31 protein-coding genes and 2 tRNA genes are annotated in these 45,240 nt (G+C 51.1%); 20 read left to right on the plus strand and 13 right to left on the minus strand.

Translation table 11 applies throughout. The features are described from left to right. Positions 1-589: 589 nt before the first annotated feature. The 7 genes from FW767_RS06380 to FW767_RS06410 form a co-directional block, all read right to left on the minus strand. Entirely contained in the window at positions 590-958 is a 369-nt protein-coding gene (locus FW767_RS06380; protein WP_148464331.1) for a hypothetical protein, read from the minus strand. Continuing rightward, positions 955-2,334 carry a portal protein gene (locus tag FW767_RS06385; RefSeq protein ID WP_121698466.1) on the minus strand — a complete coding sequence of 460 codons (1,380 nt, stop codon included), beginning with the start codon at positions 2,332-2,334 and terminating at the stop codon, positions 955-957. The genes FW767_RS06380 and FW767_RS06385 overlap by 4 nt, the downstream gene beginning before the upstream one ends. Positions 2,335-2,382: 48 nt before the next feature. Beyond that, on the minus strand, positions 2,383-2,907 hold the full coding sequence (locus tag FW767_RS06390) for a hypothetical protein (RefSeq protein WP_121698465.1): 525 nt from the start codon (positions 2,905-2,907) through the stop codon (positions 2,383-2,385). 2 nt (positions 2,908-2,909) lie between these two features. Further along, on the minus strand, positions 2,910-4,208 hold the full coding sequence (locus tag FW767_RS06395; RefSeq protein WP_121698464.1) for an SU10 major capsid protein: 1,299 nt from the start codon (positions 4,206-4,208) through the stop codon (positions 2,910-2,912). A 34-nt stretch (positions 4,209-4,242) separates the two neighbouring features. Beyond that, positions 4,243-4,590, minus strand: a complete 348-nt coding sequence (locus FW767_RS06400; RefSeq protein WP_121698463.1) for a hypothetical protein — start codon at positions 4,588-4,590, stop codon at positions 4,243-4,245. A 241-nt stretch (positions 4,591-4,831) separates the two neighbouring features. After that, entirely contained in the window at positions 4,832-6,385 is a 1,554-nt protein-coding gene (locus FW767_RS06405; RefSeq protein ID WP_121698462.1) for a RagB/SusD family nutrient uptake outer membrane protein, read from the minus strand. Between the two features lie 15 nt (positions 6,386-6,400). After that, positions 6,401-9,532 carry a SusC/RagA family TonB-linked outer membrane protein gene (locus FW767_RS06410; protein ID WP_121698461.1) on the minus strand — a complete coding sequence of 1,044 codons (3,132 nt, stop codon included), beginning with the start codon at positions 9,530-9,532 and terminating at the stop codon, positions 6,401-6,403. A gap of 276 nt (positions 9,533-9,808) precedes the next feature. Between FW767_RS06410 and FW767_RS06415 the strand changes: the two genes are divergently transcribed. The 3 genes from FW767_RS06415 (at position 9,809) to FW767_RS06425 (ending at position 12,831) form a co-directional block, all read left to right on the plus strand. Further along, positions 9,809-10,759: a DUF5119 domain-containing protein gene (locus FW767_RS06415; protein WP_121698460.1), complete on the plus strand. Its 951-nt coding sequence runs from the start codon at positions 9,809-9,811 to the stop codon at positions 10,757-10,759. 63 nt (positions 10,760-10,822) lie between these two features. After that, on the plus strand, positions 10,823-11,881 hold the full coding sequence (locus tag FW767_RS06420) for a fimbrillin family protein (RefSeq protein ID WP_121698459.1): 1,059 nt from the start codon (positions 10,823-10,825) through the stop codon (positions 11,879-11,881). Positions 11,882-11,886: 5 nt separating this feature from the next. Then, positions 11,887-12,831 carry a fimbrillin family protein gene (locus FW767_RS06425; RefSeq protein WP_121698458.1) on the plus strand — a complete coding sequence of 315 codons (945 nt, stop codon included), beginning with the start codon at positions 11,887-11,889 and terminating at the stop codon, positions 12,829-12,831. 74 nt (positions 12,832-12,905) lie between these two features. Here FW767_RS06425 and FW767_RS06430 read toward each other — a convergent pair whose 3' ends face one another. From FW767_RS06430 to FW767_RS06455, 6 genes are all read right to left on the minus strand, one after another. Then, positions 12,906-14,399, minus strand: coding sequence for a SusF/SusE family outer membrane protein (locus FW767_RS06430; RefSeq protein WP_121698457.1), 1,494 nt, complete (start codon positions 14,397-14,399; stop codon positions 12,906-12,908). Positions 14,400-14,429: 30 nt separating this feature from the next. Continuing rightward, positions 14,430-15,725 (minus strand): hypothetical protein, encoded by a 1,296-nt coding sequence (locus FW767_RS06435; protein ID WP_121698456.1) that lies wholly within the window; start codon positions 15,723-15,725, stop codon positions 14,430-14,432. Between the two features lie 32 nt (positions 15,726-15,757). Then, the gene (locus tag FW767_RS06440) at positions 15,758-17,308 is read right to left on the minus strand and encodes a RagB/SusD family nutrient uptake outer membrane protein (protein WP_121698455.1); all 1,551 of its coding nucleotides are present in this window, start codon (positions 17,306-17,308) and stop codon (positions 15,758-15,760) included. 45 nt (positions 17,309-17,353) lie between these two features. Further along, positions 17,354-20,374, minus strand: coding sequence for a SusC/RagA family TonB-linked outer membrane protein (locus tag FW767_RS06445; RefSeq protein ID WP_150980414.1), 3,021 nt, complete (start codon positions 20,372-20,374; stop codon positions 17,354-17,356). Positions 20,375-20,767: 393 nt separating this feature from the next. Then, positions 20,768-23,077 carry a translocation and assembly module lipoprotein TamL gene (gene tamL / locus FW767_RS06450; protein WP_235898074.1) on the minus strand — a complete coding sequence of 770 codons (2,310 nt, stop codon included), beginning with the start codon at positions 23,075-23,077 and terminating at the stop codon, positions 20,768-20,770. Further along, positions 23,061-27,884, minus strand: a complete 4,824-nt coding sequence (locus FW767_RS06455) for a translocation/assembly module TamB domain-containing protein (protein ID WP_205523841.1) — start codon at positions 27,882-27,884, stop codon at positions 23,061-23,063. Before FW767_RS06455 ends, tamL begins: the two co-directional genes overlap by 17 nt. Positions 27,885-28,031: 147 nt before the next feature. Between FW767_RS06455 and FW767_RS06460 the strand changes: the two genes are divergently transcribed. From FW767_RS06460 to FW767_RS06540, 17 genes are all read left to right on the plus strand, one after another. Further along, entirely contained in the window at positions 28,032-30,854 is a 2,823-nt protein-coding gene (locus FW767_RS06460; protein ID WP_121698451.1) for a putative LPS assembly protein LptD, read from the plus strand. A 12-nt stretch (positions 30,855-30,866) separates the two neighbouring features. Continuing rightward, positions 30,867-31,850, plus strand: a complete 984-nt coding sequence (locus tag FW767_RS06465) for a PhoH family protein (RefSeq protein ID WP_121698450.1) — start codon at positions 30,867-30,869, stop codon at positions 31,848-31,850. Positions 31,851-31,872: 22 nt separating this feature from the next. Then, a complete protein-coding gene (locus tag FW767_RS06470; protein ID WP_121698449.1) occupies positions 31,873-32,823 on the plus strand; it encodes a phosphoribosylaminoimidazolesuccinocarboxamide synthase in 951 nt (316 codons plus the stop codon). A 14-nt stretch (positions 32,824-32,837) separates the two neighbouring features. Continuing rightward, positions 32,838-33,575 (plus strand): bifunctional demethylmenaquinone methyltransferase/2-methoxy-6-polyprenyl-1,4-benzoquinol methylase UbiE, encoded by a 738-nt coding sequence (gene ubiE, locus FW767_RS06475; protein ID WP_121698448.1) that lies wholly within the window; start codon positions 32,838-32,840, stop codon positions 33,573-33,575. Positions 33,576-33,808: 233 nt separating this feature from the next. Continuing rightward, positions 33,809-35,209: a DUF3078 domain-containing protein gene (locus FW767_RS06480; RefSeq protein ID WP_121698447.1), complete on the plus strand. Its 1,401-nt coding sequence runs from the start codon at positions 33,809-33,811 to the stop codon at positions 35,207-35,209. Further along, a complete protein-coding gene (locus tag FW767_RS06485; RefSeq protein ID WP_147438710.1) occupies positions 35,152-35,808 on the plus strand; it encodes a hypothetical protein in 657 nt (218 codons plus the stop codon). Before FW767_RS06480 ends, FW767_RS06485 begins: the two co-directional genes overlap by 58 nt. An 18-nt stretch (positions 35,809-35,826) precedes the next feature. Further along, a complete protein-coding gene (locus FW767_RS06490) occupies positions 35,827-36,309 on the plus strand; it encodes a hypothetical protein (RefSeq protein ID WP_121698445.1) in 483 nt (160 codons plus the stop codon). A gap of 182 nt (positions 36,310-36,491) precedes the next feature. Beyond that, positions 36,492-37,223 carry an NUDIX hydrolase gene (locus tag FW767_RS06495; protein ID WP_121698444.1) on the plus strand — a complete coding sequence of 244 codons (732 nt, stop codon included), beginning with the start codon at positions 36,492-36,494 and terminating at the stop codon, positions 37,221-37,223. 27 nt (positions 37,224-37,250) lie between these two features. Beyond that, positions 37,251-38,738 (plus strand): xylulokinase, encoded by a 1,488-nt coding sequence (locus tag FW767_RS06500; RefSeq protein WP_121698443.1) that lies wholly within the window; start codon positions 37,251-37,253, stop codon positions 38,736-38,738. Positions 38,739-38,783: 45 nt separating this feature from the next. Next, the gene (gene xylA, locus FW767_RS06505; protein WP_121698442.1) at positions 38,784-40,100 is read left to right on the plus strand and encodes a xylose isomerase; all 1,317 of its coding nucleotides are present in this window, start codon (positions 38,784-38,786) and stop codon (positions 40,098-40,100) included. Positions 40,101-40,194: 94 nt separating this feature from the next. Beyond that, positions 40,195-41,676: a D-xylose transporter XylE gene (gene xylE / locus FW767_RS06510; RefSeq protein ID WP_121698441.1), complete on the plus strand. Its 1,482-nt coding sequence runs from the start codon at positions 40,195-40,197 to the stop codon at positions 41,674-41,676. 160 nt (positions 41,677-41,836) lie between these two features. Further along, positions 41,837-42,436, plus strand: a complete 600-nt coding sequence (locus FW767_RS06515; RefSeq protein ID WP_121698513.1) for an SIS domain-containing protein — start codon at positions 41,837-41,839, stop codon at positions 42,434-42,436. Between the two features lie 18 nt (positions 42,437-42,454). Continuing rightward, positions 42,455-43,360 carry a carbohydrate kinase family protein gene (locus tag FW767_RS06520; protein ID WP_121698440.1) on the plus strand — a complete coding sequence of 302 codons (906 nt, stop codon included), beginning with the start codon at positions 42,455-42,457 and terminating at the stop codon, positions 43,358-43,360. 17 nt (positions 43,361-43,377) lie between these two features. Further along, positions 43,378-44,331, plus strand: coding sequence for a hypothetical protein (locus tag FW767_RS06525; protein ID WP_121698439.1), 954 nt, complete (start codon positions 43,378-43,380; stop codon positions 44,329-44,331). Between the two features lie 19 nt (positions 44,332-44,350). Then, positions 44,351-44,830, plus strand: coding sequence for a 6,7-dimethyl-8-ribityllumazine synthase (ribH, locus tag FW767_RS06530; RefSeq protein ID WP_121698438.1), 480 nt, complete (start codon positions 44,351-44,353; stop codon positions 44,828-44,830). Positions 44,831-44,860: 30 nt separating this feature from the next. Next, a tRNA-Tyr gene (locus FW767_RS06535) sits at positions 44,861-44,943 on the plus strand. Positions 44,944-44,962: 19 nt separating this feature from the next. Continuing rightward, positions 44,963-45,035 (plus strand) — tRNA-Gly (locus FW767_RS06540). Positions 45,036-45,240: the final 205 nt, after the last annotated feature.

Consider the following 45,240-nt stretch of genomic DNA (forward strand, 5'->3'; position numbering starts at 1 on the left):
TTTAAGACCGTACGGGTCGTAGCCGGACGCCGTACTACTGGTGTCCCTACCACCGTCATAGTCGTTAACCACCGCGTTTTGCGTTGCCCCCACCATCGCATCCGTTTGCCACCGCGTTTTTACAATGGCCCGCGAAATCCGGCTGAAGAGCTGAATGGTAGGGGCGCCAGTAGTACGGCGCCCGAGCATCCGGATGGCCTGCGGCAGAGCAATTGCAGATGACCGTACGGGTCGTAGCCGGACGCCGTGGTACCGGCGTCCCTACCACCGTCATAGTCGTTAACCACCGCGTTTTGCGTTGTCACACCGTCGCATCCGTTTGCCACCGCGTTTTTACAATGGCCCGCGAAATCCGGCTGAAGAGCTGAATGGTAGGGGCGCCAGTAGTACGGCGCCCGAGTATCCGGATGGCCTGCGGCCGAGCAATTGCAGATGACCTTGCGGGTCGAAGCCGGACGCCGTGGTACTGGCGTCCCTACCAACATTGGATGTTTAACAACCGGGGGTTAAATTGATTCTGCTTTACCGATTAAAGCTGATGCACAGACGGGTAGAGGCGCCGGCTAACATTTGGGTGCATTAATCCGAGTCAGGCGCAGGGGCCTCGGCGCTTGCGCCACAGAATGACAATGAGGGGCAACAGCAACAGACCGGCCAAAGGAAAGAGATAACGCGATATGCGCCGGGCAATACCCTCCTTGCGCTCACGGACCATGACTATTGTGTCGCCACGCTCCATATAAAGAGTATCGCGCGACACAATATCACGAAGTATGACACGTGTACGTTTTTCGCGTACCGTATCGCCCGTAAAATCCACACTTACACTGTCAAGCACATAAAAGAGAAGTTCCCGGTCACTCGCACGGTATACGGAGTCGCGGCTTGCAGAGCTGACAGGCCTATATACGGTACGGGCACATGACAGTGCGAATACCGTCACAATCAATATCATCACACGCTGCATAACAATCGGTCGCGCCGGGCTATAAACGAGTCAAACGTATCAAATATGTCGCTCATGACGGCTCTGGCACTTTCGCGGCGACTCTCGTAAAGCGATGCCGAAGCCATGCCTCCCGGAGCGTCACCACGCAGTGCATCGTTCACACCGCTTGCCCGCTCCATCATGAGCATGACACGGTCGACTATACGGTCTATGCCGAGATCGCCGCAGTTGCTCATAACCTGCCGTGGACCCGGCAGCCCGGCGATGGCCTCATAAAGTATCACCCCGTCGGGCGAAGCCCACTGGTCGGCCGCCTCCTTTGCCGACATGCCCTTGGCAAGCTGGTTTTCAGGAAACAGCAGAGCACCCTTAGCCGCAGTCGACAGCACACGGTCATTAAGCGACAGAAGACGGTTCACCATGCGCTGGCGCTCGATAAGTTCCTCGACAAATGAGTGTATCTCTCCGTCGATAAACGGATAAAAGCAGAATACAAACGGATGTCGCGATGCCTTGCGGCTACCGAGCAGATGGCCGTCGGGAGAAAAAAAGCGGCATACCCACTCACCCGTCATCTCCCACTTCGACTTCACGAGCAGACGCTTCATTTTCTTCCGTGCGATATTACCGCGATCTATACGTGACTTGGCTCCGGAGGGCATGTAATAGAAGCGGCCCATATCAGGATCATGGCAGCGCATGCGGTCTTTCAACTCGAAAGTCCACACTTCGATAACCCGACACAACCCCATATCGGCACGCCCAAACTCAAGATTGTCATTGCATGAGGCGCCAAGCAATCCCGACGGGCGCGAAAACGCATTCATGGCGGGATTCTCATATATGTCACGGAGCCTTGACGCCCTTGCACGATCGCCTTGGGCAAATCGCATCAGCAGCCGCTGAAGCGACATGTCATGCAGATATCCGACCAACTCTATATCCTCTCCATGAGGGTCGCTGAAAGGACCTGCGAAAAACCGCGCCGGATTGAGCATATCGGCCCACGGCCCCATGTCGCCGCCTCGATTTTCACGTTTTACATAATGGACGGCACAACCCGACACAAGAAACTCCTCAAACGTACGCGCATCGGCAGCTATATACGGCGCCATGCTGTCATATCTGTCGGCCGCCGCCGACTTACGTCCAGTACGATAATAACCTACGGCCATTTTAACAAGCTGACGTATGACATTATCGGTCACAGGCACATAATTACTGTCTTCCATACACTTACGCTCTGACAGCCACGCGCCGTCACAATCCTTGACCATGTCGCTCCACTGGTCGCCAAAAGTATAGCGTTTGCATCGCAGACGCCGCAACCTGAAAGCAGAAGCATTGTTCCATGCCTGCAAAGCCGCTTCGATATAGTTATTCATCTTCGTTTAATTATATATAATTGACAATACATGATATACAGCGCGCGATCATGCGCTGATGAAACCCGGTATGGTGCTTAATGCCGCAGCGTCAAGGCTGAATGTCACGCCGTCATCGACCACCGCCTGCAGCAGGACCCGACGACAATCGGGCCTGACAACAAAAATGTCGATGCATCTCCCCTTCAGCACCGCCACAGGCTTAGACGCCGCAGCCCGGGTATAAGGCGACCGCTGAAGCAGGGCCTTACGCGAATGACAATCAGTGACAAGCTCCGCACAACAACCGCCTGCGGAGACAGCCGCCACCCTTACCAAATTGTCGGGCAATGCCACGTGCCCCACTCCGTCGCCATCGACCTCTACAGGCAGTTCAATAGCCACAGGCGCCAGCATGTCAAAGGGAGCCTCGTGAATCAGGCCGCGATACCAGTCAAGCATGCGCGCCCTAAGCAGAGCCTCGAGGTCCACGCCGTCGTCGCGGGTTATGTCACAACCGGAATTGACCGGTTCGGGAAAAGCGCGCAATTGCCACTCGTGCAGCAATTGCGCTTCCGTAAGATGCAACTTCATCGTCACTCACCGAATGGATTGTCATCACCGCTGTCACCGGGGCCTTCGGGCACAACTTCACCACCGTTGTCGCCGTCAGGCACGGCCATGATGCGCATATGGGCATTAGGATAGCGCAGCACCAAACACGAGGCCTCGGTAAGCACCACTGCCTCCGTATTGCGCTGACCGCTCCTGCACAGGTCGATAGGCATGGCTTTGAACGGTATATGCACATACTTCTGCAGATACTCCGGGTCTATGACCATGCCGTCGTCGGCATGTCCGCACATGTCGAACACCTCGCTCAGCACGACATACAGGCGTCCGAAGTTGGTATGCATCTCCTTAAAGTCGATACCCCAACGGGTCACCGTCTCCACGGCACCCAGACTCTTTACGGTATTGAGCCGGCTAAGTTCCTCGATAAATCCGGAACCGGCCACGAGTATCTTGCGGGCAGAGCCTGCGTTACCGGTAAATGCCTTGCGGGTGAGAGCCACAAGTTTCAGCGCATCGAGTTTGCCCTTGGTATAAGTAAAGTCGTTGGAGGTCTGATTCCAGATGCCTGCTGTCATGAACACCTCGCCATAATCGAGGCCCTTGTCAAAACGATGTCTGACTCCGAACAGGAAATTCTTCTCCATGCCCATGCGCATGTCCATCAGCGCCACCTCCTCCTGATCGGAAAGAGTCCAGCCGACCTCCTTGGCCGACATACGCTGCATCATCGACTGCTCGACCTGCGCCTTGAAAATCTGGCAATAATTGGTCAGCTTCACCGGAATAGCCTGAGCATTGGCAGTCTGCACGTCGAGTTCAGCGGCCGCACGACCCATTCTCACAAGTCTGGAGACGAGAACAAGCTGCGGGAAAAGAATGCCCGAAGGCACACCTATGGCACGTACTTTCATGGCGTTATCCTTGCTTTCCAGCACATACATCATAACACTCACCTTGTGTCCGTTGACCATCGCATCAGGAGCGAGTACAGTGTCGGACACACAGAATACATTGCTCTCGTTAAGCATCAGAAGGGCCGTGTCGGTCGACGCACTCTGCTCCACCGCGGCGGCAAGCGTGTTGACTTCAGGAGGAGTGTCGACGGAGTAATACTCGAGTTTCATGCTTTTGCACTTGCGGGCCGGGGCAAGGCGCGATATCTGGTCGACGGGAGTGGCCATAGGCCTTATCTTGACAATGCGGCTGTCAATGTCGCCAATCAACAGGTCGGGCGACACTTCTTCGGTGACAGGAGTTGTCAACGGGGTTTCGAGTACATGGGGTGAGCCTGCGGCTCCGGTTACGATTCTTGCTTCCATAGCTAAAAAGATATTGATTGATTAAAAAAAACGGTTAGTCCCACACGCTTTTGCGTGACCGGGAAAGAAATGCAGACTGAGGCTGAGGTGCGGCGTCAAGAAGAGCGTCGGGCGACTCATACATAGCCGGCTCCTCCATTCTGGCATTGGCCGCTTCGTTTAGACCGCGCATATAACCGCGCCGCTCGGCCTCGCCGATAGCGGAGTCAGCATCGTCAGACCGCGGAAAATGACGGCCGACGGCTTCATCGGCGGATACACCGGAAAGTATGTCCACGACAAAATGGGCGGCTCTCGGGTCCTTACCGATAAGACGCCGGAGTTCAACAGGCATGCTGACATCGGGCGCATCGCCTACAGGAGTTGGTTGTGTGTTGTCCATAATAACTGTTGTTTTAACTGGTGATGACGCAAAGTTACAACCGCAGAACGCATGATTTATGCACAATCGGGCATTAACATATTCTTAAGGCCACAACAGACGGGGCATAAGCATATTAGGCCGCGTTTTAGTGTATGTTAAAGAAAAAAACAAGAGGCGCCTGATTCACATCAGGCGCCTCCTTAGGTCAATTTTTGTAGTATGAATTTATGTTGTTACTTGAGAGTAACCTAAGTAGTGCTTACTTATTATTATCGCCCGCGGGTATGTCGGGATTATTTTCCATCTCCACATTAGGAATCTGGTAAATCATGCGATAATCACGTGCCGAGTAAGTAACGGCATCCATAGAGGCCAGAGTGGGATCATAGTTCACACTCTTGGCGCGGTCAATGGTCTCGTTGCGGCGTTTGGCATCGAAGTAACGGCAGCCCTCGCCCCATGTGTCGATACGCTTCTGCCAGCATATCTCCTCATACAGAGCATCGCCTGTAAGAGAGCAGGTATAACCGGGTTGACGGGTCGACATAATCTCCTCGAGTTTATCCTTGGCCTTGTCGGGCTGATTGTCAAGATAATAAGCCTCGGCTGCCACATAGTACATCTCGGCTGCGGTAAGATAGATCACGTCAGAGGTGAAAGGCTCAGCCGTGCCACCCGAGGTGACATACACGTCGCGGTACTTGTCGGGCAGATATACCGTAAAGTCGCGGCCGCCTACATTCTGGAGCAGAGAGAAGTCAATGCCGCTGACTTCGTTATAGTCGGCCACATAACCGAACCAGCCCTTGCGCACATCGCCGTCGGCTATACGGTCGACAAGCTCCGATGCACCGAGTACGGTGAATCCTCCTCCCGAATATCCGTCGCTGTAGCAGTCGATAACCGACATCCAAGAGCCGTAGAAGCAGGTCGTCTCGACGTTCACGCGATAGCCCCAGAGAGCTTCGGGCATGTCAAGGGAGTTATATCCGCCAAGCATATCGGCGGCAGTATTGAACGAGCATCCGGCAGTGGCTTTTTCGGCATAGGCGGCAGCGTCACCGTAATTGCCGGTAAACATGAGTATGTTGGCATAGATGGCCGCGGCCGAATACTCCGACAAGCTGCCCTTGCCCGAATGGAAGCCCTTACCTTCAAGGAGCTTGTAGCCGTTGTCGATATCGGATAGAATCTGAGTATAGACCTCACCGACCGGCACACGCTCGGGACGATACTCGCTGTCGGTCTTCAACGGTATGCCCGGCTGGTCGGCACCCACGCTGAGAGGCTGCTGATATATGTTGATAAGCCAATAGTAGCAGAATGCACGCAGAGCGTAAGCTTCACCGAGCATGGCTTCGGACTTGGCCGAGGAGAGCGACTCGCCCTCGGCGGGCTTGAGCATGGTTATGATGGTGTTGGCGTTGTCGATGACGTTATAAAGCTGACGCCAAGTAGCCACGGTACGACGGTAATTGCTCTGACGGAAGTCGAGCTGATAGTCGAAGTAACCTATGTTAAGGCCGTAATAATTGGCGAGGTCCTCACACATAAGTTCGGTGGCGAAGCGCAGACTCGCATAGCCCATATTGTCCTGCGAAGTGGCATAGTCGCCGCCGCAATACAGATTGAAGTATGCGCCCGTGACATAAGCCTGTACCTTCGAAGGGTCCTTCTGCATGGCTCCCGACACGGCATCCTCGTCAAGATACTCGGTGGGCGATGTATTCAGATAACTGTCGGAACAGGAAGCTGTCAGGAGCACCGCACCGGCAGCAAGTCCTTTTAACAGTATGTTATTGTATAGTTTCATATCGGTTATGATGAATTAGAATGTTAACGAAAGTCCGAAAGACACGGTACGTATAGCCGAATAGTTGGCCTGTGACTGACCGTATACATACTGACGCGGGTCAAGACCCTTACGGCGCGAGAAGAGAGCTACGTTATCGGCTGCCACATACACACGCGCTTTCTCAAGATAGGCCTTGCGCAGCCAAGCTGAAGGCAGCGAATAGCCGAGCGTTATGTTGCGCAGGTTGAAGTAGTCGGCGCCTATAAGATACTTGTCTGAGAATGTGTTGGCATTCTGTGAACCGTCAAGTACAGGCACGTCGGTGTCGGTATTCTGCGGAGTCCATGCGTTGAGTATGTCTTTGTGCCAGTTGTAGCCCTGCATACTGCCGGCATGCATCATTCCGGCATACATGGCGTCATATATGTCGCCTCCTATCTGGTAGTTGGTGGCGATCGAGAAGTCTATGCCTTTCCACGCGAAGTTGGTGGTTATACCTCCTTGGAAGTCGGGTATGGCGGTACCGATATAGTACTTGGTGGCCTGAGTGTAGTCGGTCACGGGCACCATCTCCACATTGCCGTCGGCGTCGGTCTGGTCGCGGTACCATGTGGCGTGACCGCTATCGTCAAGACCTGCAAAACGGTAGTAATAGAAGTCCCATACGCTGCGACCCTCGCGAATATTGTAGTAAGCGTCGTGCGTTATGCCCTCGACCTGCTTGTCGACGGGTATGTCGGTGACTTTGTTTTTATAGTGGGTGCCGGTGAATGTCCAGCTCCACATGAAGTCCGTGGGAAGGGGCACATTGACCGTAAGCGTAAACTCGATACCGCGGTTGACCATGGTAAGGGCGTTGCGCGAGATGTAGCTGACACCCGACGACGGCGGCTGAGGCACGTTGTAGAGCATGTCTTTGGTGCGCTTGTTGAAGTACTCGATGTCGATATTGAGCAGGTTGTCGAGCAACAGGGCGCTCACACCGGCATTGAAGTTGTAGGATGTCTCCCAAGTGATGTCGGGATTGCCCTCATAGTACTTTGACACCGCAAACTGACCGTCGGAGTTGGATACGCCGTACTGTGTCTTGGAGGGATAGTAGTTGCTTGTTGTTGTCATCGGATAGTAGATGTCATCGTTGCCGACACTACCGTAGCTTGCGCGTATAGACATATTGTCGACCCAAGTCACACCCTTGAAGAACTCCTCCTGTGACAGACGCCAAGAACCGCCTACCGACCAGAAAGTACCCCACTTGTTGCCCTTCGCGAAGCGTGACGAGCCGTCACCGCGAACCGAGGCCGAGAGATAGTAACGGTTGTCATAGTCATAATTCAGTCGTCCCAGCCACGATTCAACGGTATATGTATCGGTGTACGACGATATGTTGTCCATGTTTATGGCATTGTCGAACTCGGGGATGGCCGGATCGAAGAAGTTGGTCTTTGAGGCGTTAAGATAGTTGTACTTCATCTTATAGTTCTCGTGACCGGCGAGTACATCGATATTATGCTTGTCGGCAAAAGTATTGGTGTAGGTAAGCAACTCGTTGACGGTATAGGTCTCGAGACGGGTGCGATACTTGTAGCCGCGGCCGTTGACATTCTGGGCGTCGCCGAATGTCGGGGTCATGAAGCGGTCCTGCTGGGTGTTGGTCACGTCGTAACCGCCGTTGGCTTGAAATTTAAGTCCGTTCCATATGTCGAGAGTGACACCGAAGCGGCTTGCGAAGTTGTCGGTGAGGACTTTGTTCTGATTGGCCTTGTCGCTGGCTACGACATTGGAGTTGGGAGCATACTTGCGGGTACCGTACTGTCCGCTTCCAAAGTCGAACACGGGCGAGCCGTCCTCGGCATAGATACGCTTGCCGTCGGCGTCATATGCATATACGGGATATACCGGCGCTACCTGCTGGATGAAAGCGAATGTATTGGAATAGTTGCTGAGTGACGATATGTTGAGGCTGTTCTGCACTCCGCGGGAGTAAGATACATTACCGTTGATCTTTAAGAACTTGGTCACAAGATAATCGCCGCTGGCACGCATGGACAGACGCGAAAAGTCGGAGTTCTTGATGATACCCTCGTCTTCGAGCCAGCCGAGCGACAGGAAGTGAGTGCCACGCTCGTTGCCGCCCTGAACGGCTACGTTGTACTCCTGACGGAGGCCATTGCTGATAGCTTCGTCGCTCCAGTTGTCATACCAGAGCAGAGGAGCGCTGGTGAGGTTGCCGTTGGCATCCACGATAGCGTTGTTGTCGCATCGGAAGGGGTTGTAGCCCACGTTGCCGTACAGACTGGCCGATGCTTGGGCTCCGGCCTCGGCTTCAGTGGCACCGCCGGCTATGGCACGGTTGCGAAGCACAGTCCACTGCGTCGTCATCCACATACCGGGATCGGTTATTATGTCGTAGTTGGGTATACCGCGCGAGTTGCTACCTATACGGGCCTCGAAAGTCACCTTGTTTTTCTGGTCACGGCCCTTCTTGGTCGAGATCATGATTACACCGTTGGCAGCGCGGCTACCGTAAAGTGCGGTTGAAGCGGCGTCTTTAAGTACGTTGATCTGCTCGATGTCGTTGGGGTTGATGGCAGCGATGTTTCCCTCGTAAGGCATACCGTCGACTACATAAAGAGGATTGGAGCTCGAGTTGATGGAGCCGATACCGCGTATGCGGACGGTGGCGCTCGTACCGGGCTGACCCGACTGCATGGCTACCTGAACACCCGGAGCGGCACCCTCGAGAGCCTTGCTGACATTGGACACCTGAAGTTTCTCGATCGCAGATGACGAGATTGTTGATGCAGCACCGGTAAACGATGACTTCTTGGCTGTACCGTAGGCCACGACCATAACCTCGTCGAGGCTGTTGTCAGTGCTGCGGAGCGCGATGGTCATATGACCGGCCTTGATTTCGGCCTTAACGGTCTCCATGCCCACATAAGATACCTGCAGGATTTTTACATTATCGGGAACAGATAGACGGAACTCGCCCGACATATCGGTCGATGTACCCTGTCCACCCCCTATCGGCATTACTGTGGCGCCTACAAGCGCCTCGCCGTCGGCGGCACTGACCACCTGTCCGGTCACGGTACGCATCGTCTGCGCCGAGACCATCAGGGCAGCCATAACTGCCACAAAGAATAAAAACAGCTTTTTCATACTTTGAAAATGTGAATAATTAAGTTATTTAATTGACAAATTGCCATGATTAGCATTCAATCGATTGCATAAATCCAATTTCCTCTGACAAAGATAGCTCTATTTCTTTTAAATATCATTAACATACCCCCCCCATTTAAACATTATTAACTATATTAACATTTAACACTTAATAATTATGCTGTTTTTGCATTTTGGGAATCGCCCGCAGGCGCTTACGCGTTTTTTGACAATATCACCACAAACCTATATATTCATGTATATGTTATATAACCGATGAGAGGGATCGGTTACATATTGGCGTTACTCGTCGTCTCTGCTGCGACATCATGCGGGCCGTGTGACAAGCACTGCCTGTGTACTCCCGATGTACCCCTGCGCGACATAGAAGTGCTTTATGACTGGAGCCAAGCTCCCGGTGCCAGCCCTGAAGGCATGGCCGTGCTTATTTATGATGTCGGGACAGAAGGCATGCCGTGGCGATATGACCTACACCCCGCAGGCGGATATATTGGCGTTCCGCAAGACTCGGCACGGGCCATAACCTACAACAACGACACCGAAAACCTTAGCTTCGGCAATACCGGCAACTACTTCACCGGCAAAGCATATACACACGAGGGCAATCTCTTCGACGGACTGTCAGAGACGTGGTACGGACCCGGGCCGGAATCGCGTGCCGATACGGACCAGCGCGTGCTTGTGCAGCCCGACCCGTTGTGGCTCTACTCAACAGACGGCCTTGTCGTTAATGACTCCACTGCTCTGTTCAGGCCGGTAGCGGTAGTGGCACGCTACAACTACCTGATAACCGGCATAAAAGGGCTTGAGGGCATGGCACGCATGTGCGCCGCCGTTACCGGACTGGCCGGCGAGATATATCTTGCCGGAGCCATAAAGGGCAACGAGGCGGTGACCGTGCCGGGAGCTTTGCAACAGACATCAGCCGACTCCGCCTCAGGTGCGCTCTATACGTGGGGGTGCGTCGACAACCAGCAGTCGCGATGCCGGCTGCAACTATTTTTCTGGCTTACCGACGGAAAGAAGTACTGCTATGACTTCGACGTGACCCGGCAGGTGCGTGAAGCTGACGACCCGCTCGATGTGAAAATAACAGTCAACGGCATAACCTTGCCCGAGCCCGATAACTCCGGTCCCGGAGGCGAAGGCGGCATAGGTGTGGATGTCGATAACTGGGAGACCGTCGAAATCGAACTTAGCAACTGACTCGGATGTTATAATCCTAACTATATACTGTCAAATCCAAATCTTACATAAAGCTTCATAATTATGAAATGGGAAGTAACAATACTTATGGCCGTAGCTGCATCGGTCATATCATGTTCCAACAATCATGACGAGATCAACGTACCTGTCACCGATCAAGCCATAGCATTTACCGCCACCGTACCCAAGGCACGGAGCGAAGTCACCACCACCGCAACGATCAACAACTTCAAGGTGTGGGCGTTTGCCAACGGCGAACACTACATGGGCGAAAACGGCGTCGATGTCGAGAAGATAGGTGACAAGTGGTCGTCCGATCCCGTCATATACTGGCCGGTAGACGATTCTCTCAACTTCTTCTCTATAAGCCCGACTATCAAGACAGCCACACAGAACAACCCCGAGAACCCCAACATACCCGACTTCATAAACACCGGCAAGACCGACCTGCTATACGCCGTAAACATGAATGAGAGCCGAACAAGCACCAATGTACGCAACAATCAGCTTGTCGTAAACTTCCGCCACGCACTATCGCAGGTCAATCTGAAGTGCGCCCGCAAGCGCGATGACATAAAAGTCGTGATACACGGACTGTCGCTTGACGGCATAAAATCGATCGGGTCGTTCAACTACCCGAAAGAAACAACCGAAGCCAACATATCATCCGACGAGACCCGAGGCACGTGGAGCGACCTGAAGTACACCGAAAGCATACCGGTCTATAATGACAATGCGCCTGTAACACTAAACAGTGCCCAGCCCGAAGCGGTCCCGAACAACACAGGCTATATATTTGCCCTGCCGCAACCTCTTGAAGAGGCAGTAAAGACGGCCGACGGCTACACAGGCAGCTGCGTGAAACTGCTTTGCGAGATATATGACGAAAGTTCAAGCTCAAAGATATGGCCAGCCAAGAGCGACACCAACTACGACGAGTCTACCGGCGCCGGCTACATCGTATTCCCGCTAAGAACAGCAGTCACCTCGTCGTGGGATACCGGCCGACGCTACATCTACACGCTTAAGATAGATGTACCCGAGGACGGCTCCGGCAAAATCGACTTCGACATCACTGTCGACGACTACCAGAACTACGATGACGCGCCCGACATACTGTAACCTCCATGACTGCTCACTTCACGGCATCGGCTGCTGCGGTCCTCGCTATATTATTGGCGGCTACCGCGTGTAAGAGCGACCCGGCCGATGAGCCGTCGCCCTACATAACTTTCGATGCCGAAAGCGAACGCGACATCGTAACAACAGAAAACATACGCGAATTTTCAGTTTCGGCCTACACAGGAGGCATACCCATAATGGAGCACGTGACTGTCGTAAGAACAGGCAGCAACAGCTGGCACTATTCTCCGGCAGTCATGTGGCCTGAAACTCCCGTGGACTTCTATGCCGTAAGTCCGGCCGACACACCACTGGAGATAAATCTCAGCTGGGAAAACGTTATCAGAATAGAGCGGCTCAACGGCAAGAACGACATACTCGTATCGACCTGCCTTGACGCCATACAGACCTCGGCGCGCCTGCGTCTCAATTTCATACACATACTCAGTTGCGTGGCAGTCAGGATACGCTCCGGCAACCCCGACAGCCGCATAATAGTGAAAAAAATATCAATCAAAGGCTTTCCGACAAGCGGATATTATTATCTGCCCAAAATCACTACCCGACCCGGCAACAACGCGGAAGGCATATGGTCGGCGTGGGGTGCCGACGCCAATTATACACTTTTTGAAGCATCGCCCGACCATCTTGTACTTACCGACAGCTACACCGACATTGACGGGGGCTGCACAAACTTCTATATACCGTCGGAACTGGGTCCTATCGAGGGCAACTGGGGCGGAGCGAGAATAGAAGTGGCATACCGCGTCATAGACCCGGCTACGGGAACTGTCATATGGCCCGATGCAACCACCCCCTATGACCAACTCTTTACTGAAGACCGCTCGTATGCCGCAGCACTATACTGGCTCGGCGAGGGCGTAGCCGACCACCGCTGGCTTCCGGGCCGCAAATACATCTACAGCCTCACTGTAAGACATCACAGATAAGACCAATCGGTCTTATAACAGCAAAGGCCGTAAACCATCGTGGTTTACGGCCTTTGTCATATGGGTCAGCTAATTTACTTAGGCTGTACGGTACAGCTGTAAGGGAACTGTGCGAGCGACAGAGTGATTACATATTCACCCTCGGCTCCGGTAAACGAGCAGTTGCCTGCGCCGAAGCGGAGGTCATCCAGACTGCCTCCCAAGTTGGGTTTGCCCCAGTCATGTTCCGTCATGAACTTGAACTCGCCCGCTTTGAGATGTGTTGTCACCGTCCAAGTCTCAAAGTCGTCACTCGGAGTAAGTTCTACGGCAGCTGCAGGATCCCATTCGGCGTCAGTGGCATTACCAATCAGAGCCACACTGCTTATGGCCTCGTAAGTGTAGGTCATATCCTCGGTATTAGCTGTGAGATAATACAGACCTGTCGGGCCCATGTCGGCGCTACCGAGGTTACCGGCGCTACCGTCGGTAGTCAGAGTACCGGCTTCTTCGCCTGCTCCGTACCATACACCGGCCTCGGTCTTGAACTTGAAGCCGCCGTCACCGGGATTGATACCGGCAAGACCCTGATAGCTGGTATAGTCGCCGCTGAACACGATACCTGCATCGGTCCAGCCGTTGATCTTGTTGGGCACATAGAGCACAGCGGGCACCTTCTCGAAGCGGTAGGTCATCTCCTCCATATTGATATAGAAGTTCCAGCGACCGGCCTCCTTCAGAGCGCCAGCCTGAGGAGCCTTGTCATCGAGAGTACCCTCAAGGGCGTCATCGCCGTTTACGGAAACTCCGACAACATTTTCCTCCTTGCCGTTCACAGGAATTATCTTCCACCACCATCCGGCTTCAGCCGTGGCTTCGTCGACATCGATGTTCTTGATGACAAACACAGGATCGTCATATACATCTGCATCGGAGTGTTCAAACTGAATACCTGCGTTCCAGTCCCAGCCGTTGGCAGTACCTACGAGGTAATATGTAGGACTAATAGTAAGCCTGTCAAGCGGAAGAATCTTAACCGACAGCGGACCATAGAAGAAGTCCGGGCCACCGATGCGCACCCTGTTTATGTTAGGGTTCTCCTCATTTACAATATAAGCGGCATAGCGGACTGCCACAGCACGTTCTTTAGGGCTGTGTGTGATCTTAGCCCAATAACCGTTCTCAACATCTTCAGGCATAACAAACACCTTACCGTCGGCATATACAGCCGGTATCTCGGCGGGATCGGCAAAAGTCTCGTCCTTAGCCATCTGCATGGCAAATGCCAGAGTGTAGCCCTCGGGGAGGTCTTTAACCTCAACTGCGGCAATCTCGATAGGAGTCTGGTCGACAGCCGCAGGATCAGCGTCAGGGGTGTCGGGAGTATCGGGATCGGGTATTTCAGTCATGTATTCCGACAAGTCAATGACGGCATCGGCAACAGCAGAATTGGTCACCGTGACATTGGAAGCCTCAAAAACCGGTTCTTGGGGATTCACCACGGGGGTACCCGTAGCGTCTTCCACTTCGTCACATGCGGCGAAAGCCAACCCGAACGCCACCAATGAATATAATGCTAATTTCTTCATATCGATTTAAAGCAATTTTTGTATTAATATTTACTCGGTAACTTCGGCAAAATCCACACTCATGGCGCCAAGATCGACAGTCACGGTAAATTTACCGCCGTCGGATAGATTCATGACCTTCCAGTTATTTTGACCGGCATCGCATTGACCGGTATAAGGCAGATCGATTTCGAAATCGTTGCCCTCGGGACATCCTATCCATTCCGCAGCGCCCCAAGCGTCATTATCAGGCATGTCGACCAAATCTTTAGCGAAACGGAAGTTGAACGCACCGGTTCCGGCAGGCACATCAATCGTAGCAGTATAAATATCACTTTCGGTCTTATCAACAAGCTCAATCAATTTGTCTTTGTTTGCAACCGTAGGTGGACACCAACCGCCTGCTATCTGACCTACCATGTAAATATAGCGGGGAGTGTATATCTGCTGGGCACCTTTGGTAAACTGAACGGTCTTGTTGTTTGTATCAACGACAATGGTCAGTTCGCCATCCTCGGTCCATTCGGGTATCTGCCAGTTGCCTTTACCTATCACATAGCTTCCCTGATATGTGCCGTCGATGAGTGTGATGTCTTCGTTGTCATCATTCTCCTCGCGGGCACCAAGTGTACCTGTCGGGTTATCCCAACCTGCAGCAGTAAGCTCGGTATAGAATCTGAACTGGGCCTGTCCGGCAGGAATAGTGAATACGGCAGAATAGATGCCTGACCCGATAGCTGTCTCGCTTTCCCAGAGTCGCCAGTCAGCGAGAGCTTCGGCATTATCGGGCGAAGGAGCCTTCCATCCGCTGGCCGCACCAATAAAGTAGATGAAGCCGGGCGAAGGTATGGCAAAGAAGCCCTGCACCTGCGGAAGTTCCACCCAGTTCGATACAACACGGCTCGACTCCACGCCGGAAAGTTGGGCCACAGCACGCACATAGAGCTTCTGCACTCCCTGCGCCACCGGATTGGCATCCCAGCCGTCACGGTCAGTGATACCTGCAAGGTTACACATACCTACGGCTATATCGTTCTCCTTAAGCTGCATGACAGTATTGGTACGCTGGTCGGGAGTAACCGGATACACACTTGTTTTGTCAAGGGATATTTCAGCACTATAAAGCACCGATGACACGAAGCCGTAGTCAGGCTGGGTCTCGACGGTAAGCGTCATCAATCCGTCGGGTGAGAGCTGATAGAACTGGCTGGCAAAAGCCGGAGTATTCAATTTAAATTCCGTAGCATCGGTCGGTTCCTGATATACAGGATCGTTATCGTCCTTACAGCCCGTAAAGCCGAGAGCTACCGCTGCGACAGCGAAAAATATCGATAGTTTTTTAATCATTTCTCGTAAATTTTAGACTTTAACAATCCTAATTAATAATTGGGGTTCTGACCCACTGTTGCCACATACTGATAAGGTATGGCAAATACCGAACGGTAAGAGTCGATAGCGGCACCTTCATAAACGCCACCCTTCCATGACCAGTTGTAAACCGATCCTGTATATTTTCCGAAGCGGATGAGGTCGCTGCGGCGGTGTCCTTCCCAGTAAAGCTCGCACTGACGCTCTTTAAGAAGATTGTCGGCAGTAAGAGCCACAGGGTCAAGACCTGCGCGTTCGCGCACTTTGTCAAAATACAGCTTGCCATTGCACTCTACACCGTTGAGCTGACACTCCGCCAGCATAAGGTATGTATCGGCAAGACGGAACACAGGATAATCGGCATTGCACACCTGTGTACCCTGCTTCACACCGGCAGTGTTGAGATAGTCTTCCTCAGTGGTGTAAGTATACTTGATACACATATAGCCGTCGGAATCCACATCATAGCTGTCAAGATTCTCAACTCCGACCTTAAAATCGCCTTCATAGATAAGACGACGCTTGTCTACCATGTCAAACGCCAATGAAAGTTCAGGGCGCATACGATAACCTGACCACACTGACTGCCCGTCAACAATAGCACCGAGACTCATAAGTACCTCCTGAGGTATAGTCTCTATATAAGCTCCAGCGGTAAGACCGGTAGTACCACCCCATGTTTCCATAGAGCCTACCTGCTGCGGTACAGCCCACAGGATTTCGCCATTGCCTACGTAACGGTCATTAGTAGCGCAGAAAAGATATTTGTAAGTAGGTGCGAGAGTGTTTATAGTCTCAAGAACTTTCTGGCATGCCGCCGCACACTCGCTCCACATGGGAGTACCGGTATAAACACCTGCATTAAGATACAGCTTGGCAAGAAGCATGTAGGCGGCTTCACGCGATACACGGCCGTAAGCCTGTGTAGCCGCAGGGCGCACATGGCCTTCGTTTATGACATTGACAAGGTCCTCCACAGTAGCGTCAAATAACTGCTTGCGGTCATATGTAGGAGGAGTGGCTCCAGTAGGTGTGCCGGGCACCCAAGGACCGCGTCCGAAAAGGTCGATCATGCAATAGTAAGCATAAGCGCGGAGCACACGTGCCTCGGCCTTCATAGCCTCCACCTCTTCTTCTGAAAGGACACTTTTGGCACCGTCGGCCTTGTCGATAAATTCGGTACACTGGCGCGCGGTGTAAAACTCACGCGAGAAAGCTGCATATACCCATTCGTTGTCATTAAGCCATGTATTGAAGTTGAGAGCTACATAGCCGGGGTCATTCCACTTGTTTGACACAATGGCTTCATCAGCGGTTATCTCCTGAAGATTCCAATGACAGCGTATGAAAGTACCGGCGCCACCGTCGGAGGTCGACAAATTACCGACATACAAAAAGCCTCCATACAGACTGCCGAAATAGCCGTTCCACTCCTCGGCAGTGGTAAGTTCAGTCTTTATGTTCGGGTCGGTGGGTGTAAGATCAAGGTCATTGACACAAGAAGCAAGTCCTGACATAGACAATGCCACCGCACCAATAGTCATATATTTTAATAATTTCATAAATGATAATACTTAACTGTTAGTAACTTATTGCTAATCCATTACTCAGAACGATGCCACAACACCAACCGAGAATGTCACGGGACGCGGATATATATTATTGTCTATACCGTTGAATACTTCAGGATCAAGACCTTTGTACTTGGTGATCACGAAAGGATTCTGTACGGCACCGTAAAGACGCAGACGCATCTGATTGTTGAGCAATTCAGGCCAAGTGTAGCCAAGAGTGATGTTGTCGCATCGGAGGAAGCTGGCGTTACGTACAAAGTAATCGCTTGTGATAAGTTCCGTAGTACGCGTGCTCTTCCAGAGATATACATTGTTAAGCAAGTTGCTAAGAGGAGCGGTAGAAGTAGCTGAAATAAACGCATTGTTTGACTCGTTGCGGTTATAAACCCAGTTGCCAATGCTTGCACGAAGCGAGAACCCGAGGTCCCAGTTCTTGTAATTGAATGTATTCTGCCAGTTAAGAGTCACCGCGGGGTCCTTGCTGTGATACAGATACTTGTCGTCGGGGGTGATTGTGCCGTCACCGTTACGGTCAACAAAGACACCTTCGAGCGGAGTGCCGTCAGGATTATAAACCTGCTCATATACCCAGAAACTGTAAGCCGGGAAGCCCTCCTGATGTTTCTGTACGTTTACACCGTTGCCGATACCGCCGGTAGTCGAGTCGGCTCCGTCAGCAAGACGTGTGATCTTGTTTTTGTTCCATGCCACGTTGATATTGCTTGACCAAGTGAAGTCACGCGTAACGACCGGACGAGTCAGCAAGTTGAATTCAAGACCGGTATTCTGGAGGTCGCCGAGGTTTAGGTCACCGGCGTTGGACAGGTTGGAGCCGGCAGGATAATTGGCATAAGTCAGAAGGTCCTTTGTCTTGCGCTGATACCAGTCTACGCTACCGCTGATGCGGTTGTTCAGGAATGCGAAGTCAAGACCGATATTCCAAGTTGTTGTCTCCTCCCACTTCAAATCGGCGTTGAATGCTGCGGGAGTCACAAGGAACTGGTTATTGCCATCTATCGGATAACGCTCATTAAGATTGTCGCTCACTCCATATATAGGCATATATGGGAAGTAGATGTCGGGGAGATCCTGCTGACCGGTGACACCATAGCCAAGGCGCAGCTTAAGGTCATTCATTGTATTACGCACACCCGACATGAAGTCTTCATCGATAATACGCCAACCGAGAGCCACAGAGGGGAAAGTACCCCAGCGGTTATCCTTTGAGAATCGGGAAGTACCATCGGCACGTACGGTGACTGTGAGCAGATAACGTTCCATAAAACTGTAGTTCACACGTCCGAAGAACGATACAAGCTGATAGGGAGTGCTGAAATACTTGACAGGACTACGCATGTAGCCGGCATCGTCAGCACCATCCTGCACACGTGAGAAGTTATGGCCGCTTTTGCGGAATTTCTGCCAAGAATAGCCTGCGGTAACATCAAGATTGGACTTGATGGCATCAAACTCCTTATTATAATTAAGGTAGAAGTCCAATAGAAGATTATAACGTTCCTCATTGCGCTTGTTCCATGTGCCATAACCGTCTTTCACGGGATCATCAGACCCCGGCACATAATGACCTGCACGGTAAGCAGCGGGTGAGAAAGGAGTATTATAGTCTATCTCCTCACCGTGGCTGTAGTCATAACCGAGATTGAGGTTGGCACGAAGTTCGGGAAGGAAAGGCATCTTAAGGTCAAACTGAAGATTTCCTACCGACTGATATACTTTGGCGCTCTTGTGATATTCATTTATCAACGAAGCCGGGTTAAGTGAGGCAAGACCATTAAGCGAAAGCCCTGTATCGGGACCTGCAAGACCACCCGCATTGGTATAAGACGTATAATTCAGGAACGCGTTGCCGTCAGGATTATATACGGGCAGAGTAGGATTAAAGCTGACCGCGCTACCCAACGCTCCACCTTCGTTATATCCGTTGTTGATGTAAGCACCCTTAACATTGGCACTTACCTGAAGCAGACCGTCAAAGAACTTGGGAGTAAGATTGATACCCATTGTAGCACGGTCCATTCGTGAGGTCTTGATTATACCGTTATTGTTGGTATAGCTGACAGCCACGCGATAAGGCAGGAAACCTACGGTTCCGCCCACACTCAGGTTATAATCGCTCGACACTGTAGTACGCAATATTTCTTTCTGCCAGTCTGTATTATAGATGACACCATTCTGACCGAGAGCTGCTGCCTGATCGGAGTCTGCGCCGTAATAAGAGGTGATGAAGTCAGCATACTCATTGCCGCTCATCATACTCATGGTCTTGCGGGGAGTGTTGATATACATATTGGCCGAGAAGTTTACCTGCGGTTTGCCGCTCTTACCCTTCTTGGTAGTGATGATGATGACACCGTTTGACGCACGGCTACCGTAAATAGCCGTAGCTGAAGCATCTTTCAGGATTGTCATTGACTCCACATTCTCAGGAGCAACGAGTCCGATAGGATTGGAGCCTCCGGCCACATTGCCGCGCTCCATAGGCACACCGTCGATCACGATAAGAGGTTCATTGGACGCTTTCAGTGAAGCGCCACCACGTATCATGATATTGGCGCTACCTTGGGGGCTGCCGCCATCGGTAGTGACAACGACACCCGGCGATGCACCCACGAGCATATCCTGCGCCGAGGTAGCAAGACCGGCCTCGATTTCATCGGGCTTGATGACTGCGACCGAACCGGTAGCATCGCTCTTCTTAACGACACCGTAGCCGATAGTCACGACTTCGTTAAGCACCACTGTGTTCTCACTAAGCACCACATCAACGGTAGAGCGTCCGTCGACCGGTACTTCCTGTGTGTTATAGCCTACATAGGAAAAGACAAGGACGGCATCAGGCGCCACAGATAAAGTGTAATTACCGTCAATGTCAGTGGCGGTACCTACGGTAGTGCTTTTAGCCATTACACTCGCTCCGATAAGGGGTTCTCCCGTATTATCGGACACAGTACCCGTTACGGTAATATTCTGCGCGAGTGCCGGGAAGGAAAAACACAGCAGCATCGCTGCAACGAGCCATGTCTTCCTGGTCATTTGAAAACAAATGTTCTTCATGCAAGAGTAGTTTAGTTTTACATTAATTATTTATCACTATTTCTATCTTAAACCACAGTAGATAAAGAGAGCAGATACGAAGAGGACGCATAGACCGGAATCAGTTGCCACGTGTGCGTGGTAACTGAAAGTGCCGTCCGGCACTTTTTTCTTCACAATCCTAATTCTTAATGTCTTATCTAACTATCTTTATCAATCACACCTTCATATCATGATTAAAGCCATACATCATATGAAGTAAGTAATTGCAAATATAAGTCTTTTTAACTTCCAAAACCATATATCGAGTAAAAATATAAACACCGTAAGCAAATTTTAACAAATTTAACTTACGGCGTTAACTATAGTTACAGCCAATCGTGTCTATTGCTGTCAGAAAGGATAACCGATAGCGAGGTGAAAAGCGAGCGAGTCCTTGAATGAGCGCATGTTGTAATAACCGCTCTTGCCGGTGTCATACGGAGCATGAATACCTATGCCGAGATCGGCGCGCAGCACGAGCATGCTTATGTCGAAGCGCAGACCCACTCCGGTACCCACGGCCAAATCCTTGAAAAATGTGCTTCCCTCAAGTTTCGAACCGGGACGCTCGGGATCATCCTTCAATAGCCATACGTTGCCCGAGTCAAGGAACAAGGCTCCATGAAGCGGCCCTACAATAGGAAACCTGTACTCGACGTTGAACTCAAACTTAAATGTACCGGTCTCGTCAAAGTTGTTGTCGCGGTCACCGGCGGGGTGATAGCTGCCCGGACCGATACTGCGCACGGCAAAGGCCCTGACGGAGTTGGCGCCACCTACATAGAACTGCTCGCTATAAGGCACTTCGGCAGAGTTGCCGTAAGCGTGGGCTATACCGCCGAAGACTCGTGTGACCAACCAGTTTTCGCCGCTCAGACGCCTTGAATAAACCACCTGCGCCGTGCCCTTGACAAACTGCGAGAACGGCATGCCAAACAAACGTTTCTCGCCGCGCACACCACATGCACGCCACAACGTCCACATAAGATTGCCGGCCTCGGCCACAGAAGCCTGCACATTTATAAGATTGTCGCGATTCATGGCCCGGTCATAGATCATGGACCACCCTATCTGCGGTATGAACTGATTGCGGAAACTCAGTCCCACAGCCGGATTGGCCCCGATTATGGAGTCAAACAGTTCGGTGGTGCGTATCATCTTTATAAATGTCAGCTTCAAAGGAGTGAACGTATAGGTAAAGTAGCGGCGCATCTGCCAGTCGTAATTCATCGAGGCACTGAACTGGGCCATGTTGAAATAATGAGGCCGGTTGAGCAGGTCGGCATTGAGTGTGAAACGCGTCCAGTTGAGATTGCGGCGCGACAGACCTATGAACCGCGGCAGCAACAGTCGCGGAAACGCAAGCGAACTGTTAATACCTATCTCATAACTGTTGAACATCGAACCGCCACTGCCGTGACCGGTCTGCCACTCGTATGCGCCTGTAAGACCTACCCTGAGCTGCTCGCCGCCTCCAAAGAGGTTGCGGTTGGTGACCGACACTGTGACACCGGGGCCTATGTAGCTGTTGGACTTGGACGCCACATTAGCCTCGATGCTCGCCTCATAAGGAGCGTCGAATGTACACTCTATGGCCACATCAAGCGTAGGTGTGGCCGAGGTCGTATCGGGTATGGCCTCTATATTGATGTAGTTGAATATGCCGAGGCGCGACAGATAAGTCTGTGTACGGTTCATATCACTCACGGAGAAAGTCTTGCCCTCGCGGAAAGTGACGCATCCGGGTATAAGTCCGGTGCGCAGTTTGGACGGCATCATCCTGATTATAGTGCCGCGACGCGTCACTGTGGTATCGGGAGTGCCTCCGCCCTGATTGCGGTTTACATACACGGTTATGTCGCCGGTGCGAAAACGGCTCTTCGCGAATTTCGGAGTATTGCGCGCTATGGTCATGCGCAACGCTATGCGCTCGGGCGTTATCGTACTATCGGCAAGATACTCGATGTACTCCGGACGGAAAAAATAATAGCCGAGATTGCGCAGGGAATTGGTGATTTTTGTACGAGCCACGCTCAACGAGTCGGTGGAGTAACGGTTGCCCGGCTTAAGATATGTCGACACACGCGCCAAAGAGTCAATCTTATGATACAGATGACATGTATCGGGGAGCAACTCGATGGAGTCGAGCAGATAGCCCGGACCGGTCTCAATGCGGTAGAATATCTTCGCTTTCTTGGGATTCTTTTTATTATATATGAGTTCGTAAGAAGCGGTGTTACGGAAATAGCCGGAGTTGTCAAGCTCGGTCTCGATCATTTTGGTACGCAACTGTGGACGCACATCGCCCACCAGCACCGGCTCCTCGGCCAACTTCTCGTAAATCCAGTGTTTAAACCCCTTCTCGGGATTGGGCCAGTTGTTGTAGACCCACAATCCGAGCGGAAACGGATAGCGCCATTTCAAAGCCTTTATATAGTTGTTGGGCGCCACATCGACAGCCGTCTCGACCTTTGCCTTGACACTGCCCGGCACTTTCTGGTTATCGGCGCCTACAATCTCGATTTTTTTCACTCCGGTATAGAGCACATCATCGGGTCCGAGGCGCTTTGTCGTCGAGCATGACGACACAAGCGACACGACCATGGCTGAAGCAAACAGTCTGAAAAAACAACGGAGGGTCATATTACTTATTCGTGTCATCTTTTTTATGGTTTACGTTTAGCGTGCCGTCTTCCACAGGGAGAGCCACTGCCGGCTCCTCGGGACGGCGTCCGAAACGGAACAGGTCACGGAGCGAAGCGAGCTTACGCTTGTATACAAAGCCGACACCGGTCTGTATGACCTCGCCCTCGAGTATGCTTTCATAACCGACATGACGGAATAGCTTTACATACATCGAGCCGCTTCGATTAAGCATGTATTCAAACGATATGTCGTTTATGAGATTCTGCGAGAAGTTCTCGTCCATATTGGAGTCGGTCGAGTAATTGCCGCCCACCACAATCTTGAAGCGGTCGTTGAACAGCGACTTGCTCACCCTGTAACTGTAGCTTGTAGTGGTCGAGGTGGCTCCGTCGTAAGTGCGGTCATACTGGTCAATACCGAACGATATGTCGACACCTTTTATCGTGTTGGCCGCCCAAGAATTAAGACGTGCAGTCAAGAACGAGAACAGAGGATTGCCGCTCAGATTGGCCGACGCCTTAGTGCCGGGACCCGTATATACGTTGTACAGCAACAGGTTCATGGCCTGATTGGCTCTCTGCTCCGGGCTCATGGTCTCAAGCTCGTTCTGTATGGTGATGTCGTCGTTGGTCGACAAGTCAAAGGCCACATCCATATTGCTCAAGGTATTGGTCACGTTGAGCGACACAATAAAGTTGATGAGCCTTGAGTTCTGTCCGCTTTCGGTGACATTGGCCTTCATCGTGTCATGGGCATGCAGATTGAGAATCGGGTTCAGCATGTCGCCGTTAAAGGCTATGTAACTGCCGCTCTCGAAGTCGAAGTTTTTCTGCGACATGAGAGGCGGGGTGTAGCGCACGAAGCCCTTGTCAATGTTATAGCGGCCGGTCAGACTCATGTCGCTGAAAGGCGACATGTGGAAGGTAAGATTGCCCGATCCCTGTATCGACGCTTTGTCCTGTCCGTTGGCACTTAGGTCGACATTTATCGTAGTACCCTGCGACACGATAAGACGCGCATCGAGCATAAGAGCGAGCTCGCCGGCAGGCACTGTGTCGGCATCGAGCACGGCGGCAGTGTCGGAGAACTGCACGAAGTGAACCATATCGTCGTCGGTGACACCGGCCGACAACGTGTTGGACACTGTATTGACCACATAGGTCACGTTGCTGCCCTCAAGCAGGTTGAGCGAGGCGTCGACACGCATGAAGCTCATGTTGCCTTTCACGTCGGCGTCAAGATCGATATATCCGCGGCCATAAATGTCATTGCCCTTGCCTCGCTTCGACCCTATGACCTGCATATTGCGCGCTTTCATGTCGAGCTCTATTTTAGGCGATGTCAGGTTATTTATGTCCACCGTACCGTCGATGTACAACGGGTTCTCGTTAAGACCCGATATAGTGTAACGGTCAAACTTCACGATATTGCTGTCAACCGGAATTTTATCCTCCGAAAAACGGAATGCCGATCCTATCATGTCAACCGACACGGCTGTAGAATCAAAATCAAGATAGCCGTTGAACACCGGCGAAGTCATAGTACCGGTTATGTCCATACGTCCGTTGAGCATACCGGATAGCTTGGCCATGCCCGGCGGAAGGAACGGGTTCACGATACGCAACGGGAAGTGTATCATCGAGAAGTCAAGCATAAACGGATTGCTTGCCGTACTGTCGTTGAGAGCGCCGACGGCTGTAATGACTTTCATGCTGTCGACCATCAGCGACGTCGAGGCCTTGACCACACCGGAAGTATTGGTTGTAAGACCGACATCGAGCAGGAATGAGCCGACTCTGTCGCGACCGTATGTGAGGTCGTCGAGCGACACGGCACCGTTACCCTCTATCGACTTGGTCTCGGCATCCCATCCAAGACGTATGTCAGCTCCGGCTATACCCTTGACCGGAGGTGCGAAAGGCGACAGAGCGAGCCAGTCGGCAAGCTGAATTCCCGAGGCGTTGACAATAACGTCTTCCTGCGAAGCCGAACCGAGCGCATCATGTTCGGTATAGATTTTTAAATGGCTGTCGCCGTTGGTCAAAGCGAGATTGGCGTCTATATGACGGGTAAGTAAATTATATGATATGAAATTATCTTTGTTAAGCGACCAGTTTTTATAGCCGATGACCGGGTCAAGCGGAGTCATGCGCAGAGTGAGCAGCGAATCGATAGCCGTAACATTGAAGCCCAACTTGAAACCGGTATCACCCTTGATGTTTGACTGATTAAGAAACAAAGCAAGGTTCTGGTCGGCAAGAAAGCCGGTGACATCAACATGAGCAAAGCTGTCAAATGTGCCCGGACGATTGTTCATCTTGGCACGGTAAAGGAGGAATTTACCATGTTGCATGGCACTTATGCCCACGGAGTCTATGCGCGTGTCACCGGTTTTTATACCAGTCGCGGCACCGTTAAGATGAAATAGCGAATCATTGTCTATGTTAAGCGACAATTGCCGGAACGAAGTCTTGGAAGGAGCGAGGAAGTCGCTTATTATACTGTTGGCACCAGAGTTGACCGACAGGACAAAGCGAGGCAACTCACGCTGTATCGAATCGACAAATATACGCCGACCCGCAATCTCACGGTCAATAACCTCCATGCCGGAAGCGAAACGCGCAGCCAATGTGTCGATCGAACAGCCGGCAATAAACCGGGCATGAAGCGACTCGTTGTCAACCGACACTACTGTCGACGAGTCGGTAGCGTAGACCGACGCCTTTATAGACGGAGTAGCGACCGGCAGGTCAGGCATCAGCCACTCGAAATTGTCTATTGTCATGTCGGCATCGTAGAATCCGTCACCGGGACGTATATGCCCCCGGCCCTCCAGCGAAAAAGAGCCGCGCGACTCCGTAGGTGACAGATTGAGAGCCTTCAAGTCAAGATTGCGCACATCGCCTTCAAAATCCATTATATAATCGTCGTCAGCGATATTGCCCGAAATCGACAAGTCAAAATTGGCATCATGATTCATCGACAGAAGTCCCGCGTCGACATAACCGGTGTCGAGACTTGCCCAAAGCCTTATGGCTGAATACGTAACTTTCTGATACTCGGCCGAAGTGATGTCGACAACAGCATCGACTGAAGTCTTGGGTGAAAACGGCGAGTAACCGCGTCCGGTGACCTTGGCATCGGCCGTTATATTACCTATACCCATTTCCGGCAGGAAGGCACTTACAGGAAACTCGCGCATGGCCATGTCCAAATCATAACTCTCCACACGTCCGTTCCAATCGGCATTGAGCAGCACACTTCCCTCTCCGGTAACAGCTTTCATATTGCCTTTAACAGCACCTCGGTTCATATCCACATACCCGTCAAGTCTTACGGGCGGCAGATTGACCTGCTTGGCCAGCTTCGCTTCAAGAAGTGTGGGCTTGATAAAATTCACATTTTTAAGATTGCCGTCAATATTCACATGTCCGCCGAGATTGTCGGGCGACATCATGTTGCGCACGACACCGTTGACCGACACATTCATGTAACCGGGCAAAGCCGCATCCAGCCGTTTTATGGAAAGGCTGCCGGCAGTACCGTCAATGTCGGCGTCAACAGTCATGTCGTTATATCGGGGTACGCTCTTAAGCATAGGCTTCATCGAAGGCATCAACAGCTCGAGGTCGGGAATGCCTATGCGGGCCAGCGCACGCAACTGCAACGGCATCTCGGGGTCTGACATAATGTCGCCCATACCCATAAGCGCATTGAATTTTATCGAAGAAAACAATGTAGATATATCGAAGCGCTCAGCCCGCATAGATGTAGTATCCATCGAGAAACGTCCCGAAGCCTCCAATTTGACTCCACAACGTTCTACCGCCGCAAGACGACGTATGGGCACCTCGATATTCACACCTTTATTATAAAAGGAGTCAACCTGTATGTTTATGTCATTGGCCTGCAGATAATTCAAGTCGAGTCCCGGCTGAGGTTCCGCTCCGCGCACGGCATAAACGGCACGCCGACCCGTAAGACTGACCGTATCGCCGGTTATGGTCCACATAAGACTGTCGGGAGAGGAAGCAGCATCAGCTACCGGAGCCAACGAATCGACTGGATGAGCGGCAATGTACTCCGGCGACGGAGTAAAATATACGGCTGTCACACTGTCAACTCTCAAAGCACCGGCATGGATGCGGCGTGATGCCATATCCACGAGTCCGTCGCGAAGCACCGCCAAAGGCACATTTGCACCGAGTGAATCAATTGTCGGCAACATCGTCATGCGATAATTGATGTCACGCAACTCTATGTATGCCGCCTTTATTGTCAGCGGAGCCGATGCGGCCGAGTCTGATGGCGTGGCGGTAGTGTCATTGCCGTTAAAAATCAGCGTCACATCGCCACCGTCAAGCACGGCACGGCTCACATCGATCTTGGCGTTCTTAAGGTCATATGACGAAGGACTGAGGTCAAAGCGCTTCACGGCAGCAGTAAGATACATGACCGAGTCAGGAGTTCCGAGTCTATAATCCACATCCTCCAAGTGTCCGTCCACTCTTATGTCAAGCGACAACAGCGGCAACATCTCTACATTAAGCGATGCACTCCGGGCATTGACCATCGTATCGCCGGGAGCGGGTATGACACGTACTCCGTCAAGCTCCACACGCAATGGCCATTTCAATCTGAAACGGTCAACATCAATCACCATGCCCGATGATTTGGCTACTTCTTTCAGAGCCACATCCTTGACAAAATCCTGAACAAAAGGAACATATAGCAAAACGGGCACCGACAGCAGCACTATCAGCGTCCACATCAGTACTTTCAGCACTCGTCTTACAGCAGTATTTTTTATCAGATGTCCCACAAGAAATAAATAGTCGTTTAGAAAAATATAACATAAAGTTACGTATTTTGGTTTTAACATTTGCTAAACTTGGACATATAATTTTTTTAATCTCATGTCATGTAGTATCTTTGTGCAAAATTTTTATCAGAAAAAGGCCAATCCAAGTTGAGACACTCTCATCTATATATTGTAACCATCGTACTGCTATGCGCCATATCAGCCTTAGCATCGGGGTCGCCCAACCGTCAGCACGCCGATAACGTGCCGGACATAAGCGACCGTATACTCGGAGGCATCGACAGCAGTAAGGTCGACTCGACCGTTGCTCTCGAACCGGCCGACCTTCATCGGCGCACTCTTGTGAGCGATATGGACTCAGACTCAGTCGCCGAAGTTTTTAATCCTGACGAAGTGCCGCAAAGTACGCGGAAATCGCGCATAGTACGGCAGAAAGTAGACCTTGACAACGTCGTCAACTTTGCATCCAAGGACTCCATGATACTTATAGGCCGCAACAGCGCCTACATGTACGGCGACGCCGAGCTCACATACGGTGACATGAAGCTTACAGCAGCCGAAGTGTCAATGGACATGGCTACCAATAACGTACATGCCGTAGGACGTCCCGACTCATTAGGAGAACTGACCGGGACACCGATATTTACCGACAAAAGCGGCGAGTACGAGTCGCAGACCATGAACTATAACTTCAAGTCGCAACGCGGTTTTATAACCGACGTTATCACCGAGCAGGGCGAAGGTTATCTGACCGGCGGACAGACAAAGAAGATGGAAAGCGGCGAGTACTATCTGCGCAACGGACGCTACTCCACATGCTCCGACCATGAGCATCCTCACTTCTACTTCCAGCTTACGAAAGCAAAGGTAACCCCCAAAAGCAACATAGTCACAGGACCGGCCTACATGGTGCTTGCCGGACTACCGCTTCCGCTTGCCGTGCCATTCGGCTACTTCCCGTTCTCCGAAAAATACTCTTCGGGTATAATATTTCCGACATTCGGCGACGATTACAACCGCGGTTTTTATCTGAGCAACGGCGGCTACTACTTCGCAATAAATGACAACATAGACCTTGCGCTTACCGGTGAGCTTTACACCAAAGGTTCGTGGGGACTATCGGCCCAGTCAAGCTATGTGAAACGCTACAAATACTCGGGCAGTTTCAACATAAGCTATCTTAACACGATATATGGTGAAAAAGGGAGTCCCGACTACTCGAAACAGACCAACTTCCAGATACTTTGGAATCACTCGCAGGACACAAAAGCCAACCCCAACATGAACCTATCGGCAAGTGTCAACTTCACCACGAGCGGTTATACCCGCAACGACCTCAACAGCTACTACAGCAACTCGTTTACAGAAAACACCAAAAGTTCTACCGTCAATATGACCTATCGAATCCCCAACTCCAAATGGTCATTCTCGACGACAGCCAACATAGCCCAGCGTACGCAGGACTCCACCTTGGCAGTATCGTTTCCCAACCTTACGGTGACAATGTCGCAGGTTTATCCGTTCAAGCGCAAACGCGCTGTGGGCAAAGAGCGCTGGTATGAAAAGATAAAGCTCTCCTACTCGGGACTTTTCCAGAATTCGCTCACAGCCAATCAAGATGAATTTTTCCAGAAGAGCCTGATAAAGGACTGGCGCAACGGCATGAAGCACTCAATACCCATCTCTGCCACGTTCAACATGTTCAAATACATCAACGTCACGCCTTCGCTTCGTATTGATGACCGCATGTATACGTCCAAAGTAAAACGTCAGTGGGACCCCAATGCTTCAGCCGAAGTCATGGACACTACCTACGGCTTCTACAACGTCTGGGATTTTCAGGCATCTGTATCGCTCGACACCAAGCTGTACGGATTTTATCAGCCGATGAAATTTCTGGGCGATAAAGTTAAGATGATACGTCACGTGCTCACTCCGTCCATATCACTCTCAGGCGCTCCCGACTTCGCGTCGCCATTCTTCGGCTACTATGACCAGTACCAGTATCAGAACAGCGCGGGAGAGACCGTGACCAAGAAGTACTCCATGTTTCCCAACGCGCTTTTCGGTGTACCCGGACAAGGTCGGTCAGGCATATTGAGTGTGTCACTTGCCAACAACCTTGAGATGAAAGTCAAGTCCAACGACAGTATCGGAGAAAAGAAGATATCGCTTATAGAGAACCTCTCGATTTCTCAAAGCTATAACTTCGCCGCCGACTCAATGAACTGGAGCAACATAAACACCTCATTGCTGCTGCGCCTCGTCAAGAACTTCAACCTCAACCTGTCGGCGACATGGGACGTCTATACATACCAGCTTAATTCAGCAGGCAATCCTGTACGCGTCAACATACCACGATGGAAAGCAGGTAAAGGCATAGGACGACTGTCAAGCACGGGCACCTCGTTCTCCTACACGTTCAACAACAACACGTTTAAGAAAAAAGACAAAAAAGACCGTAACAAGAACTCCGGCGACAGCGACAACGAAAGAGACGAAAACGACTACGATGACGAGGGCGACAACTTTTCTGGACGCAACACGGCTCGCCGTCGCGACGAAGAGGACCGGCAGATGGAAGTAGGCGATGGCGGATACATGAAATGGGAAGTACCATGGAGTCTCACATTTAACTATTCGATCAACTACGGTTACGGCGAATTCAACAAAAAGAAGATGGAGTATGACCCGCGCATAACACAGAACCTGAGTTTGTCGGGCAACATACAGCCAACCAAAAACTGGAACTTAGGCTTCAGCGCCAGTTACAACTTCGACACCCACAAGTTGGCATACATGAACTGTAACATATCGCGCGACCTGCACTGCTTCACCATGACGGCGAGCTTCGTACCCGTAGGTCCTTACAAGAGCTACAACTTCCATATATCGGTCAAGTCATCGCTGCTTCAGGACTTGAAGTACGACAAGCGGTCATCACAGTCCAACGGTGTCGACTGGTATTAATCAACACGCAACATGATAGAACGCATCATAATAATAGACAACGTCGATCCGGTCAGCTTCTACGGCATAAACAACTGCAACATGCAGCTGATAAGGAATCTGTTTCCCAAGTTGCGTATGGCCGCACGAGGTCAGATAATAAAAGTCATAGGCGACCCGGAAGAGACAGCAAACTTCGAGAAAAAGATAAAAGAGCTTGAAGCATACTGTGCTCAATACAACAAACTTACCGAGGACGTAATACTTGACATAGTAAAAGGCACCGGCGCAAAAGAGGTAAAAACAGACAACGTCATAATATTCGGCATCAACGGCAAGCCCATATCGGCACGCTCGGACAACCAGCAACTGCTCGTAAACTCCGTAACCGACAACGACCTCACCTTTGCACTCGGTCCGGCAGGTACAGGCAAAACATATGTTGCCATCGCTCTTGCAGTGCGTGCGCTTAAAAATCGCGAGGTACGCAAGATCATTCTATCACGGCCCGCCGTAGAGGCCGGCGAGAAACTCGGATTTCTGCCCGGCGACATGAAGGACAAAATAGACCCCTATCTCCAGCCCCTGTATGATGCTCTTGAGGACATGATACCCGCAGCTAAGCTCAAGGAATACCTTGAAACCAACGTCATACAGATAGCGCCACTTGCATTCATGCGAGGACGCACACTAAACGACGCCATGATAGTGCTTGACGAAGCGCAGAACACCACTACACATCAGATAAAGATGTTTCTTACCCGACTTGGCATGAACGCCAAGATGATAATAACCGGCGACATAACCCAGATAGACCTGCCCCGCACGGTAAGTTCCGGTCTTGTACAGGCACTGAAAGTACTGAAAGGAGTACCGGGCATAGGCATGGTAGAATTCGGCAAAAAAGACATAGTGCGCCATCAACTCGTACAACGCATAGTCGAAGCTTACCAGAAATGGGACGATCTACGTAAAGAGAATGAAGCCGGAGAACGTCACCACAACGGAAATCAATAAATTTCAACTCAATTATATCGCAATGGCTAAAACTCTAACTCAGACCGACTTCAACTTTCCGGGGCAGGACAGTGTATACCACGGCAAAGTACGTGATGTCTATGACATTAACAACGACCTTATGGTAATGGTGGCAACAGACCGCATATCGGCATTTGACGTTATACTTCCCAAAGGCATTCCTTACAAGGGACAGGTGCTCAACCAGATTGCGGCAAAGTTTCTCGACGCTACCGCCGATATAGTACCCAACTGGAAGCTCGCCACCCCCGACCCTATGGTAACCGTGGGCCTGAAGTGCGAGGGCTTCCGTGTGGAGATGATAATACGCGGCTACCTTACCGGTAGCGCTTGGCGCGACTACAGCGCAGACATGCGCGAACTCTGCGGTGTGAAGCTGCCCGACGGCATGAAAGAAAACGAGCGTTTCCCCGAGCCCATCATAACCCCGACCACCAAAGCGGAAGCAGGACATGATGAGAATATATCGCGCGAAGAGATTATAGCACAGGGCATCGTCAGCAAGGAAGACTATGAGACGATGGAGCGCTACACACGCGCCCTGTTCAAGCGAGGTACCGAGATAGCCGCCGAAAAGGGCCTCATACTTGTCGACACAAAATATGAATTCGGCAAGCGCGACGGTAAAGTATACCTCATTGACGAGATACATACCCCCGACTCCTCACGCTACTTCTATGCCGACGGATATGAGGAGCGTTTCACCAAAGGCGAGCCGCAGCGCCAGCTCTCAAAAGAATTTGTACGTCAATGGCTTATAGAGCATGACTTCATGGGCAAGCCCGGACAACAGGTTCCTGAAATGACCGACGCCTACTGCGAGTCAGTAAGCGAACGCTATATCGAGCTGTATGAGCACATAACCGGCGAGCCGTTTGTCAAGACCGACGAGACCGACCTCGCCGAGCGCATCAGAAAAAATGTGGATAAGTATCTCACTTCACGCAAATAACACTACCGTAATCAATGGAAGTAAAAGCTGAAAAAATCAACCCATACGGTGATGACCGCTGCAAGACCGAGCAGGTAAGAGAGATGTTTGACTCTATTGCTCCGGCCTACGATTTCATGAACCGCATGATGACTTTCGGCATAGATAAATTGTGGCGGCGGCGCGCAGTCAATATGCTGCGCCGCCGGGCGCCGCAACATATACTCGACGTTGCCACAGGCACGGGCGATCTTGCTCTGCTGATGCATCGTCGGCTTCACCCTGACAGGATTACAGGCATCGACCTGAGCGAAGGCATGATAGCAATAGCCCGAAAAAAAGCCGAGAACTCAGGAGCGGAAGCCCACATACGCTTTATGACCGGCGACTGCCTTTACCTGCCCTTCGCCCAAGAGGTATTTGACTGCATAACCGTAGCCTACGGAGTACGCAATTTCGAGCATCTCGATCGAGGATACCGTGAGATGCACCGCGTGCTGTCACGCGGAGGCATGCTTTGTGTCATCGAGCTCTCCACACCCGTCTCGCCACTGGTAAAACCGTTTTACAACTTCTACACACACCACATAATACCTGCCGTAGGACGCCTTGTGTCACACGACGTGCGCGCCTATAGCTACCTGCCCGAAAGCATAGCCGCCGTACCGCAAGGCGACGATATGCTCCAGCTTATGCGCGACGCCGGCTTCACCGACTGCCGATTCCGTCGCCTCACCTTCGGCACCTGCACCATCTACACCGCCATAAAATAAAAGTACCGAGATGCCGATTAATGCTCTCACAACACTTCAGGCTTAAAAAATACGTTTTTAACACATACCGACATAAAACTAATACGGCGACAAAAACAGCGGCATACATAATAACCCATTCCCGAATAAAAATACGAAACAGCATCAGATAGATAGATTAAAGTGACATTTTTTGCATAAAGCGGTTATTATTATTAACTTTGCGTAACACTAATTTCATTAATCGGCGCAATATGTCACTATCCAAGTTCAAGTTTATCCCGTTTCTATTAGTAACTGCATTATATACGGTTCCGGCAAACTCCCAACAACAGGAACCGGTAGAACCACGATTGCTTGACCTGCTGGAACTTGAAGAAGCCGAAGAGCCCGACTCAATCATAATCATAGAGGAAGAATACAATCCGTTCGCCGACTTTCTGACCGATACACTCGATGAAGTGTCGGCCATAAAGGAACTGCCGCTCATACCGACGTCTGACCTGCCGGTAATAACCTATATGCCGTTGGTGTTTGACTACGCGGAGTATATCGACTCAATAGCGGTGACCGACCCATCGCCTATATTGGCATCGGATAACGAAGCTTTAGACTGGCTTACAATCGAGGCCGACCGCCACCGCCGCTTCCGTGACATAAAAAGGCACTACATGATCAACCATCCCGATCTTGTAAAGTACAACATAATGACCCTGCCGGCTCCTCCCAAGCAGTACAAGGCCACTGTCGACCCGTCGCAGTCGACAATCATAATATCGGAAGTCATCACCCTTGACAACAAGGTCAAAGAGCCTGACACCCAGATTGAAATCGAACGCCGCCACTGGCTGCACAACTTCTCAGCCGGGCTGCAGTTCTCACAAGCCTACATAAGCCCCAACTGGTATCAGGGAGGCAACAACAACGTCAACATGATAGGCAACGTGAGGTGGAACGTGAAACTGAACGAAAAATTTCACCCCAACCTCATGGCCGAAGCCACGACCCAATACAAACTCGCCATATCAAGCGCGCCCAACGACACCGTGCACAACTACCTGATCAGCGAGGACCTGTTTCAATTCAACGGCACATTCGGTGTAAGGGCCATCAACAACTGGTACTACTCGGCCAACGCCATGTTCAAGACCCAGTTCTTCAACAGTTACAAAAGTAACTCTCGCGATTTGAAATCGGCATTTCTCTCGCCCGGAGAACTCAACGTCGGTCTCGGTATGACCTACAGCAAAGAAAACAAACCGAAACGCTTTCGTATAGAAGTGTCCATATCTCCGTTGTCATACAACATGAAAATGTCGACCAACCACAAAATTAATGTCACCAACTTCGGCATAAAAGAGGGCCACCGCACCATAAGCGAAGTCGGTAGCAACGCAGAGATGAAGTTGTCATGGAACATAATGTGGAACATAACTTACAATTCACGTATATTCCTCTTCACCGACTATGATTATGCTCAGGGCGACTGGGAAAACACGCTCAACTTCTCGATCAACCGCTATCTGTCGACACAATTATACGTACATCTTCGCTATGACTCAAGCCGCGACAAGGTTGATGACTCCCGATGGAGCAAATGGCAGTTGAAAGAGATTCTCAGCTTCGGCCTGCAGTATCAGTTCAAGACCATATAAAAAAATCCTCCTCGCTCCTCATCATGCGCATACTCTCCATCCTCATCACCCTCATTGTCTGCACAGGCACAGTTCATGCGGCCAAACCGATACACGGCGGCTATTACGACCGCGACAGCGTAGAAGCCCGTCTACGCGGCATGCCTCTCCATATTATCGAAGGCATATGGCAATTTCCGAGCAACGGAGCAACAGTAGTCATCGAACGCATACAACATGACGGACCCATGACCGACGAGGTCGTAGCCTACAGCATGATACTGCTCAAATCACCCATGCGCTCACTTTATCCGGGCACGGAAATAGGCACTCTCAAACCGACATCCAAACGCGGCGTATACTCAGCTGTACTATATACCGACACCGATGGCGGCCGACGTCTGTTGAAGCCAAAAAACTTCACCCTTACCCTGAACGACGACGGGCACCTCGGCTTTCACAGACACGGCTCAAGCATAAAAGCAAACATCTGGAGGATGCTCCCCTACATATCACGTCTCGGCATAAGGGTCAATAACGATAAACCGCGCGACGTAAACGGCTGCGTGCGCGTATTCCCGATGTCGAAAGACGGCCCCATCGAACCACGATATTTGTAAAACCGCATTACCTCCGCCATGAAACCAATATTGTCGCTGCTTATAATACTGCTGTCCGTGACGGCCTATGCCGACACACGCACCCGCACGACACGACGCCATCTCAAACCGATTATAGCGGAAGCGACAAACGACACCATACGACCGACAGACCCCGCTATGACAGGGAGCCCCGACAGCCTATCCATAAAAGGATACGACAAGCCCCTGCGCTCCATGCGCGAGACATTTTTCATAACCAATCGACACTGCATGCCGCTGCACACGGTAAAACTGCATATAAGCTACTACACAATGGGCGGCGAGATGCTGCACAGCCGTGACGTAACAATCGACACAACGATACCTCCGGGAGAAACACATCAAGTAAGCACTCCGGCATGGGACCGGCAGAAAGCATATTATTATATAGGTACGCGCGTGACTCCACGCTCGAAAAAAGCACTGCCCTACTACCCTAAAATAGCCATAATTTCAGCGCTGCTGGCCCCTATCGAATAATATTGTATAACATACAATAACGTTATCATACAATATACAATAACATTAATTTCCTTATTGTATACATAAAGATAACTATCTCACACCAAAGCAATGTTTTATAACATGTATTAAAAATTTGTTTTATTAAAATCCGATTACTAAATTTGCAGCGATTAACCAACTAACCAAGCCACAGAACAGTGCTCGACCCCCAAACGACGGCCCCATTAGCCAACAATCACATATCTGTCGACTGCGTTGTCGTAGGATTTGACGGCGAACAGCTTAAAGTGCTGCTCGTAAACCGTCACGGCGAAGAGGACGGAAAAGAGTACCATGACATGAAACTGCCCGGAAGCCTTATATATCAGGACGAAGACCTTGATGAAGCCGCCCGCAGGGTATTATACGAACTTACCGGGCTTAAAAACGTAAGTCTGCTTCAATTCAAGGCATTCGGTTCAAAAGACCGCACGAGCGACATACGCGACGTACATTGGCTCGAACGGGCACAGAACGCCAAAGTAGAACGCATCGTGACCATAGGCTATATGGCTCTCGTAAAAATCGACCGTACTATCGACTCTTCACTCGACGAGCATCAGGCATCATGGGTAGCTTTGTCTGACATAAAAGAGCTTGCGTTTGACCACAATCTTATCGTTAACGAAGCCACCCGTTACATACGTCAGGTTGCCGACGCCCAGCCTTCGATACTGTTTGAGCTGTTGCCGCGCAAATTTACAGCAGCACAACTGCGAAGTCTCTACGAAGTCATCCATGACCGCAGCATCGACGTACGTAATTTCCATAAAAAAATAAGCATGATGGACTATGTGGTGCCGCTCGAAGAACGACAGCAGGGAGTAGCCCACCGCGCGGCACGTTACTACAAGTTTGACAAAAAGATTTACAACAAAAACAGACGATAACCAATCATCAAAAAAATTTAAATCATTATGTATTTATTAGGTTACGACATAGGTAGCTCTTCAGTAAAAGCGAGTCTGGTAGACGCAACTACAGGCAAGTGCGTATCATCGGCATTCTTCCCGAAAGTCGAAGCCGAAATCATCGCCATAAAACAAGGCTGGGCCGAGCAGCAGCCCGACCAGTGGTGGAAACACCTCAAACAATCGACACAGGCCATATTGGCAGAGTCAGGCATCGACCCCAAAGACATAAAAGCCATAGGCATCTCATACCAGATGCACGGATTGGTGTGCATTGACAAAAATCGCAATGTGCTGCGTCCCGCCATCATATGGTGCGACTCCCGCGGCGTACCATATGGCGAAAAAGCATTCAACGAACTCGGCGCCGAGCAGTGTCTGAGCCACATCCTCAACTCTCCGGGCAACTTTACCGCCACAAAACTTGCATGGGTAAAGGAAAACGAGCCGGAACTTTTCGAAAAAATAGACAAGATACTTCTACCGGGCGACTACATAGCCATGCGGCTTACCGACCGGGTATGCACAACCGTATCCGGGCTCTCCGAAGCCATGTTATGGGACTTCAAGACCGGAGCGATTGCCGACTTCCTTCTCGAATATCTCGGCTTCAGCCCGACTATAATACCGGAAATCGTACCGACATTTACCATACAAGGCTATGTCACCGCAGAAGCAGCTGCCGATCTTGGCCTCGCCGAAGGCATACCGGTGGCATACCGTGCCGGCGACCAGCCCAACAATGCGCTGTCGCTTAACGTATTCAACCCGGGAGAGATAGCATCAACCGCAGGTACGTCAGGCGTTGTATACGGCGTAAACGGAGAAGTCAACTACGATACAAAATCGCGCGTAAACACCTTTGCCCACGTCAACCACACCAACGACAGCACACGTCTGGGCATCATGGCCTGCATAAGCGGCACCGGCATACTCAACTCGTGGATGAAGCGCAACGTAGCTCCCGAAGGCATAAGCTATCCCGAGATGAACGACCTCGCCGCACAGGTGCCCATAGGCAGCGAAGGCGTGACCATACTCCCCTTCGGCAACGGCGCCGAACGTGTTCTTCAAAACAAGGAGATAGGCAGCTCCATACATGGCGTCAACTTCCTTCGCCACAGCAAGGCCCATCTTGTCAGAGCAGCACAGGAAGGCATAGTATTCTCGTTTCAATACGGCATAGAGATTATGGAAGCGCTTGGCATGGACGTAAAGAAAATACACGCCGGACACGCCAATATGTTCCTCAGTCCTCTCTTCCGCGACACTCTCGCAGGAGTCAGCGGAGCCACCATCGAGCTATTTGACACCGACGGCTCGGTAGGCGCGGCCAAAGGTGCCGGCATGGGCGCCGGCATATACGCCGACAACAATGAGGCCTTTGCAACTCTCGACCGCATTGAGATAATAGAACCCGACCACAAAAACCGTCAGGCATATCAGGATGCCTACGGCCGTTGGAAAGAACGTCTTGAAATGTATTTACACTAATAACAATAACCAACAACATTAATAAACATCTAAAACATTAAAATTATGGCAACAAAAGAGTATTTTCCCGGGATAGGTAAAATCCAGTTTGAAGGCAAAGACAGCAAGAATCCGCTGGCTTACCGCTACTATGACGCCGAAAAGGTAATCCTCGGCAAAAAAATGAAAGATTGGCTGAAGTTTGCCATGGCATGGTGGCACACTCTTTGCGCCGAGGGCGGCGACCAGTTCGGCGGCGGCACAAAGAAATTTCCTTGGAACGAGGGCAACGATGCCGTAGAAATCGCAAAACAAAAAGTCGATGCAGGCTTCGAATTCATGCAGAAGATGGGCATCGAATACTTCTGCTTCCATGATGTCGACCTCGTAAGCGAAGGCAATTCTGTAGAAGAATATGAAAGCAACCTCAAGGCTACCGTTGCTTATCTCAAGGAAAAGATGGCCGAGACCGGCATCAAAAACCTCTGGGGTACAGCCAATGTGTTCGGCAACGGCCGTTACATGAACGGAGCAGCCACCAACCCTGACTTTGACGTAGTAGCACGCGCTGCCGTTCAGATCAAGAACGCCATTGACGCCACTATCGAGCTCGGCGGTACCAACTACGTATTCTGGGGTGGTCGCGAAGGCTACATGTCACTGCTCAATACCGACCAGAAGCGTGAGAAAGAGCACTTGGCCATGATGCTTACCATAGCACGCGACTACGCACGCGCCAAAGGCTTCACAGGCACATTCCTCATCGAGCCCAAGCCCATGGAACCCTCCAAGCACCAGTATGATGTTGACAGCGAAACCGTAATAGGCTTCCTCAAGGCTCACGGTCTTGACAAGGACTTCAAGCTCAACATCGAGGTAAACCACGCTACTCTCGCCGGCCACACATTCGAGCACGAACTCGCAGTAGCTGTCGACAACAACATGCTCGGCTCTATCGACGCCAACCGCGGTGACTACCAGAACGGATGGGATACCGACCAGTTCCCCATCGACAACTTCGAGCTCATTCAGGCCATGATGCAGATCATACGCAACGGCGGCCTCGGCAACGGCGGTACCAATTTCGACGCAAAAACCCGTCGCAACTCTACCGATCTCGAAGACATATTCATCGCCCATATCGCCGGCATGGACGCAATGGCACGCGCACTCGAGAGCGCAGCCGCTCTGCTCGAAGAGTCGCCCTACAAGAAGATGCTTGCCGACCGCTACGCATCGTTTGACAGCGGCAAGGGCAAGGAATTCGAGGAAGGCAAGCTCACACTCGAGGAAGTAGCCGCCTACGGCAAAGAGGTCAACGAACCCAAGCAGACCAGCGGCAAGCAGGAACTTTATGAGGCTATCGTAGCCATGTACTGCTAATCTATCAATTGATTAATAAACCTAAGTACCCGCTATGGCGGAGCTCCCCGGAGCTCTGCCATAGTGTCGTATTTACCATAAAAACATTTTCACCATGGAATATCCTGAAAAAGGGAGCAAACTATATCTGTTTTCAATCGTGCTTGTGGCCGTGCTCGGCGGATTGCTGTTCGGTTATGATACCGCAGTGATATCCGGTGCCGAAAAAGGGTTACAGGCATTTTTCTTGGGGGCCAAGGACTTCGTGTACACCGATGTCATTCACGGCATCACTTCGTCAAGCGCGCTGATAGGATGTATTGTCGGCAGCGCATTGTCGGGCTTCTTCGCACAGAGACTCGGACGTAAAAAGTCGCTTGCCGTGGCAGGTGTGTTTTTCTTCCTGTCGGCACTCGGCTCGTATTATCCCGAATTTCTGTTCTTCGAGCATGGCAAACCCACCTACAGCCTGTTGTGGATGTTTAACTTCTACCGCATACTCGGAGGTGTCGGCGTAGGACTTGCCTCGGCCATATGCCCGATGTATATAGCCGAAGTAGCCCCCTCCAATATACGAGGCACACTCGTGTCATGGAACCAGTTCGCCATCATATTCGGTCAGCTTGTCGTGTACTTCGTCAACTTCATGATACTTGGCGAGCACACCAACCCTATCATCGAAAAAACAGCCCACAACCTGTATGTCGTACTTCCGGAGTCTGACGCATGGACCATCATGACAGGCTGGCGCTACATGTTCGGCAGCGAGGCATTTGTTGCCGGCGTATTTACCGTACTCGTATGTCTGGTACCGGAGTCTCCCCGCTATCTCGCGCTCATCGGAAAGGACAACAAGGCACTCGCAGTACTCGCACGCATCAACGGCATAAGCAAAGCACGCGAGATACTCTCTGACATAAAGTCTACGGTAGAAGTCAAGAGCGAACGCCTCTTCTCTTTCGGCATAATGGTCATCTTCGTAGGCATCATGCTCTCTGTTTTCCAGCAGGCCGTGGGCATCAACGCCGTACTTTACTATGCTCCGCGCATATTCGACTCAATGAACATGGGCAACCCCATGGTTCAGACAGTCATCATGGGCATCGTCAACATAGCCTTCACACTTGTGGCCGTATTTACGGTTGAAAAACTCGGACGCAAACCGCTTCTCATATGGGGTTCGCTCGGCATGGCTCTCGGGGCTCTCGGCGTTGCGGTATCCAACCTTGTCACCGTACCGCCCATCGTGCCGGTAATAAGCATCATGGTATACTCCGCATCATTCATGTTCTCGTGGGGACCGATATGCTGGGTACTCATTTCCGAAATCTTCCCCAATACCATCCGCGGTGCCGCGGTAGCCATAGCGGTGGCATTCCAGTGGATATTCAACTTCATCGTATCGAGTACGTTTGTTCCGATGTACAACATGCGGCTCGGCGAAATGGGCGACCGCTTCGGTCATATGTTTGCCTACGCACTTTACGGCGTCATCTGTGTCTTGGCAGCAATCTTCGTTTACAAACTTGTACCCGAAACCAAGGGCAAGACTCTCGAAGACATGACCGCCCTGTGGCGCAACCGCAACAAAAAATAAACATCAGCAGCAACATTTTTATACGGCCGGCACCGATAGGTTTCGGCCGTATATTGTTATACATTAGTATTGCATAAGGGTAATTTCCGATTTCCGCAAAAAGTCATTACCTTTGTAATATTAATTATTGTAAATTGAAGCGATTGAACTTATGACCGATATTCAACAATCGATGCGTCAGATCCTTCAGGACGAGAGCCGGGCCATAGCCAATATTCCGGTAAGCGACGCCTATGACCGCGCCGTAGAGCTTATCGCAGAGCACGTACATAACCGCAAAGGCAAACTTGTGACCTCAGGCATGGGCAAAGCCGGCCAGATAGCCATGAACATAGCCACTACATTCTCCTCGACAGGCACTCCCGCAGTCAACCTGCATCCATCGGAAGCCCAGCACGGCGATCTCGGAGTCATACAACCCGATGATGTGATGCTACTGATATCCAACTCCGGCAAAACACGCGAAATAATAGATCTCGTGCACTTGACCCACAATCTGTATGCCGACATACCGCTAATTGTCATCACCGGCAATCCTGACAGCGAGCTTGCCCGCATAGCCAATATCACACTCGCTACCGGCGGCGCACCGGAAGTGTGTCCGCTCGGGCTTACTCCCACCACATCCACCACCATGATGACCGTCATAGGCGATGTGCTTGTGGTCAACGTCATGAGACGTTGCGGTTTCACACGCGAGCAATACGCCCTGCGCCACCACGGAGGTTACTTGGGCACCAAGTCGAGAGGACAGGAATAACACCGCATAAATTCAACTATGAGAAAGATTATCTTAATCGGAGAATGTGAACTGAATGTACTTTTCCGCAATGACCGACCATGGCGAGCGCTTCCGGGAGGCATATTGCTCAATTCGGCGGCAGCACTCGGCAACCGCAAGTACGACGTCACCTTCGTATCGGAAGCCGCCACCGACCATGTGGGCGACATAATCGTGGATTTTCTTACCCTACACGGAGTAGCCATACATTCAATCGACCGCTTTACCGAAGGACACACTTCATCGGTACTCACATTTTCATCAGACCACGGCGAAGTACGCCACTGCGTACGTTACAAGCAGTACCCCCAACAGAGTTTCGGAGTTGTATGGCCGCGCATAGACCCTGATGACATAGTCATATTCGGCGAATTTTACTCTATCGACGAAAGAGTGCGTGCACGTTTGTTTGACATAGTGAAATACGCGTCAGAACGGCGTGCCATCATCATATATGCCCCGGCAATAGACAACTCACGGGTGACACGCATAACACGGGTCATGCCGGCAATTCTGGAAAATCTCGAAATATCCGACATAGTGGTTACCGACCGCAAAAGCATAGCCACTATATTCAATAAAGATGACGACAAGGCCGCCTATGCCGATCACATAAGCTTCTACAGTTTCAACCATGTCAACATCGACTTCGCAACCTCGTCGATAAACATGCATTGCCGCAAATATTCACAAAGCGTAAAGCTATCGGACCATCCCGACCCCGACGTGGCAATGTCAGGCATCATCGCAGGCATAGCGGCTGCTATCATTGACAACGGACTGCTCCGAGAAAATATGGAGCACCTTACCTCTGACGACGTGGAACTGCTGCTCAATAACGCCATAAAATGGAGCGACAGCGCCGCAGCCGCACCCGACAATATAGTAGAGCCCCTAAACTGATAAAATTTGAGAACGGCATGAAAACCACCTCACTTGAAAACGGCTTTATCACCTTTCCGCATAACAGTCAGCGCGGTGGCGATGATTTTCTTTCGGCATATGCGGCGTTGCGTGATTCTACATTAGAAGCACTTAAAGACACGTCCGACTGCTCTGCGGTAGCCGCCAAGCTTCTTAAAGCGGCGCAGGATATAGACTTGGATGAAGAAAACGCCATACTCAGAAAAGCGACTCCCATGCAGATAGCCGTAGCCGCACTTATCGAAGCCGGCGACTACGACAAAGCACTTGATACTTCAGCCGATACACTTACCGTGATGTCACAGGAAGCCCGTCGCAAGGATGAAGAGTTTCTGCTGATTCTCGGTTGTCTGCTGCACGACCTTGCGTTTATCCACAATATGCGCAAAGAGTACAAAGCCGCAGAACGCACTCTTTCCAAGTCAATAAAAATTTTTGAACGGCTTGCAAAACTCAACACCGAACAATACGGTTCGGCCCACATCAATACACTCAATGCCTCGACATCGGTATACCGTTCCCACATCAAGCAAGTCAATCTGCTGGCACACTATCAGGTAGCCACGACCACATATCTAAACATGGTCAACGGCGGCATAAAGAATGCCATGGACCGCCTCATCAACTCGCTTCAGGACGAAGGCCTGACCCTCATGCATCTCGGCAAATATAAGGATGCCGTACGATACTTTTCCCGCGCGCTCAAATATCTTACCAGACTGCAACCCGACTTCTCCGACCGCCACATGGAGCTGTCGGTCATGCTCGGCCAAGCGCTGCTACACAATATCACCACCCGACGAAAAGGCGTGCACCTGCTCAATACACTTCTACAGAAAGCGATAAAGAACAAAGACAACGACACTGCCGAAAAGATTAACGGGCTGCTCGAAAAACAATCGGGACGACTCGACATCATAGGCATGTGGCACAAGATATTTCCACGATAAAAAAACAATAATCCAAAATATGTCAACAGCATTATCGACAGGAGCGCCACACGGCGCGTTGCCCCGGCTCCCGGAAGGAACAAAAATAGCGTTAGTCACAGCCGAATGGAACAGCCATATAACCGAAGCCCTCGCTTCAGGAGCTGCCTCGCTGCTCACATCAGAAGGCGTGTCATTTGACACATTCCATGTGCCCGGTGCCGTGGAACTGACTTATGGAGCCGCATCACTCATGGACAGCTACGATGCCGTGATAGTATTTGGATGTGTCATACGCGGCGGCACTCCCCACTTCGACTATGTATGTCAAAGTGTCACACAAGGCATCACCGCACTCAACGCGCAAGGCCGTTGTCCTGTCATATTCGGCGTACTTACAGTCGACACCGAACAGGACGCCATAGACCGCGCAGGCGGCATTCTCGGCAACAAAGGCTCTGAAGCCGCCGAAGCTGCCATAAAAATGATCGATTTTACTTGCACAGTAAAAAAGATATAACTACCTTTGTAGTCCCAAACAAAAGTGGAAGGGCGAATACCAGAGTGGCCAAATGGGGCAGACTGTAAATCTGCTGGCTTATGCCTTCGGTGGTTCGAATCCATCTTCGCCCACATCTTTCAAAATTCTACTGCGGAAGTAGCTCAGTTGATAGAGCATCAGCCTTCCAAGCTGAGGGTCGCGAGTTTGAGCCTCGTCTTCCGCTCACCGAGGTCGACCGTCATGTCGGCCTTTTTTAATACCAATATACCTATACTAAGAACAGGACTAATTGCGGGTCAGCGGATTTTCCCGGTGGGCGACGTGGATGTATCGTGGTATAGTATTACCTTTGCATCATGAAATCGGAAAAACTGCTTCGAGCCATCCTGCCGGAGGTACTCATAGATAATTTTGAAGTCGATCGTATT

Origin of the sequence: Heminiphilus faecis (assembly GCF_008728965.1) — a bacterium.
GTDB classification, from domain to species: domain Bacteria; phylum Bacteroidota; class Bacteroidia; order Bacteroidales; family Muribaculaceae; genus Muribaculum; species Muribaculum faecis.

Coding starts and splice junctions, on each gene's coding strand:
- FW767_RS06385 (WP_121698466.1), bottom strand. CDS start 2,334: ATGAATAACTATATCGAAGCGGCTTTGCAGGCATGGAACAATGCTTCT.
- FW767_RS06390 (WP_121698465.1), bottom strand. CDS start 2,907: ATGAAGTTGCATCTTACGGAAGCGCAATTGCTGCACGAGTGGCAATTG.
- FW767_RS06395 (WP_121698464.1), bottom strand. CDS start 4,208: ATGGAAGCAAGAATCGTAACCGGAGCCGCAGGCTCACCCCATGTACTC.
- FW767_RS06400 (WP_121698463.1), bottom strand. CDS start 4,590: ATGGACAACACACAACCAACTCCTGTAGGCGATGCGCCCGATGTCAGC.
- FW767_RS06405 (WP_121698462.1), bottom strand. CDS start 6,385: ATGAAACTATACAATAACATACTGTTAAAAGGACTTGCTGCCGGTGCG.
- FW767_RS06410 (WP_121698461.1), bottom strand. CDS start 9,532: ATGAAAAAGCTGTTTTTATTCTTTGTGGCAGTTATGGCTGCCCTGATG.
- FW767_RS06415 (WP_121698460.1), top strand. CDS start 9,809: ATGAGAGGGATCGGTTACATATTGGCGTTACTCGTCGTCTCTGCTGCG.
- FW767_RS06420 (WP_121698459.1), top strand. CDS start 10,823: ATGAAATGGGAAGTAACAATACTTATGGCCGTAGCTGCATCGGTCATA.
- FW767_RS06425 (WP_121698458.1), top strand. CDS start 11,887: ATGACTGCTCACTTCACGGCATCGGCTGCTGCGGTCCTCGCTATATTA.
- FW767_RS06430 (WP_121698457.1), bottom strand. CDS start 14,399: ATGAAGAAATTAGCATTATATTCATTGGTGGCGTTCGGGTTGGCTTTC.
- FW767_RS06435 (WP_121698456.1), bottom strand. CDS start 15,725: ATGATTAAAAAACTATCGATATTTTTCGCTGTCGCAGCGGTAGCTCTC.
- FW767_RS06440 (WP_121698455.1), bottom strand. CDS start 17,308: ATGAAATTATTAAAATATATGACTATTGGTGCGGTGGCATTGTCTATG.
- FW767_RS06445 (WP_150980414.1), bottom strand. CDS start 20,374: ATGACCAGGAAGACATGGCTCGTTGCAGCGATGCTGCTGTGTTTTTCC.
- tamL (WP_235898074.1), bottom strand. CDS start 23,077: ATGACACGAATAAGTAATATGACCCTCCGTTGTTTTTTCAGACTGTTT.
- FW767_RS06465 (WP_121698450.1), top strand. CDS start 30,867: ATGATAGAACGCATCATAATAATAGACAACGTCGATCCGGTCAGCTTC.
- FW767_RS06470 (WP_121698449.1), top strand. CDS start 31,873: ATGGCTAAAACTCTAACTCAGACCGACTTCAACTTTCCGGGGCAGGAC.
- ubiE (WP_121698448.1), top strand. CDS start 32,838: ATGGAAGTAAAAGCTGAAAAAATCAACCCATACGGTGATGACCGCTGC.
- FW767_RS06480 (WP_121698447.1), top strand. CDS start 33,809: ATGTCACTATCCAAGTTCAAGTTTATCCCGTTTCTATTAGTAACTGCA.
- FW767_RS06485 (WP_147438710.1), top strand. CDS start 35,152: ATGGCAGTTGAAAGAGATTCTCAGCTTCGGCCTGCAGTATCAGTTCAA.
- FW767_RS06490 (WP_121698445.1), top strand. CDS start 35,827: ATGAAACCAATATTGTCGCTGCTTATAATACTGCTGTCCGTGACGGCC.
- FW767_RS06500 (WP_121698443.1), top strand. CDS start 37,251: ATGTATTTATTAGGTTACGACATAGGTAGCTCTTCAGTAAAAGCGAGT.
- xylA (WP_121698442.1), top strand. CDS start 38,784: ATGGCAACAAAAGAGTATTTTCCCGGGATAGGTAAAATCCAGTTTGAA.
- xylE (WP_121698441.1), top strand. CDS start 40,195: ATGGAATATCCTGAAAAAGGGAGCAAACTATATCTGTTTTCAATCGTG.
- FW767_RS06520 (WP_121698440.1), top strand. CDS start 42,455: ATGAGAAAGATTATCTTAATCGGAGAATGTGAACTGAATGTACTTTTC.
- FW767_RS06525 (WP_121698439.1), top strand. CDS start 43,378: ATGAAAACCACCTCACTTGAAAACGGCTTTATCACCTTTCCGCATAAC.
- ribH (WP_121698438.1), top strand. CDS start 44,351: ATGTCAACAGCATTATCGACAGGAGCGCCACACGGCGCGTTGCCCCGG.